55 protein-coding genes and 2 tRNA genes (2 of these 57 running past the window's edge) are annotated in these 57,671 nt (G+C 40.2%); 22 read left to right on the top strand and 35 right to left on the bottom strand.

All coding sequences use genetic code 11. The annotated features are described in order from the left end of the window. The 3 genes in view from G9371_RS07555 to G9371_RS07545 are tightly spaced (at most 36 nt apart) and all read right to left on the bottom strand, a layout consistent with a single transcriptional unit that may run on beyond the window. Positions 1–25: the 5' portion of a DUF4870 family protein gene (locus G9371_RS07555; RefSeq protein WP_001088854.1), read on the bottom strand. The gene continues 368 nt to the left of window position 1, outside the view; 25 of the gene's 393 nt are visible here — the first part of the coding sequence; the start codon lies at positions 23–25; its stop codon lies off the left edge, out of view. A gap of 36 nt (positions 26–61) precedes the next feature. After that, positions 62–691: a DUF1294 domain-containing protein gene (locus tag G9371_RS07550; protein ID WP_001205591.1), complete on the bottom strand. Its 630-nt coding sequence runs from the start codon at positions 689–691 to the stop codon at positions 62–64. 12 nt (positions 692–703) lie between these two features. Continuing rightward, positions 704–1,654, bottom strand: coding sequence for a homoserine kinase (locus G9371_RS07545; protein WP_029424106.1), 951 nt, complete (start codon positions 1,652–1,654; stop codon positions 704–706). 112 nt (positions 1,655–1,766) lie between these two features. Here G9371_RS07545 and hisF point away from each other — a divergent pair, with 112 nt between their 5' ends. Then, complete coding sequence (gene hisF, locus G9371_RS07540; protein WP_000880078.1) at positions 1,767–2,525, top strand: imidazole glycerol phosphate synthase subunit HisF; 759 nt, start codon at positions 1,767–1,769, stop codon at positions 2,523–2,525. Between the two features lie 41 nt (positions 2,526–2,566). Here the strand turns inward: hisF and G9371_RS07535 are convergent, their stop codons facing one another. Then, positions 2,567–3,205, bottom strand: a complete 639-nt coding sequence (locus G9371_RS07535; protein WP_029424105.1) for a hypothetical protein — start codon at positions 3,203–3,205, stop codon at positions 2,567–2,569. 109 nt (positions 3,206–3,314) lie between these two features. On the opposite strand from G9371_RS07535, the gene G9371_RS07530 reads away from it, so the two are divergent. The 3 genes from G9371_RS07530 to G9371_RS07520 all read left to right on the top strand — a co-directional run bounded on the left by G9371_RS07530 (position 3,315) and on the right by G9371_RS07520 (position 5,347). After that, positions 3,315–4,319 (top strand): AraC family transcriptional regulator, encoded by a 1,005-nt coding sequence (locus tag G9371_RS07530; RefSeq protein ID WP_023896115.1) that lies wholly within the window; start codon positions 3,315–3,317, stop codon positions 4,317–4,319. Positions 4,320–4,451: 132 nt separating this feature from the next. Then, positions 4,452–5,141: an aquaporin Z gene (aqpZ, locus tag G9371_RS07525; RefSeq protein WP_001045987.1), complete on the top strand. Its 690-nt coding sequence runs from the start codon at positions 4,452–4,454 to the stop codon at positions 5,139–5,141. A gap of 41 nt (positions 5,142–5,182) precedes the next feature. After that, positions 5,183–5,347: a hypothetical protein gene (locus G9371_RS07520; protein WP_017400529.1), complete on the top strand. Its 165-nt coding sequence runs from the start codon at positions 5,183–5,185 to the stop codon at positions 5,345–5,347. Between the two features lie 10 nt (positions 5,348–5,357). Here G9371_RS07520 and G9371_RS07515 read toward each other — a convergent pair whose 3' ends face one another. The 3 genes from G9371_RS07515 to G9371_RS07505 form a co-directional block, all read right to left on the bottom strand. Next, entirely contained in the window at positions 5,358–5,600 is a 243-nt protein-coding gene (locus G9371_RS07515) for a hypothetical protein (RefSeq protein WP_000476048.1), read from the bottom strand. 45 nt (positions 5,601–5,645) lie between these two features. Further along, positions 5,646–6,245: a LysE family translocator gene (locus tag G9371_RS07510; protein ID WP_029424104.1), complete on the bottom strand. Its 600-nt coding sequence runs from the start codon at positions 6,243–6,245 to the stop codon at positions 5,646–5,648. 98 nt (positions 6,246–6,343) lie between these two features. Next, positions 6,344–7,423: a DNA/RNA non-specific endonuclease gene (locus G9371_RS07505; RefSeq protein WP_029424103.1), complete on the bottom strand. Its 1,080-nt coding sequence runs from the start codon at positions 7,421–7,423 to the stop codon at positions 6,344–6,346. Between the two features lie 255 nt (positions 7,424–7,678). Here G9371_RS07505 and G9371_RS07500 point away from each other — a divergent pair, with 255 nt between their 5' ends. Next, positions 7,679–8,122: a hypothetical protein gene (locus G9371_RS07500; RefSeq protein ID WP_029424102.1), complete on the top strand. Its 444-nt coding sequence runs from the start codon at positions 7,679–7,681 to the stop codon at positions 8,120–8,122. 55 nt (positions 8,123–8,177) lie between these two features. Here the strand turns inward: G9371_RS07500 and G9371_RS07495 are convergent, their stop codons facing one another. Beyond that, entirely contained in the window at positions 8,178–10,055 is a 1,878-nt protein-coding gene (locus tag G9371_RS07495) for a potassium transporter Kup (RefSeq protein ID WP_001181667.1), read from the bottom strand. 118 nt (positions 10,056–10,173) lie between these two features. Between G9371_RS07495 and G9371_RS07490 the strand changes: the two genes are divergently transcribed. Further along, positions 10,174–10,263, top strand: a tRNA-Ser gene (locus G9371_RS07490). 174 nt (positions 10,264–10,437) lie between these two features. Here G9371_RS07490 and G9371_RS07485 read toward each other — a convergent pair. Then, entirely contained in the window at positions 10,438–10,980 is a 543-nt protein-coding gene (locus tag G9371_RS07485) for a GNAT family N-acetyltransferase (protein WP_000604216.1), read from the bottom strand. Positions 10,981–11,118: 138 nt separating this feature from the next. On the opposite strand from G9371_RS07485, the gene G9371_RS07480 reads away from it, so the two are divergent. Next, the gene (locus G9371_RS07480) at positions 11,119–11,952 is read left to right on the top strand and encodes a helix-turn-helix domain-containing protein (protein ID WP_029424101.1); all 834 of its coding nucleotides are present in this window, start codon (positions 11,119–11,121) and stop codon (positions 11,950–11,952) included. A 32-nt stretch (positions 11,953–11,984) separates the two neighbouring features. On the opposite strand, the gene G9371_RS07475 is transcribed toward G9371_RS07480, so the two are convergent. Then, positions 11,985–12,542: an NAD(P)H-dependent oxidoreductase gene (locus G9371_RS07475; RefSeq protein ID WP_029424100.1), complete on the bottom strand. Its 558-nt coding sequence runs from the start codon at positions 12,540–12,542 to the stop codon at positions 11,985–11,987. Between the two features lie 116 nt (positions 12,543–12,658). Here G9371_RS07475 and G9371_RS07470 point away from each other — a divergent pair, with 116 nt between their 5' ends. Beyond that, on the top strand, positions 12,659–12,994 hold the full coding sequence (locus G9371_RS07470) for a winged helix-turn-helix transcriptional regulator (RefSeq protein ID WP_000128772.1): 336 nt from the start codon (positions 12,659–12,661) through the stop codon (positions 12,992–12,994). 60 nt (positions 12,995–13,054) lie between these two features. Here G9371_RS07470 and G9371_RS07465 read toward each other — a convergent pair whose 3' ends face one another. Together G9371_RS07465 and G9371_RS07460 are read right to left on the bottom strand one after the other, a co-directional pair. Continuing rightward, positions 13,055–13,573, bottom strand: coding sequence for a hypothetical protein (locus G9371_RS07465; RefSeq protein ID WP_029424099.1), 519 nt, complete (start codon positions 13,571–13,573; stop codon positions 13,055–13,057). A 73-nt stretch (positions 13,574–13,646) separates the two neighbouring features. After that, on the bottom strand, positions 13,647–14,198 hold the full coding sequence (locus G9371_RS07460; protein ID WP_000792712.1) for a TetR/AcrR family transcriptional regulator: 552 nt from the start codon (positions 14,196–14,198) through the stop codon (positions 13,647–13,649). A 770-nt stretch (positions 14,199–14,968) separates the two neighbouring features. Between G9371_RS07460 and G9371_RS07455 the strand changes: the two genes are divergently transcribed. Then, on the top strand, positions 14,969–15,871 hold the full coding sequence (locus G9371_RS07455; protein ID WP_000447716.1) for a helix-turn-helix domain-containing protein: 903 nt from the start codon (positions 14,969–14,971) through the stop codon (positions 15,869–15,871). A gap of 111 nt (positions 15,872–15,982) precedes the next feature. Next, the gene (locus tag G9371_RS07450) at positions 15,983–16,984 is read left to right on the top strand and encodes an aldo/keto reductase (RefSeq protein WP_029424098.1); all 1,002 of its coding nucleotides are present in this window, start codon (positions 15,983–15,985) and stop codon (positions 16,982–16,984) included. 46 nt (positions 16,985–17,030) lie between these two features. Here the strand turns inward: G9371_RS07450 and G9371_RS07445 are convergent, their stop codons facing one another. Together G9371_RS07445 and G9371_RS07440 are read right to left on the bottom strand one after the other, a co-directional pair. Further along, positions 17,031–17,423 carry a hypothetical protein gene (locus G9371_RS07445; protein ID WP_000789146.1) on the bottom strand — a complete coding sequence of 131 codons (393 nt, stop codon included), beginning with the start codon at positions 17,421–17,423 and terminating at the stop codon, positions 17,031–17,033. 24 nt (positions 17,424–17,447) lie between these two features. Then, a complete protein-coding gene (locus tag G9371_RS07440; protein WP_029424097.1) occupies positions 17,448–18,191 on the bottom strand; it encodes a hypothetical protein in 744 nt (247 codons plus the stop codon). Between the two features lie 228 nt (positions 18,192–18,419). On the opposite strand from G9371_RS07440, the gene G9371_RS07435 reads away from it, so the two are divergent. Further along, a complete protein-coding gene (locus G9371_RS07435; RefSeq protein WP_029424096.1) occupies positions 18,420–19,307 on the top strand; it encodes a DMT family transporter in 888 nt (295 codons plus the stop codon). Here G9371_RS07435 and sxtR read toward each other — a convergent pair. Beyond that, positions 19,304–20,224, bottom strand: a complete 921-nt coding sequence (sxtR, locus tag G9371_RS07430) for a multidrug efflux pump transcriptional activator SxtR (RefSeq protein WP_029424095.1) — start codon at positions 20,222–20,224, stop codon at positions 19,304–19,306. The genes G9371_RS07435 and sxtR overlap by 4 nt on opposite strands. Before the next feature lie 138 nt (positions 20,225–20,362). On the opposite strand from sxtR, the gene sxtP reads away from it, so the two are divergent. Together sxtP and G9371_RS07420 are read left to right on the top strand one after the other, a co-directional pair. After that, positions 20,363–21,607: a multidrug efflux MFS transporter SxtP gene (gene sxtP / locus G9371_RS07425; protein ID WP_029424094.1), complete on the top strand. Its 1,245-nt coding sequence runs from the start codon at positions 20,363–20,365 to the stop codon at positions 21,605–21,607. A 124-nt stretch (positions 21,608–21,731) separates the two neighbouring features. Next, positions 21,732–21,807 (top strand) — tRNA-Thr (locus tag G9371_RS07420). 641 nt (positions 21,808–22,448) lie between these two features. Here G9371_RS07420 and G9371_RS07415 read toward each other — a convergent pair. From G9371_RS07415 to G9371_RS07400, 4 genes are all read right to left on the bottom strand, one after another. Next, on the bottom strand, positions 22,449–22,871 hold the full coding sequence (locus tag G9371_RS07415; RefSeq protein ID WP_029424093.1) for a GFA family protein: 423 nt from the start codon (positions 22,869–22,871) through the stop codon (positions 22,449–22,451). An 8-nt stretch (positions 22,872–22,879) separates the two neighbouring features. Continuing rightward, entirely contained in the window at positions 22,880–23,707 is an 828-nt protein-coding gene (locus G9371_RS07410; RefSeq protein ID WP_029424092.1) for an SAM-dependent methyltransferase, read from the bottom strand. A 4-nt stretch (positions 23,708–23,711) separates the two neighbouring features. Beyond that, a complete protein-coding gene (locus G9371_RS07405; protein ID WP_000350212.1) occupies positions 23,712–25,010 on the bottom strand; it encodes an NAD(P)/FAD-dependent oxidoreductase in 1,299 nt (432 codons plus the stop codon). A gap of 439 nt (positions 25,011–25,449) precedes the next feature. Beyond that, positions 25,450–26,322: a pirin family protein gene (locus tag G9371_RS07400; RefSeq protein ID WP_000713965.1), complete on the bottom strand. Its 873-nt coding sequence runs from the start codon at positions 26,320–26,322 to the stop codon at positions 25,450–25,452. A gap of 277 nt (positions 26,323–26,599) precedes the next feature. Here G9371_RS07400 and ycaC point away from each other — a divergent pair, with 277 nt between their 5' ends. Both ycaC and G9371_RS07390 read left to right on the top strand, forming a co-directional pair. Beyond that, a complete protein-coding gene (gene ycaC / locus G9371_RS07395; protein ID WP_000046156.1) occupies positions 26,600–27,226 on the top strand; it encodes an isochorismate family cysteine hydrolase YcaC in 627 nt (208 codons plus the stop codon). Between the two features lie 20 nt (positions 27,227–27,246). Continuing rightward, the gene (locus G9371_RS07390) at positions 27,247–28,221 is read left to right on the top strand and encodes a LysR substrate-binding domain-containing protein (protein WP_000912183.1); all 975 of its coding nucleotides are present in this window, start codon (positions 27,247–27,249) and stop codon (positions 28,219–28,221) included. Positions 28,222–28,325: 104 nt separating this feature from the next. On the opposite strand, the gene G9371_RS07385 is transcribed toward G9371_RS07390, so the two are convergent. Next, the gene (locus tag G9371_RS07385; RefSeq protein WP_000615675.1) at positions 28,326–29,774 is read right to left on the bottom strand and encodes an NAD-dependent succinate-semialdehyde dehydrogenase; all 1,449 of its coding nucleotides are present in this window, start codon (positions 29,772–29,774) and stop codon (positions 28,326–28,328) included. After that, positions 29,771–31,063: a 4-aminobutyrate--2-oxoglutarate transaminase gene (gene gabT / locus G9371_RS07380; protein WP_000380899.1), complete on the bottom strand. Its 1,293-nt coding sequence runs from the start codon at positions 31,061–31,063 to the stop codon at positions 29,771–29,773. The genes G9371_RS07385 and gabT overlap by 4 nt, the downstream gene beginning before the upstream one ends. Positions 31,064–31,218: 155 nt before the next feature. Between gabT and G9371_RS07375 the strand changes: the two genes are divergently transcribed. Next, a complete protein-coding gene (locus tag G9371_RS07375; protein ID WP_029424091.1) occupies positions 31,219–32,718 on the top strand; it encodes a PLP-dependent aminotransferase family protein in 1,500 nt (499 codons plus the stop codon). 60 nt (positions 32,719–32,778) lie between these two features. On the opposite strand, the gene G9371_RS07370 is transcribed toward G9371_RS07375, so the two are convergent. Both G9371_RS07370 and G9371_RS07365 read right to left on the bottom strand, forming a co-directional pair. Continuing rightward, complete coding sequence (locus G9371_RS07370; protein WP_000718865.1) at positions 32,779–34,221, bottom strand: amino acid permease; 1,443 nt, start codon at positions 34,219–34,221, stop codon at positions 32,779–32,781. Positions 34,222–34,526: 305 nt separating this feature from the next. Next, positions 34,527–35,075 carry a helix-turn-helix domain-containing protein gene (locus tag G9371_RS07365; protein ID WP_000081859.1) on the bottom strand — a complete coding sequence of 183 codons (549 nt, stop codon included), beginning with the start codon at positions 35,073–35,075 and terminating at the stop codon, positions 34,527–34,529. A gap of 68 nt (positions 35,076–35,143) precedes the next feature. Here G9371_RS07365 and G9371_RS07360 point away from each other — a divergent pair, with 68 nt between their 5' ends. After that, a complete protein-coding gene (locus G9371_RS07360; protein WP_029424090.1) occupies positions 35,144–35,839 on the top strand; it encodes an AzlC family ABC transporter permease in 696 nt (231 codons plus the stop codon). After that, positions 35,836–36,159 carry an AzlD domain-containing protein gene (locus tag G9371_RS07355; protein ID WP_029424089.1) on the top strand — a complete coding sequence of 108 codons (324 nt, stop codon included), beginning with the start codon at positions 35,836–35,838 and terminating at the stop codon, positions 36,157–36,159. Before G9371_RS07360 ends, G9371_RS07355 begins: the two co-directional genes overlap by 4 nt. 38 nt (positions 36,160–36,197) lie before the next feature. Here G9371_RS07355 and ssb read toward each other — a convergent pair whose 3' ends face one another. From ssb to G9371_RS07340, 3 genes are all read right to left on the bottom strand, one after another. Next, entirely contained in the window at positions 36,198–36,779 is a 582-nt protein-coding gene (ssb, locus tag G9371_RS07350; protein WP_001215080.1) for a single-stranded DNA-binding protein, read from the bottom strand. 51 nt (positions 36,780–36,830) lie between these two features. After that, a complete protein-coding gene (locus G9371_RS07345; protein ID WP_000980460.1) occupies positions 36,831–38,195 on the bottom strand; it encodes an MFS transporter in 1,365 nt (454 codons plus the stop codon). A 146-nt stretch (positions 38,196–38,341) separates the two neighbouring features. After that, positions 38,342–39,424 (bottom strand): DUF475 domain-containing protein, encoded by a 1,083-nt coding sequence (locus tag G9371_RS07340; protein WP_000680213.1) that lies wholly within the window; start codon positions 39,422–39,424, stop codon positions 38,342–38,344. Between the two features lie 262 nt (positions 39,425–39,686). On the opposite strand from G9371_RS07340, the gene tenA reads away from it, so the two are divergent. Continuing rightward, positions 39,687–40,361 (top strand): thiaminase II, encoded by a 675-nt coding sequence (gene tenA, locus G9371_RS07335; RefSeq protein WP_000899418.1) that lies wholly within the window; start codon positions 39,687–39,689, stop codon positions 40,359–40,361. Between the two features lie 49 nt (positions 40,362–40,410). Here the strand turns inward: tenA and G9371_RS07330 are convergent, their stop codons facing one another. From G9371_RS07330 to G9371_RS07315, 4 genes are all read right to left on the bottom strand, one after another. Next, positions 40,411–40,752 carry a GlpM family protein gene (locus G9371_RS07330; protein WP_029424088.1) on the bottom strand — a complete coding sequence of 114 codons (342 nt, stop codon included), beginning with the start codon at positions 40,750–40,752 and terminating at the stop codon, positions 40,411–40,413. Between the two features lie 52 nt (positions 40,753–40,804). Continuing rightward, positions 40,805–41,158 (bottom strand): DUF1304 domain-containing protein, encoded by a 354-nt coding sequence (locus G9371_RS07325; protein ID WP_029424087.1) that lies wholly within the window; start codon positions 41,156–41,158, stop codon positions 40,805–40,807. A gap of 65 nt (positions 41,159–41,223) precedes the next feature. Beyond that, positions 41,224–42,201, bottom strand: a complete 978-nt coding sequence (locus G9371_RS07320; RefSeq protein WP_001256576.1) for a zinc-binding dehydrogenase — start codon at positions 42,199–42,201, stop codon at positions 41,224–41,226. Positions 42,202–42,204: 3 nt separating this feature from the next. Continuing rightward, the gene (locus G9371_RS07315) at positions 42,205–42,807 is read right to left on the bottom strand and encodes a TetR/AcrR family transcriptional regulator (protein WP_000826323.1); all 603 of its coding nucleotides are present in this window, start codon (positions 42,805–42,807) and stop codon (positions 42,205–42,207) included. 296 nt (positions 42,808–43,103) lie between these two features. On the opposite strand from G9371_RS07315, the gene uvrA reads away from it, so the two are divergent. Then, positions 43,104–45,938, top strand: a complete 2,835-nt coding sequence (gene uvrA / locus G9371_RS07310) for an excinuclease ABC subunit UvrA (RefSeq protein ID WP_000083355.1) — start codon at positions 43,104–43,106, stop codon at positions 45,936–45,938. Between the two features lie 33 nt (positions 45,939–45,971). Here uvrA and G9371_RS07305 read toward each other — a convergent pair whose 3' ends face one another. Further along, on the bottom strand, positions 45,972–47,678 hold the full coding sequence (locus G9371_RS07305) for a GGDEF domain-containing protein (protein WP_029424086.1): 1,707 nt from the start codon (positions 47,676–47,678) through the stop codon (positions 45,972–45,974). Positions 47,679–48,670: 992 nt separating this feature from the next. Here G9371_RS07305 and omp33-36 point away from each other — a divergent pair. Next, entirely contained in the window at positions 48,671–49,570 is a 900-nt protein-coding gene (gene omp33-36 / locus G9371_RS07300; protein WP_000733005.1) for a porin Omp33-36, read from the top strand. A gap of 58 nt (positions 49,571–49,628) precedes the next feature. Here omp33-36 and G9371_RS07295 read toward each other — a convergent pair whose 3' ends face one another. The 4 genes from G9371_RS07295 to G9371_RS07280 form a co-directional block, all read right to left on the bottom strand. Then, positions 49,629–51,596, bottom strand: a complete 1,968-nt coding sequence (locus tag G9371_RS07295; protein WP_001139472.1) for a BCCT family transporter — start codon at positions 51,594–51,596, stop codon at positions 49,629–49,631. A gap of 165 nt (positions 51,597–51,761) precedes the next feature. Further along, positions 51,762–52,454, bottom strand: coding sequence for an ion channel (locus G9371_RS07290; RefSeq protein WP_001256565.1), 693 nt, complete (start codon positions 52,452–52,454; stop codon positions 51,762–51,764). Positions 52,455–52,621: 167 nt separating this feature from the next. Beyond that, entirely contained in the window at positions 52,622–54,337 is a 1,716-nt protein-coding gene (locus G9371_RS07285) for a cation acetate symporter (RefSeq protein WP_000871885.1), read from the bottom strand. Position 54,338: 1 nt separating this feature from the next. Then, entirely contained in the window at positions 54,339–54,671 is a 333-nt protein-coding gene (locus G9371_RS07280; protein WP_000372818.1) for a DUF485 domain-containing protein, read from the bottom strand. A gap of 183 nt (positions 54,672–54,854) precedes the next feature. On the opposite strand from G9371_RS07280, the gene G9371_RS07275 reads away from it, so the two are divergent. Further along, on the top strand, positions 54,855–57,671 hold the 5' portion of the coding sequence (locus tag G9371_RS07275) for a PAS domain-containing hybrid sensor histidine kinase/response regulator (RefSeq protein ID WP_001089744.1). Its footprint extends 681 nt past the window's final position; the window shows 2,817 of its 3,498 coding nt (coding positions 1–2,817); it begins with the start codon at positions 54,855–54,857; its stop codon lies beyond the right edge, outside the window.

Here is a 57,671-nt window from a genome sequence, read left to right as displayed (position 1 = left end):
GATCTTGGTCGATAGAACTATTCATTTTTATACCTCTCAAGTTTAATAAAACAATTTACTTTTATGATCCCCGCAAAACGTTTAAAGGAGAAATTAGCCACAAAATCAAAAGTAAATGAAAGAATATGGTACAAAAATAAATCTTACGAAATGGTTGTTTTTGTGTTTTATGTCTCAGTTTTTGTTGTGCCCACCACGCAGCTGGCCATCCCCCTAAGAAACTGACAATGTGCAAAGTCTGCTCAGGAACACGGCGATTGCCCAATTGCGCTGCTTCTTTATCTTGTGAATATAGCCAGTAACTCAACACATTCATCATTAAGACAAACAATAAGGTATAAGCCGGCAAAATATGAATAAAACTCATAATGCCCATTAAAACGAAATAAAACACAATCCCCATTTGCATAGCAGACCATGGGCTGGCCTGAAAAGAAGATTGTGTTTTTGCAGGTTTTAAAGCCTTACGGGTTTGAGATGCCTTTAAATAAGTGACCTGCTGAGCACGAAAACGGCCTCTTTCATCGAGGATTACCAGATATTCCAGTGCACAGCCAATAATTGGCCGAGGTCCAGGGCGTGCAAAATCTTTGATATGCAAAAAGACTCGCTCTTTTTCAGCATCATCCGGCTGAATAAAGCCATAACCCTTTTCGTCGAACCATTCGACTAAACGCCCCTGATCTCGCATCTTTATTCCCTTTTATGCTTTTACATGGCTTAAACGGTCTTGCATCATTGCTCGCATTTCTTGCGGGTCTTTTTGCAAGATGTCATCGCCGGTACGTCCTTCTTCTTTATTTTTTTGAGCAACTTGTAAACGCATTGACCAAAAACGGCAAGCCGCCATTGCCAAGAATACATCTAAACATTCAAGTTCATCTGAAGTCAGCGCACGAATTTTTTGGTATACCTCTAAATAAGCGTCTACTTTGTCTGAGTTTAAATGCGCTGCTGGATATTCGGTACAAAAATCATTAATGGTAATCGCAATATCAAACAGCAACTCATCTTGATTTAACTCGTAAAAGTCTAGAATACCTTGTAGTTGCTCGCCTTCAAACAAAGTATTGTCACGGAACAAATCTGAGTGAATAAAACCTGTCGGTCGATTTGAATACTGCGCTGTTTTCGCATTAAAGGCTTGATAAACCTGCTCAAGTAACGTTTGGTCATCTTGAGTCATATTTGGTTTAAGCTGCTCAGCAACACCTGTCCAATATTGATGATCACGGCGATATTCGCGTTCAAGCGGAAAATCTTGTAAAGCTACATGTAGCTTCGCCTGTGCATCTGCAATTGCAGCAACTTGGGCTACTGTCGTTTGCATGGGATGGTGTCCCATTAAACGTGGTGCAATTTGTGCAGGCTTACCCGCAATGAAGTGAACCGCTTGGCCGCTGTGCTTTAATGGCACAGCAACGGGTACATCATGAGTACCTAATTGCTCAAGCACAGGAATAAGCTCGCCTGCACCTTGTGCATCTAACTCTTCAAACACGGTGAGTACATATTGTTTGCGGTTTACATCAACCAGAAAATAATTGGTGTTTTGAATACCTCCCTGAATTGGGTTCAGCTCCAACACCTCTAATCCATAAGGTGCAGCAAAGGTGCGAACTTCATCTAAACTCAACGGGGTATAAACCGACATGGAAAACCTGCAAAAAACATCTGTGAAGTTTGATAGAATACCTCTTCCCTCCATGAAGGTGTAGCGCCTGTGTAGGAACTTTCACCAACGGCGATTATTTTTGGAAAAAGCTATGCTTGCTAAACGTATTATTCCTTGCCTAGACGTTGATAACGGACGCGTAGTTAAAGGCGTTCAATTCCTCGATATTCGTGATGCGGGCGACCCTGTTGAAGTGGCACGACGCTATAACGAACAAGGTGCAGACGAAATTACTTTCTTAGACATTACCGCTACACATCATGGACGCGATACCACTTACCGTACTGTTGAACGTATGGCCGAGACTGTATTTGTGCCATTAACTGTCGGTGGTGGTGTACGTAAGGTTGAAGATATTCGCGCATTATTAAATGCAGGTGCAGATAAAGTGAGTATTAACTCGGCTGCCGTATTTAACCCTGAATTTGTTCAAGAAGCCTCTCAGCACTTTGGCGCGCAATGTATTGTGGTTGCGATCGATGCCAAAAAAACTGGCGACAATAAATGGGAAATCTTTACTCACGGTGGCCGTAAACCAACGGGTATTGATGCCATTGAGTGGGCGGTGAAAATGGCTGACTACGGTGCCGGTGAGTTACTCATTACCAGTATGGATGCCGATGGTACTAAAGCAGGTTACGATATTGCGTTAATGCGTGCCATTAATGATCGCGTGACCATCCCAACGATTGCCTCAGGCGGTGTAGGTAACTTACAACACCTTGCAGACGGTATTTTACAAGGTGGTGCCGATGCCGTATTGGCAGCGAGTATTTTCCACTTTGGCCAATATACAATTCCGGAAGCTAAACAATATTTGGCTGAACAAGGCATCGAAATGCGCTTGTAAGCTTATTTATATTTAAAGGGGCAAGATGCCCCTTTAATTTTTTATGCAGCACTCTCTATCGCATTTACATCACTAACCAGTTGAGGCTGTTCTTTTTTCTCGACCCATTTTGCAGGGAAGATTTTTTCTACAGCTTGAAAGAGTGGCCTAGCAAGAGCAGTAGGTAACCGTATCCCCCAAGGGTTTTGTTCTTTTAAATCTGCTGAAGACACCACACGTGTTCCCATCACATAGTCAAACCAAGGTTTGGTCACACACCAATTAGCATCTTGGTTAGAGTTCATATGGTGGTCGTAATGCCACGGAATTTTACGCTTTGCCCAGTCAGGCTCTAAATGTGCACGGCGATGAATATAATAATAATTACCAGCACTGTACCAAGCTGCAAGTGCCATGCCTTTTGAAAAGGGGTAGAAAATTGCACTTGAAACGGTTGCCACCACGGCAAGTGAAATTAACTCATTTTTGGTTCGCCAGTTTCCAACGCCCTCAACATAACAATCATCATGAAACTGTTGTTTACGGACTTCACGATGGTGTGCCCAATGCGACTCCATACTTTTCGGCACTGGGCTATAGCGCGGTTGTCCGGCACGGTGTACACCATGCAAAATATATTTGTGTGCTACCCATTCAAATGCATTTGCTACTGCAATTCCGGCAATAAACCCTTTTAACATCACCTAACTCCTTTTTCTTTTTATTCAGCATATAAAATTCGTTATGCTAGGTATTGACCAGAATTTATGGTTTCATTGACAAATCACGACAAGAAAGAGGTGGTTAGGGATGCCACAACTAAAAAATTATACAGGCTCGGTATATGGAGGACTGGGGCATCTGTTAAAGGCTTATTGCGAAGCCAATGAGTTAACTATTCCTGAACAATTAGAACAAATCCAAAATCTGGAACGCTTTGACTATGTGGTTTGGCGTGACCTATTAGAAGTGATTTATAAACTGGACCCAAAGCCGGGATTAGGCCTAGAAATTGCCAAATATGTACAACCCAAACATTTAGGCATTATTGCCTACCTTGCTCTTTCTTGCGATAACTTAGGTGAAGCTTTAATTCGTTACCATGACTTTCACCGTCTGATTTATGACGGGAGCCCATTAGTGGTTGAGCTACAAGGGAGATATGGTTCTATTCGTTGGGAGGCACCAGAGTTACACCCTACCCAGCTTACCGATGAAATCGCGATTGCCTTGGTGATTCAGTTCTTACGTCTTTTTATGTCTCATGAAGATGTGCAGTTACATGAAGTGCGTTTCTTAAATGCTGCCCCTAAAAATATCAGAGTTTATGAGCAGTACTTTCAATGTCCCGTTCGTTTTAGCCAGCCCGGTACAGAGTTACTTATACCCATTACCGAAATTCACAAGCCGCTTAGTAGTGCCGACCACACCTTACAGCAACTATTGGTTCAGCAGGCCCAAGCACTTTTAGAACAGTTACCCAATTCGACCCAGCTTGATCAGCGTTTACAGCATTCAATTTTGACTAGTCTGCAAAAGAATCAGTATCAAATTGAATATATTGCAGCTCAATTAGGCCTATCAGTTCGACAGCTCCAAAGGCACTTACAACAACAAAGCACCACCTTTCAAGAGCGCGTTCAACAAGTACGCTTTATGCTGGCAACTGAATATTTAAAAAACCCACATTTAAGCCTACAAGAGATTGCGCTTTTACTTTGTTATTCAGAACAAAGTGCCTTTCAAAGAGCATTTAAACATTGGACCAAGCAAACACCACAGCAGTGGAGAGATCATTTTTTAAACAAAGAATAACCAACCAAAACTTACAAATCTTTTCTTGATTAAAACAACACTGAAAACAAAAATTTCATATAGTCACATGCTTAATTTTTTGTGACGTATTTCACATTAATTAAAAAATAGATCAATAGATGAGTAATCACAATGAATAAATATTTTGCTGAATTCTTAGGTACGTTTTGGCTAGTCTTTGGTGGTTGTGGTAGCGCAGTTTTAGCCGCAGCTTTCCCTGAACTTGGTATTGGCTTTGCAGGTGTAGCCCTTGCCTTTGGTTTAACCGTACTCACAGGTGCTTATGCTCTAGGGCATATCTCAGGTGGACATTTCAATCCCGCGGTAAGTGTTGGCCTTTGGGTCGGTGGCCGCTTCGATGTTAAAGATTTAATTCCGTATATTGTTGCGCAAGTGGTTGGTGCGACTGCTGCTGCATTTGTTCTTTATATTATTGCTCAAGGCCAAGCAGGTTTTAGTGGTGTTGGCGGGTTTGCAACCAATGGTTTTGGTGACTTATCACCAAATAAATTTGGTTTAGGTTCTGCTTTCATTATTGAAGTGGTTCTTACTGCTTTCTTCTTAATCATTATTTTAGGAGCAACTGACCGCCGTGCGCCTGCTGGCTTCGCTCCTATCGCGATTGGTTTAGGCTTAACACTCATTCACTTAATCAGTATTCCGGTTACGAACACATCGGTAAACCCAGCACGTAGTACAGGTGTTGCGTTCTTTGCTGAAACGGCTGCTTTAAGTCAGTTGTGGTTGTTCTGGGTAGCACCGATTTTAGGGGCTGTGATTGGGGCAATTATTTATAAGGTGGTAGCTGGCGATAAAGATTAACTCTTCTTAGATGTAATCTACTATCGCGGAAGGTGACATGGATGTCACCTGTTGAACAGGGGTACATGGATGTGCCCTCTGATCAACAAAGCCTTTTGTTTACTTTTGGGCTTTCAAAAGTAAAAAATGTCTATACACATTCAATAAAATCTAACGTGGTATTAAAGACTGTATGGCAGCATGACCATACTAAATATCACGCATAGCATGCATAAATTACAAAAACGGATTATTAATTTCTTGTTCAGCTGGACGTTCAATTTTCTCAGGTAATTCTTCTTTTTCCAAAGCCGCCACAACATCATTTAAAAAGCTCTGCAATGCCTTTGCCTGTTCTAACCCGACTTTGTCTTTGGTAATTTGCAAGTTGCCGTAAATGCTGATGCAATCGACATCATTTTCTAATGTTAAATCTTCAATTGAAGAAGACTCTGTACCCTTTTCAAATGGCTTAAACATAGGTCTTATCTCGTTGTTATATCTTCACAGTGTAATACGATCAATTTAAAAAAAATCGATCAAAATTAAAAGAGCCGATAAAATTAAAAAAACGCCCATCAAGATATTAAAATATTTCAAACGGTTGCCCTGATTGAGCACCACTGAAAATTTATCACCACAGAACCCCCAAAAGAACAAACACGCGTAGCAAATGAAAAAATAAATAACGATAAAGATCGGCAACGACTGCGGGTTTTCAATGCTAGTAAACATGGTAATGCCTGACACACAAGCCAACCACGCTTTGGGATTCAACCATTGTAATAAGAACCCATCTTTAAAATTAGGAATAATCATTTGCTCTACAGGAACACTGGAAATAGAAATATTTGCAGCAGAAAGAATAATTTTAATCCCGATATAACAAACAAATAGCGTTCCACAAACTGCAAGAATTTTTAATACAACAGGAAACTGAGTTAATAAACTCTGAAGACCAAATGCCATAAAAATTAAAAGCAAGGTAAAACCAATTGTGGCGCCTGAAATATAGGGAAGCGATCTTTTTAAACCGTGATTTAAACTGGTCGATAAAATGACAGTATTTACTGGTCCTGGGGTTATAGACATTGCAAATGAAAAAAGAAACATCGAGGCAAACATTGTTATTGTCCTTATTAAAATAAGATCCATAGACAGATCTGTCTATGGATTCTATTTTAATCAATTACGGTGTTGCAATAACAATCAAAAAAAGCTGCTTATTTCATTATTTGCAAGAAATAGTTCACTAAGGCTTCTACCAGTTGTTTCACAATCGCCTTTCTGGTTTCTTCATCAATTGTTGGAACTTTTGCTTCCATTGGCTCCGAAGAGCCAGTTTTTTGCTTTTTAAATTGGTCTTGTAGTGCTTGAATCTGGTCAGCGTTTAAGTCTTGCTCACACTGACTTTCACCATCCCAGTGTAAATAGTCTAGCTTTTGATTTGGCTTAACTTGGCTCGCTGTTAAAGGTAGACGATAGACATTACGCTTTTGTTGCTCGGTTAACTGCGGGAATAGGTTAACGCCTAAGCGCTCCTCAAGGTAGCAAACACTCACGACTTTTACTTGTAGAGAGTTATTGTTAGGTGCGTAATAAGCCCCGATTGCGCCAGTTTTTGGCATATAGACCGCTTTATAAACTGCGGTTGGTACAATCACACCCTGCCCAATCGTTTTAAGACGTTTGCCTTCAAAAACAGGGCCTGTCACCACATAAACATCTTGTTTTTGTTTAGTGGCAATAGCACGGGTCGCTTCTTCGAGCTTACGCCAGACTTCTTGGTTATTTTTAGGTGCTTGCGGCACCATATTGCTGAGCGAGAAACTGTCAGATTGGGATTCTTTATTTGACATATCACCATTAGGTGCCATATGCCCACGGTCATAGCCTGAACCACGATAGTCACTTAACAGTGCCCGATGCTTTTGAGGAACACGCGTTTCTTCATGGAAGTTATCTTCACGTTTAATTTTGACACTTAAACGTTCTGCATCTAAATGCTCGGCCGACCATAACGGCGTTTTAGAAATACCTGAATACAAAACGTTAAAGCCATTAAAGCACAGTGGATAACTGTCTTTTTTTAGGCTGTCTTTATTTAAAGCAGGTGGAACTTCACGATAGAACTGATTAAGACAAGTCGAGTTAGTTGTTAAAGGTGAAAACCACTGCGAAATCTTTTCACTACCAAAAGCAATCGCAAAACTTCCCGCAGCAATACAAGCAAGAATAATCTTGCCAAAATGCTGACTTATAGAGAATGAGTTTGTACCTTTACTACGTTTTTTACTTGCCATGTTTCTATCAATACTACTGTCCAGACGCAGCTTAACAATCCTGCTTTTTTAAGTATATCTCTTATCTTTCAAATGGTTAAAACATGGTCATCTTTTTTGTAACTCCATTACCCATTACGTAACAATCTGTTGGAATTATGAGAGCCTTTGGCTATTGAATTGCGCCAATTGCGTATCTTTCGTTGAAAAACACTGATTGCTTATGACATGGTTAGCTCCACAAATTTGGATAAAAATATAATCGGAGTCCACTTAATGATCCATTCAAAGATTATTGGTATTGGCGTAATCACGGGATTATGTAGTATGGCCGCTTTGGCTGAGCCAGCAGTGCAGCCAGGAGATACTTTAGAAAGTTTGTCTAAAGTAAAAGTAACCACAACCGTAAATGGCCAACCAGGCTCTATTAGCGATTTAGTCAATAGCGGACAAGTACAGCAAGTTTCTGCTGCACCAACAAATGCAGCGCCTACAGGTGCTCCTATTCCTGCGGACGTTCCACCAGCGCCTCCAGCAGGCGGTGAAATGGCGCCACCAGCAGCACCAACTGATGCAGTACCACCTGCACCGAACCAAGCGCCTCCAGCGCCACAAGATCCGAACACTCCACCGCCAGCTGCTAACCCGAACCAATCAGCAGACCCAATGGCAAAAGATGGGGCGTTACCAGCAGATGCACCTATGCCACAAGCTCAATAATCCGAGCCATAAAAAAACCAAGACATATGTCTTGGTTTTTTTATTACATCAAATTTTATATTTCGATTTGACTACCTAATTCAACAACACGGTTAGTTGGAATTTGATAGAAATCACTGACCGGACTGGTATTACGCTGCATTGAAATAAACAGCTTTTCTCTCCATGGCGACATGCCGTCTCCCACAGAGTGAACAATACGATCACGCGAAATAAAGAAGCTGATATGCATCAAGTCATATTCAAGGCCTAATTGTTCATAGGCTTGCATCAGTGCTTTCGGTACATTCATTTCATCTTTAAAGCCGTAGAAAATTTTAATACGGAAGAAATGTTCAGCTAAGGTTTCTGTCGTAATACGCTCTTCAGGTGCAACAAACGGTACATCTTCAATCACTACAGTGACCAAGATATTACGCTGATGCAGTACCTTATTGTGCTTAATATTATGCAGCATGGCATGTGGCACAACATTTGGCGTACCCGTCATAAATACAGCATCGCCTGGCACCCAGTGCACACTATTACCAATACTTTTTACAAACAAATCGAGTGACAAAGTATCGTGTTCAAGCTTAGCAAAAGTAAGCTCACGGCCACGTTTCCATGTCATTAAAATAGTCACCGCAATCGCACCAATCAGTAATGGCACCCAACCGCCCGACAAGATTTTAAGTGAAGTTGCACCAACCAATACCGACTCTAAAATAAAGAACGGAATAATCAGGAGAAGCACTTTTGGCAGGCTCCACTTCCAAGCCGAGTAGATAAATACAGCAACCAAAATCGTGTCACAGAGCATGGTCAAAGTTACGGCCAAACCGTATGCACTTGCCAAGTTCGAGCTGGTTTTGAAGATTAAAATTAAGATAATAATTGCGATTAAGAGTAACCAGTTTAAGAAAGGTACATAAATCTGACCTTCTTCGGACTCAGACGTATGTTTAATACTTAAACGTGGTAAATAACCCAATTGAATCGCTTGGCGCGCAAGAGAAAACACCCCAGAAATTACGGCTTGAGAAGCAATGACAGTTGCCATGGTTGCCATAATAATCATTGGGTACAAGGCCCACTGCGGCACCAGTAAATAGAACGGGTTTTCAATTGCCGCTGGGTCTCTGAGTAATAACGCGCCCTGTCCTGCGTAGTTTAAAACCAAGCATGGCAATACCACAAAGAACCACGCCAGACGAATCGGCACTGGTCCGAAATGTCCCATATCGGCATATAGCGCTTCACCACCAGTTACTGTTAACACCACAGCCCCCATCACAAAAAATGTCATGATCGGATGGTGATAGATAAACTGGATCGCCCAATGCGGACTAAACATGCCTAGTACCACAGGGGTTTGGATGACACTGTGAATACCCAAGATGCCTAAAGATAAGAACCACACAAGCGTAATTGGACCAAAAAACTTACCTACAAATGCCGTACCGTGCTTTTGCACCAAAAACAGCGTGACGATAATGGCAATTGCAATAGGCATAATGAACGGGTCAAATACATCGGTTGCAATAGACAACCCTTCGACCGCAGACAATACTGAAATGGCTGGGGTAATAATACCGTCACCAAAGAACAGTGATGCCCCAATAAAGCCTATCGCAATCATGTAGATTTTTTTGTTGTCGGCAATTTTCGCTTTACGCAAATTCAACGCGAGTAAGGCCATAATGCCACCTTCACCATTGTTGTCTGCACGCATCACGATTGCGACATACTTGATGCTAATAATCAGCATTAAGCACCAAAAAATAATGGATAAAATTCCTAATACGTTTTCAGGCTGAATTCCCAACCCATGCGCTGCATGGAAGGACTCTTTCAAGGCATAGAGCGGACTTGTTCCGATGTCTCCAAAGACCACTCCAAGAGCTGCCAAAGCCGTGGCAGGCAAGGTCGCTTTTTTGGCCGTATTTTGCATTGTGTAATTAAACCAATATGATTTTTAGCGCAATCTTATCACCTCTATTATTTTTTTTCTGTAAAGCTCGTCTTAAATCTTGGCAGGACTCGTTTTTTTAGTTACTATCGCACGCCTTGGTGAGGTGTCCGAGTGGCTGAAGGAGCACGCCTGGAAAGTGTGTATACGTTTACGCGTATCGAGGGTTCGAATCCCTCTCTCACCGCCAGAATTCAAAAAAGACCTAATCGTTTTGATTTAGGTCTTTTTTATTGATCAAGAAAATTAGATAGAATTATCCTTTCAATATCAATTGAATATTTAAGAGTTTTTCCACCTTCATATTATTGGAGTTAATCCAGCTATGTAGTTTTAAGAGAATAGAACTTTTATCCATATAATTCTAAATTTCTCGCTTCCAGTCTTCATATGATAAATAACTTATATGCTCTGTCCGATAGTCGCCTAAAAATTTATTGAACTTACTTTCTTCAGTATGGTGATGCTTAAATCCACACTTAGCCTGTGCTTTAAATGATTTTTCATTGTCAGCAAAATAGCCACACCATAAAGCTTTCAATTTTAAATCTTCATACGCATGTTTCATCACGGCTTTTACTGCTTCTGGTATTAGCCCTTGTCCCCAAAACGGTACTCCGATCCAATAAGCTACCTCTGCTTCATTATCAGCAATTTTAAAATTACTCTCCTTACCAATTAGTAAACCAACCATACCTATCGCACGGTTATCTTCCTTTTTTGCAACTGCATATACTTCTTCTTTAGCGAAAACGGTCTGAATATATTCTAAACTTTGTGCTTCGCTTTCATGTACAGGCCATCCAGCAGTTGGTCCAACACGATCATCACTTGCATACTCATACAAGCTTGAAGCATCACTGTCCTGCCAAGGTCTGAGAATTAATCGTTCAGTCGTTAGTATCATGTTTTTAATACCTCTATAGTGTTAAAAATCACTATAAGGGCATCGACAAAGTGTTCCCATCACCGTATTTTGATAATTTAGGTACTTTTTAAAACAAATCTATTAAAGTTAGAAATTTTGATAGGAGCGATTAGAGTAGTGCAAAATGACTTAGATTTACTTTATAGAAAATCCAAAAGTTATGTATGGGGGAATAGCAACCTTAGTGACGTGCTGAATCAACCCTTATCTTTAGCGTACTGCTCATTGATATTTATTAAGCAAGGTAGTGCTGATATTAATATTTTATTTAAAAACTACCACTTAAAATCAGGTGATTTTTTATTTTTGTCGGAAGATTCATTGGCAATACTACAAAAACGATCTGCCGATTTTTCTTGTGATTATTGTATTTTTAATCGTGACTTTGCCGCAGAAGTTGCATCTGTCTTACCAAATTCTTTATTTACTTATCTACATTTATTCCCTCATTTTTCACCAGAAATGAGCTACCAATCCTTAATTAAAACATGGATAAATCAGTCCACTTTTATCCTACAATCAACCTCTGAATATCAACGCATCTTACTATGTAATCATCTTCAGAATTTCTTTTTGGTTCTTTCTGAAACAGTCAATCGTGAAAAACTTTTGTCTAAAAATGAATATAGTAGAAAAGAAAAAATTTGCTGGCAATTTTGGGAAATGATCTCATTACATTGTAAAGAACATCGTGATGTAAATTTTTACGCCAAAGCTTTAAATATTACTCCCTATTATCTATCTAAATTATCGAAACAATTTTTTAACGATAACGCAAAAACTTTAATTGATCGGCAAGTAATTCTTAAATTAAAAGAATTATTACGCACTCCTTCAAATTCTATTCAAAGTATTGCTGATCAACTGAATTTTGAAGATACCTCCTATATGTGCCGTTATTTTAAAAAGCATACTGGTTTTACCTTACTTCAATATCGTAAAAGCGCCTAAACAATCACGCTTAGGCCTTTCTACCTTAAAAATTACTCAGACAATGCTAATAACTTCTGAACATACTGAACGGCACTTTTATCTATTTCTTGGTGAGTGGGAATAGCATCATCTGGTGAAGGGTTTGTGTCTAAACCATAAAATGCGTAAAGCGGTTGATAAACTGCCCCAACATATAAAGCGGTGAGTTCAAAAGAACTAAAAATCTGCTCTAACGAAAGCTTATATTCACCTTGCTCTGAATAAACTTTTTCTTGAGCACCCGCCGACACCGCCAGCATAAACTTTTTATTTTTAAGCTTGTCACCTGTTGAACCATAAGCCCAACCATACGCCAAAACTTCATCAAGCCATTGTTTCAAAAGTGGCGGGCAGTTAAACCAATACACTGGAAATTGAAATACTAAATTTTCGTGTTCTTCTACAAGCGCTTGTTCTTTGGCAACATCAATTACGCCATCTGGGTAGGCTTGATAAATCTGGTGAACGGTAAATTGGTCGGGATATTTTTCTAACTCCTCTACCCATCTTTTATTAATTACAGACTGGTCTATGTGAGGATGTGCAACGATCACTAATGTCTTTTTCATTATAAAAACACTCTTATCGAAAAGTAGATAAATCGATTATAGAAGTGTGCTTTCCTAAATATAAGTACGGTAATTTTTGTTATATACTATACTAAAAGATAGTGTAGATTTTAAAAATGACTGACTGCCTTCCATCAAATACGCCATTAGAAGAAACAGGTTTTGGCTACACTCTTTCTTTAATTAATGGCAAATATAAGATGATCATCATGTATTGGCTGTATGGAAAAACTGTTATGCGTTTTAATGAGTTGCAACGCTGTATTGGCAATATTTCATTTAGAACGCTGAGCAATACACTTAAAGAGTTAGAAAGAGACGAACTGATTATTCGTAAGGAATATCCTCAAATTCCACCAAAGGTTGAGTATCGTCTTTCTGAAAGAGGACAGTCTTTAATTCCTTTGCTAGATATGATGTGCCAATGGGGCGAGCGGAATATGAACTCTTAGTTTTAGACAGTAAAAATAAAATTATTCCAAAAAATTAGGTTTTGGAATAATTTCTTTGTCTTAATCTAAGTTTTTAACTTTTACGCTTGAATACCCCCAATGTATGAACAATGCTAATACTATGAAATATATAAAAAACATAAAGAAAATTAATGTTGATCTAAATTCAAAAGTTAAAATAGTTAAGATAATTGTATGAAAACAGAAAATAGCTATTAGATAAAAAATTTCGATAATAAAAAAACCTGTATAATTAAATACTTCAATCAAATTTCCATAAAAAGCACTTATCTTTTTTTTCTTAAAAATTCTATAATTAGCCCACATACTTATAAAGAAATATATAATAAAAGCTATAAAAAAAATCCATATCAAAAACTCATTTTGATTAATTAATGTATTAAAGACTCCATTTACTTCACTAAACTTGTTAGGTTTACCGGTAAAGACTGAATAAAAAAAATCCCAAATGGCGGCAATATAAAATAAAACAGATAATGCGGTTATATTTTTCCATGGTATGGTTCGTATTACCTCGATAAAATTAACTTTTGTAAATAGGTTAGATTCTTTTTTCATTTACATTAAACTCAAAATATAAAAAAATATAATATTTTTTATAAAAGCCCAACTCTCGTCGGGCCTTCCCCCCTCAAACCCGACTTAAAAAATAATCAATCAGATATTCCCTTTCATCAGTTTGATTTGAGCTTAAAAGCTGCACCATCGCGCCATCGACCACAAACAAAAACATATGCGCATCTTCAACTGTAGCGGCAGGTTTTACAGTTAAAAGCAGTTTGTGAATTTCCTGAATAAGCCAGTTTCGATAATCAATAACTACCTTATAAGCCGACGGATAATGCTTTTCTATTTCAAAAATTGCTTTAAAAGGCAACCGATAAAGCCCGTCTGAGTCAGCATGTAAAAAGAAAATTCTCTTGAGTTTATCGAACACCATCAGTTCACGATACGAATAGATCGTGGAAAATACCTCTTCTTTTAAAGCGTCTGTTTGAAAAGTTAAGCTCATCTGGATGAGTCTTTCTTTTGAGTGGAAGTAGTTGTAAAAGGTGGCTTTGGGAATTTGGGAGTCGGCAATAATTCGGTCTACCCCTACCTTATGAAACCCGTATTGGTTAAATAAATCTTTTGCCGTGTGGAGCACTCGCAATGCTCTAAATGAAGCTTCTAAATTTTTCATGTATATCGCTTAAAATAATTTTTTGTTGTAAATAAAAGAGATAGAAATGCCGTCGCTCTTAAATTGAGCGCTAAAAACAGGCGTGCAAAAGCCGCACAAAAATGGTGTGCTCGCCTATCTCGGGTTTTATTGTTGCTATGATTTTTAGTCGTAATGACCTATGGCTTAAAACCTAGAGTCGGTTAAACCGTTTTAAAGACCAGTTGGGTATAGAGTCAAAGATTTTGGCGAAGGTTGCCAACGAGAGAGATAAAATAGTACGCATATGACGGATTCCTGTACAAATAAGGATTCTGCCAATCTCTGCTAAAAGATGGTGGCAGAACGAAAGGGGGTTAGCAGACTGGGTACAGAACCAGCACACCCGAAGGTGTCCCCCCTCCGCCCTACCATAACGCAACGTCAGGGAGACGAGTGGAATACAAGCAGATTCCATCCTCAGAAGGATTAAATCTGATGCACTGTACCGCGGTCTGCTAAAACCGGCTGGCAATGTAGGCCAGCAGGCAAAGGATAATCCGCGCGTTTTTGAGTGTCAATGTGATATTGGCTATTCATTTATAAAGATTATTTTTATTTTTCATTAGCATAGTGATTTAGGAATAGATTTTCTTAAAGTTTAGTTTGTCTGATCATTTCATTGTTAATTTATCGTTCATTTTCAAACCTATTTAAATGAACAGATTGATCACGCTATAAATAAAAGCTACAGTAAATAAAGTTTGAATTTTATAACTTTAAATAAATTGATAACGCATACAGGCAAAAACATGGAAACCATACATGATTTTTATCGCCGCTTTTCTTTAACCAGAGATAGCGATTACTCGGTTCCATCGACGTCGTTTGGACATTTTAACGTGTTCCAACGCGATGCCTGCTCGTTCCTCACACCTTATAGCCGCCGCGATTATTATAAAATTTCACTGGTTTTAGGCACAGGTGAACTTCACTATGCTAACCGCTGGATACGAGTCGACCGCCCTGCTTTACTGTTTTCAAACCCAATGGTGCCCTATGCATGGGAAATTAATTCGCCCGAACAGGCAGGCTGGTTTTGTCTATTTACCGAAGAGTTTGTAAACCAAGAATCGCGACAAAGCTTTTTAAAAGACTCACCCCTATTTAAAGTCGACGGCGACCCGCTATATTTTTTAAACGACCAACAAGTTGAGGAAATTTCATTTATTTTCAAAAAGATGATGAATGAAATAAATTCAGACTATATTCATAAATACAACGTTTTAAGAAATTATTTGCATCTGATTGTGCATGAAGCCATGAAAATGCAACCGACCCAACAGTTTGAAAAACATAGTAATGCTTCGGTGCGCATTTGCCATTTGTTCTTTGAGTTATTAGAGCGCCAGTTCCCAATCGACTCGCCCCATTTTCAGCTTAAACTCAAAACTGCAAATGACTTTGCCTATGGCTTGTCTGTGCATGTGAACCATTTAAACCGCGCTGTAAAAGAAGCCACAGGTAAAACTACCTCTGAACATATTAGCTCGCGCATTACGCAAGAAGCCAAAGCGCTGCTACAACACACCAGTTGGAATATTTCCGAAATTGCCTATAGCTTAGGCTTTGAATATTCAGCGTATTTCACCAATTTCTTTAAGAAAAATACCGGTTTTTCGCCTAAAAAATTCCGCGAAGACTGTGTGGCCTAAAAACAGATTGTTTGAATTTTATAATTATTGGTTTGAATGTTATACGTCAGTTTGAGCCAAAGCATTTTATAGTTTTTCTACTCAAGTGATTTTGCAAAAAGAGTGTGAAAAATGAAATATAGAACTTTAGGACAAACAGGCGAAAAAGTATCAGCACTTGGTTTAGGTTGCATGGGAATGAGCTTTGCCTATGGTGCCTCAGACGACACACAAAGCATTGCAACCCTAGAAAAGGCCTTAGACCTCGGCATTAACTTTTGGGACACCGCCGACATGTACGGCAACGGTGCAAATGAAGTTTTACTTTCAAAAGTTTTAGAAAAACATCGTGACAAAGTGTTCTTAGCGACCAAATTTGGCTTTCGTTATAAAGAAGATAACCTTAACCCGAAAAACTCTTTAGAGTCTTATATCGACGGCTCACCTGAGTGGATTAAAGTCGCTGTCGAAAACAGTTTAAGACGCTTAAATACAGACGTGATTGATTTGTATTATGCACACCGTATAGACCCGAATGTTCCGGTTGAAGATACCATTGGCGCAATGGCTGACTTGGTCAAACAAGGTAAAGTTCGTTATTTAGGACTCAGTGAAGCTTCGACTGAAACCATTCGTAAAGCACATGCGATTCACCCGATTGCAGCGGTTCAACATGAATATTCGCTACTTACCCGTGAGTTTGAGCAAACCCATTTGCAAACTATTCGTGAGTTAGGCATTAGCCTTGTGCCGTATTCTCCGTTATCACGTGGTTTAATTACCAATACGCTTGATGTGAATAACCTAGACGAAAATGATTTCCGTCGCCAGTTACCACGTTATCAGGGCGATAACTGGAAAAATAACCAAAGCTTGGCACAAGCATTTAGCGAGTTTGCTCAAAGCAAAAATGCGACAGCGGCTCAACTGGCTTTGGCTTGGATTTTGGCGCAAAGTGACGACATTATTCCAATTCCGGGTACGCGTAAAATCGAGCGACTTGTGGAAAATGCTGGCGCTGTAGACCTTCATTTAACAGCAGCAGATTTGGCAGAAATCGAAGCGATTATTGCGAGATACCCAAACATGGGCGCACGCTATAACGCTCAGCAACTTGCTGCGGTCAACCACTAAAATATAGGCCATAAAAAAGTCCGACTCAGTGTCGGACTTTTTTTATTTAGTCTTTGCTATATGTGCCTTGCTGGCGTCCACCTTCCCAGATAGCATCTAAGGATTTATCCGAAATCGTTAGGCTTTCAGGGAAAATGCTTAAATCCTTTTTAAATTTAGCCTCTGGTTTTAAGCCAATACAGTCTCCATTTTTCCACCATGTGCCTTCGGCATATTGATCTAAAGCACCCACAGCAAGCATCCATTGAAACTTGCCATCTGGCTGAAGTAAAAGCTCTGAACCGACTTCCATCACACCATGTAAATAATAGTGCCCACTCCACGCCTGATCGGCCTTTTGGAATTTTACTTCCTTACAGGTGCTAGTCGGCTCTGCATAAATGTGAGCAGAAAAAATAACCGTAGAAACAAGCAGTAGAGGTGCAAATATATTTTTCATTATTGTGTTCCTATATGTTTAATCTTATTTTCCAGACTCAACTTTTAAATACGTTCCATCGGCATAAACATTATGTCCAAAGCCACAACCCGACTCACCTTCGCTTTGTTTAACCTGAATATAATTGCCTAACTTCGCATTAGATTTAAAATCGAGCTGAATACGGCAGTCTTCATTTTTATAAACCGTTTGCTTTTTATTAGACGGCATTTTGGTGTCAAACTCACCCATATTTGGGCCATAAATTAAGCTTCTAAGTCCCATGTAAACGCCCGAATAGCTAATAGCATATTGGCCCTGTTTACGACTTACCGTGATGTGATCCCACTCACCAAAACCCGAGTAACGGACGTATTCACCCGACAAATCATTTGATGCTTTAGGTTGAGGCAACTGCTTAAGGTTAAATTGACTAGACTTAGATTTTTCATCAAGCATAAACCATGCTCTTGCCCAAAGTGGCTGACCCAATTTGGCATAGGCTAAGCCAACGTTATTGTTGGCAACTTCAATATCACGGTCGGTAAATTTAACCGTGGTTTCGTCTGCATTGGCCTTACAAAACGCCGTCCAAGAAGCTTGGTTTTGGAAGTTTTCGAGCGCTTTTTTATATTGTTTCTGATCGTAGAATTTCTTACCTAAGCTCGCGTATTGCTTCACTTTATTACAGCCTTGTTGTAATTCTTGTTCATAAGAAAACTCTGCATGAGTTATCGTTAAAGCTGAAAGTGTAAGAACCGTGCAACCTGAAATAATCGATTTAATCATTTTTAAAATTCTTTAATAATCAACTAATTATATAATATGAGCTGGCGCTATAAATCACAATTATTTGAAACAAAAGTCTATTAGAAGAGTTTAGGTTTTTATAAAAATAGTTAAATCCATACAGAATAATTTTTTGAAAATATTCAACCTTAACTGATTATTTTAATTGAATATTCAACCAAAAAATAATGTAGACTGCATGCGTAAAAATTAGGAAGAATTATAAGAGTGAATAATTTAATTATTGGAACCCTATTTGCACTGTGTGCAGCGGCTTTAAATGCATCTATTGGTGTAATTAGTAAATTACTCATGCACAGTGGTTTAAACCCGCAAGACATTGCCTTTTTAAAAACCATTATCGCCTTTTTCTTTTTAAGTATGTTTTTATTTAAAGTGCCTGTTAGCCAAAAGATTGCATTTATTAGCAGCACACCAAGTAAACTCAGTGTTTTTTCTCAAATTGCCATATGTGCTTTTTTAGGAATTTTCTCGCTATTCTTTTTCGAAACCATTGCCTATAACCACGGTGCTGCGGCCAATGTGGTAGTAGTACTCATGGCTTCGGCTGCCATCTCCGCCCTATTTTTTGGGAGGTTCATTTTAAAAGAAAGTATCTATATTCATTCGCTTATTGGAACATTATTGGCAGTTGCTGGGATTAGCATTATTTCGTGGAAAGGTGAAAATAGCCTTTTAATGCTGATTAATGCTTCTATTGCCGGTACGGGTTATGGCTTATTTTCGGTTTTAGTGAAAAAGTTCAAATTAAACGGCGGCCTGTTTCTGACTAAATACTTACTGCTGTTTGGTAGTGTTTATCTTGCAGTTCCGTTTTTAGTAAATTTGCATAGCATTACTTTTAATAGTGACATCATTTTAGGTTTGATTGGTTTAGCTGTTCTACCAACCATACTCGGCTTTTTCTGTACCACTAAAGCGTTGTCTTATATGAGTGCCGCAAAGGTACAAGTGACCGAACTTTCCGAGCCTATTTTTGCAGCGCTTATGGCTTGGGTTTTCATTCATGAACAACCGACTTTGTCATTTTTATATGGTGCGATTTTTATTATTTCAGGCATCTTTTTAATGAACAGAGCGCCGAAATCAAACTAGCTGATTTCATCTATTTCGTTGGCGTGGTGACAAGCCACTTGCACCACACTGGCAAAGTTAATCGCCATCTGTGAAGGGGCATGTTTCTTATAAGCAAGCCCTAAACCCACCGTAGGTACAGGTGCTTTTAAAGACCGATAAGCCACACCTTGTATTTGCAATTGCTTGGTCGACTCGGGAACCAAAGACACCCCTAAGTTTGCAGACACCAACGATAAAATTGAAACAATTTGCGGGGCGTTTTGTCCAATTTTCGGTTCAAAGCCACGCTCATGGCAGGCCTGTTTAATCGCATCAAAAAGCCCTGCACTCACTGAAGGAGGCGAGACAATAAAATCAAGTTCTCGCAGTGCAGTTAAATCAATTTCTTGTGATGCATCGTCCAGATTAAAAGACTCGGAAGGTAAAGCAGCAATGAGCGGCTCAGCCAATAATTCTTGTAGAATGAGGCTATCTGGCATATTACGTGGCGAACGAATAATTGCGACATCTAAACGGTCTTCAAGCAATAAGTCGATGAGTAGTAAAGTATTGGCTTCTTCAAGCTTTAAATTTACTTTCGGGTATTGCTGCTGGAAATAGCGAACACATTTAGGAATTAAAGGGTTCAACATTGAAGTACCTGTAAAGCCTAATCGTAATTGACCTACTTCGCCATTTGCCACTTGTTTAACAAGGTTTGCTGCATCTTCTACACGCTGCTGTACTGGCTGAATTGCATTTAAAAAGGCAAGCCCAGCTTCGGTCAGCTCCACCCCATGAGGCGAACGAATAAATAAATCTGCACCTAGCTCTTCTTCTAAGTCTCGTATTTGCATACTTAAAGGCGGCTGACTCATGTTTAAGCGCTGCGCAGCTTTGGTAAAGTTTTTTTCTTCTGCTACTGCCAAAAAGTAGCGTATATGCCTGAGTTCCATTGTTATATATAAAACATATCGTGTCCCATTATTAAATATATTAGAAAAATACCTTTTAAATTGCTAATTTTAATTTATCGAATTTTCTCGATGCAGCATGCCTTTAGGCACTGCTCTTTTTTCTGTCATGGTCATGATATGAACTCTTCATCTACACCCAGTACTTTAAACACTGAGGCAACGTCTGTTCTTTCCCGTGAGTGGATTCACAAAGGGACTAAAGCTTATAAACATGCAGGATTTGCTTTATTCCTCGTAGGTTTTGCTAGCTTCTCTCTAATTTATTGTGTACAGCCACTCTTACCTGCATTTAGCCAAAGCTTTCAGATTAGTCCTGCGAGTAGCTCTTTGGCACTGTCATTAACGACTGCCTTTTTAGCCATTTCGATTGTGCTATCGAGTGCCTTTTCACAAGCGATTGGCCGTCGCGGTGTAATCTTTACATCTATGCTATGTGCCGCAATTTTAAATATTGTCTCGATGCTTACACCGAACTGGCACAGTTTACTCATAGCACGTGCGTTAGAAGGTTTACTGCTTGGTGGCGTACCCGCAGTGACTATGGCTTGGATTGCCGAAGAAATTGCACCTGAACACCTCGGTAAAACCATGGGTTTATATATTGCAGGGACAGCCTTTGGTGGCATGATGGGCCGTGTCGGTATGGGTATTTTGGTTGAATATTTTTCATGGCGCACCGCCTTAGGCCTACTTGGAGCAATCTGTTTTATTTGCTCAATCGCCTTCGTCAATCTACTGCCAGCCTCACGTAATTTTGTACAGAAAAAAGGGCTAAATTTAGGCTTTCACATGCAAATGTGGCGTGCTCATTTAAGCAATACTAAATTATTACGCCTGTTTGCCATTGGTTTCTTGCTTACCAGTGTTTTTGTCACCCTGTTTAACTATGCGACCTTCCGCTTAAGCGGTGCACCTTATTCACTCAGCCAGACACAAATTAGCCTTATTTTCTTGTCGTATAGCTTTGGTATGGTGTCTTCATCGTTGGCAGGTAGCTTAGCCGATCGCTTCGGTAAAAAAACCATGATGATGAGTGGCTTTGCCTTGATGATCGTGGGTAGTCTCATGACCCTGCTCAGCTCTCTTTTCGGCATTATCATTGGCATCGCATTTATTACCACAGGCTTCTTTATTACCCACTCACTTACGAGTAGTTCTGTGGGTGCCGAAAGCAAACAAGCTAAAGCTCATGCCAGTTCGCTTTACTTGCTGTTTTACTATATGGGTTCAAGTATTGTCGGCTCGGCGGGCGGTTGGTTCTGGTTACACGGTGGCTGGAGTGCGATTGTCGGTTTAACCGTGTTCTTGTCTTTAATTGGAATATTTTTAGCGATTTATACATCACATGCCAAAGCGCATTAATGTAGTAAAACCTTAACTTTTTTAGGCTAAACCCAATGAGCATTTAAAAATCATATGAAAAAATTTAAATGCTCATTTTTTGGCTTGTATTTTTTTTAAGAAACTGTAAAATTCACTCCACATCGCCGGCATAGCTCAGTTGGTAGAGCAACTGACTTGTAATCAGTAGGTCCACAGTTCGAATCCGTGTGCCGGCACCATCATTAAACCTCATGAATATTTGATTTATGGGGTTTTTTGTTGTCTGTAGGTTTTGGAATAGATCTTTTGACTGTACTGCCCTTAGGTAGTAAAGAAATTCGTTAATAAGAAATGAAAAAAGCCCAACATCCTGTTGGGCTTTTTTCGTATTTCGTTACTAGGCATACATCCTGTAATACCTCACGTCCTGATGCTTAAACTTATTATTGTTGTTTTACGTTTTGGAACTTCCTGTTCCTGATGAGTTCATCATAGGCAATTCATGAGGTCATAGAAAGACGACAATTTCCTGAATGGATGTAGGAAAAAGCGTACATGGTTCTTTTAAATTTAAAACTTGATTTATCTATTATGGAAATAAAAATATGAATTTATAAGAAGTTATGTTCTTCAATTAAATAAGAAAACGATATAATGAGTTTATTACTTTATTTCTAAAATAAATTTAAAAACAACAAGGAACGAGATGTCTAATCTACCTTTAAACCTTTTTCAATCTTTAGTGATCATACTTGCATGCCTTATTATCCTTGTAAGTAAAATGCCTCAGCTAAAATTTAGAAAAACCATATTATTTTTAGCTCTTGGCAGTCTTACTTTAATCTGTGCTTTGGCAATATTTGGCTTCTTTAATTAAGCCTTATTTCTTGCTCTTCTCTATCATTCTTTCAAAGTGTTTAAGGTTTGGGTTCAACATGTCCCACGCATAGGTCTGGCTCACAAAAACCTCCGCTTTAGGATGATAGAGACTTGGGTCATCCAAAGTGCCTGCACGTATTGAAATCATTTCAGGAACAAGTTCAGGTAAGCCAAAAAGTTGAGAACCACAAGTCGGGCAAAAGGCTCTTTTAATGGGACGACCAGAAGAACCTAATGTCTCAAAATATTTAAGTTCGCCACTTATTTTCAATTCAGATTGATGAAAAAAAGCGATTGGTGCATAGGCCGAACCTGTTGCCTTTTGGCAATCTCGACAATGGCAATTAAAACTATAACGTGGCTCTGCATCACTTTGATAGCTCACAGCTCCACATAAACATGATCCTTGATATTTAACTGACATGGCTCACCCTATTTTTTTATTGCTGTTATTTGAATATAACGTACATATCCATTTTGATAGAGTTGTTGGCATAACTTTGCAGTCATTTGGATTTTAAAATTTGCCAACCCTCGGTTATGGCTTTGTGCTTGTTGATTTTGAATATACTGTGAAAAACCTAATAATACCTGTTCTGATAAATCTTCGATTTGAATATCTGTAAAACCTTGTTGTTCCAAGGTAGTTCTCAGTATCTCTTCCGTGAGTAAGGTATCCCAAGTGACATCGGCTGCTTTAAGTAAATAACGATGCTTTTGTTCTTGTAGCATGGTCATGTTGTGACATGAGTCGGCACGCATCAAGTAATGAAAACCTAATCGTCCTTTTGAATTTAAAATGGGAGTAACCGAATCCAGCAATGAATTTAAATGACTGTGATAAGCCGCATCGATACAGAGCACCACATCGAAGCGTTGTTTAAATTCAAATTGTTTTAAATTTAAAAATGAACCGCAGAAAATCTGGCTTATTTCAGGAATAAGTTTTTGAATTTTATTAACACATGAAGCTTGTAGTTCAACCGCACTAAGGCTTTTAGGATGATAGTGCTGTAACCAGTGCAATAAACTTGCGCCCTGCCCACAGCCTAAATCTAAGAGATGATCTTTTGAATTTAAATTGACAGCTTGTGCCAAATGATCAGCCAATTGGCGACAAGCTTCACGGTAGGTTTGGGTATTTTTCCAAAAACCCAAGTTTGTCCAAGCAAGCTCTTCACTATCCCCCAAACTTGATGCATCAATTGCATATTTATGAGGGATAAATCGAGAAAGAGCTGCTCGAACTTTTGCTTTCACAATTTTAGTAACCGAGTTCAGGGGCAACTTCGACCTTAGGCTTTAATCCCACGAATGGTAAAGGTGCACCCAAAATTTCAGCAATATGCATCGCAGAAGTCACTGCTGACTCTAAAATTGGCAAACCATCACATGACCATGAACCACAGTAGAATACTTTACGGTTTGGTTCTAAGTGACGTTGTTGTAGCTCTTTGTTTAAAGCAATAGTTTGCGAGTCTACAACTGCACGCGTTAAGGTCACTTTTGAAATGACTTTTTTAGGGTCAATATCAACTACTGGACGCCAAGTTTGGAATACAGGATTTTTACCTACTAGTGATGGCTCAACGGCATTCATCCAAACTGTAAACTGCTGACGAGTAAACTTACGGTCCATCATATAGCTCAGCACTGACCAGTCTTTACGGCGTGGTGGCATTACTGTTGCATCTGTATGAATAACCAAGTCGCCTTGTTCAAAGCGGAACTGTTTAAGCAGATTCATATCTTCTGCAAACTGTTCAGGGTTTAAGAACTCTTCAAGTTTAGATGTTGGTGTCGCCACAATAACACGGTCAAATGTACCTTGGTCACCTTTTTCATTTTCGACCAGTACTTTTTCACCTTGTAGTTCAACTTTTTTAATTGCCGAACCGCTATGGATATCGATGCCTTTAATCAAGCTATCTACAAATGCAGGTGTACCGCCTTTCATACGCAACAACATGTCACCATCAGTTAAATGACGCAAAAACTCAAGAAGGTTTTTCGCAGGCCAATCACCAATTGTTTTTGGGTTACATGTACAAATCGTATAAAGCACCGGCATAACTACACCATGCCAGAATACTTCTTCAATATCGTTCTGATTAATAAATTCAGCGAGAGTAATATCTTGATTTTTAGATTTAAAGAACTGGTGAATCGCAGTTTTTAATTGCAGCATCCCTTTTACCAGACGCCAGCCATATTGCTGGATACCTTTACGGTTATTGATAATTGGGAAATTACCAATACGGCTACGAGATGTGGTTAACCATGTTTCAGTACGATCTTCAAATAACCAGCTACAAGACATATAGGTACGAACCGGAAAGGTTTTAATGCCTAAATGTGCAGCAAGGCTGAGTGTATTTTTCCATAGATGCGGGTTCATAACACGCAATGGTGCATCAATAATCCCACCATCGAACTCAATGCTATGACTATCCATTCCCCGGCCAGGAAGTGCTTCAAATATCGTGATTGTATGTCCTGCATCTTTCAGAATTCTTGCTGCTGCAAGTCCTGCCATTCCACTGCCAATAATTGCGATATCCAAAATGATGTCCCATTTTTCGAGAATTTTTTTGATTATCACTCATACCCTAAAAAAACACCGTATTAAAAACTACCAGATTTTTATTTTTTGCATCAATTTATATAGAAAAATTTTAAAAGGTAAGCCCAAAAGTTTTTCATAAAATTTTACAAAAGAGGATGACTGTATAAAAATCTATATTTTTTAAAAATTTAAAAAAATTCTTTTAAATAAAATAAGATAATTTAACTGTATTTATATCATTCGTTTTACAAGTATCATTTTTTGCGGTATCATGGTGGCATAATAATGAGAACTAAATCACACAAAACAATGCCGACACAATAATGATATCCATCATAAAAACAGAAACTTTACAGCGAAAAAGCCCGCTATTCACACTTGATAGCGGGCTTTTTATTACTTTGCTTTTAAAGATCATTAAGCACAGCTTAGCAATTTATCCTTCTTGCATGATTGAACCGAATTTTCCACGATTAAAATCGTTAATCGCTTCCATAATCTCGGCTTTGGTATTCATGACAAATGGACCATAACCTTCGATTGGCTCATTCAGTGGTTGGCCAGTCAACACCAAGAATTTAGTGTCTTCTTCAGCATTTAAGCTAAACTCAACGCCCTCTCGAGATAAAATCGCAACAGTTTTGCCTTCAAGACGGTTTGTATCATTGACCACAACCGCACCCTCTAGCACAACAACAAGGGTAGTATGCCCTTCAGGTACATACAGGGTATGTTTTTGGCCTTTTACCAATTTACCGTCCCATACATTTAATGGACTAAATGTAGTTGCTGCACCTTTTGCATCTGCATATTCACCTGCGATCACACGCAAATGACTACCGTGCTCGTCTAGTGCAATGTCCGGAATATCTTTAGCTTCAATGGCTTGATATTTTCCAGGGGTCATTTTTGAATGCGAAGGTAAATTTACCCACAATTGCACCATTTCAAAAAGACCGCCATGCTCTGCAAATTCAGGAGAATGGAACTCTTCATGTAACACCCCTGCACCCGCAGTCATCCATTGCACGTCACCGGTTTTAATGGTTCCGCCGCCACCACTTGAGTCTTTATGAGTCACTTCACCTTGATAGGCAATAGTAACTGTTTCGAAGCCACGGTGAGGATGTGAACCTACACCTTGTTGTTCGGTGGTTGGTGAGAAGTTATAAGGCGCTGCATAATCCAGTAACAAAAATGGGCTTAGGGTTTGGCCTAAACGGTCATAAGAGAACAGGTTATATACAGGGAAACCATCACCAACCCAATGCATGTGGTTATTTTGATATGCACCAAGAAATTTCTTCATCTGATCTCTCCTATATATGTAGGATTTTCTTGAACTGAGATTGATTTTACGCCTCAATAATTGCAGTTTATAGATCAGGATTAGCAACACATTATTGCATTTATGAGACAATCATAAATTTTGATGTTTTGTTCAAGAGATCGTCCTATTTTTAAAATTCTTAATCCTATTTTTTAGACTTAATTACGACAACAAACTCATCTAGCATGATTTTAGGCACTGATGACCTACTCAATAATTTTTGATTATTCAATTTGATAACATGAGGACATAAAAAATGGCTCAAGATTATGTACGCTTAGACAAGGATAATGCTGCGGTTCTTTTAGTTGACCATCAAGCAGGTTTACTTTCTTTAGTTCGAGATATCGATCCGGATAAATTTAAAAACAACGTACTTGCTGTTGCAAATGCAGCAAAATACTTCAATCTTCCAACAATTTTAACAACCAGTTTTGAAACTGGTCCAAACGGTCCTTTAGTTCCTGAGTTAAAAGAAATTCACCCAGATGCACCTTTTATTCCACGTCCAGGCCAAATCAATGCGTGGGACAATGAAGATTTCGTAAAAGCGGTTAAAGCAACCGGTAAAAAACAACTGATTATTGCAGGTGTTGTAACTGAAGTTTGTGTAGCATTCCCTGCACTATCTGCTTTGGCAGAAGGCTTTGAAGTATTCGTAATTACTGATGCTTCTGGTACTTTCAACGAATTAACACGTGATGCAGCTTGGGACCGTATGTCTAAAGCAGGTGCTCAGCTGATGACTTGGTTCGGTATGGCGTGTGAATTACACCGTGACTGGCGTAATGATATTGAAGGTTTGGGCACATTGTTCTCAAATCATATCCCTGACTACCGTAACCTGATTTCAAGTTACAATCACAACACTAGCCAAAAATAAGTTCTACTGCCAAGATTAGAATGCTTAAGCATTCTAATCTTGAATTTAAATGGGTTGAACGGACATTGATAAGCTCTTTTGATGATTTTTATTATTTCTATTTGGTCGTGAAACACGGCGGCTTTAGTGCGGCCAGTGAGGCCGAAAATATTAGTAAATCCAAGCTCAGCCGACGCATTATTGACCTTGAAAATAAATTTAATGTCAGCCTGATTCAAAGAACAACCCGCCATTTTAAAGTGACCGATTTAGGTCAAGAATTTTACGAGGAATGCTGCAAAGTCATTGCTCAAGTTGAATGTGCAGAGAACGTGTTATTAAAGCAAAAAAGTGAGCCTCAAGGTTTGGTAAAAGTAAGCTGCCCACCTTTAATGATGCATTTTCAAATTAGAAAAATTTTAAATCAGTTTTTAAAAACCTACCCTAAAGTTGAAATATCTCTTGAGCTAACCAGCCGTCGAGTAGATATCTTGCATGATGACATCGACCTTGCGATTCGAACCAATTTTGAACCGAATGAAGATTCAAATTTGATTGTTCGTGATGTGATTAAAACCGATCACTGTCTGGTGGCTTCGCCTGAATTACTGCAAGGTCGCACCATTAAGCATTATTCCGAATTACAGGACTTTCCAAGTATTAGCTTAGGCACACAAAAGCAAAATTATATTTGGCATTTATGCAATATACGTAATGGTGAATCGGTTGATGTGCCTTATCAACCACGTATTAAAAGTAATGACTTGGCTGGTGTTTACTATGCCGTAATGGATGGTTTAGGTATTGCAGATCTTCCTTTTTTAACCGTTGAATCGGAAATTCGTAAAGGAACACTGGTTCATATTCTTCCTGACTGGAAGTCGAATATTGGTATGCTACAACTGGTTTATGTGTCTAGAAAAGGACAACGTCTGGTGGTCGAAAAACTCATTGAAACCCTCATTGAAGAACTCAGACGTTTACCCGAAAGCCATGAAGGATATTTGCCGACTTAAATAAAAAACCGGTCATGAATGGGCATGACCGGTTTTTTTGTGAAACATCACATGCAGTATAACTGCATGTTTTCGTTCAGAACAAAGCGAACTCGCTTTATCCCTTACTCAGATAAGTCTACGCAGAGGTATTTCATTTCGACATATTCTTCGATGCCGAATTTTGAACCTTCACGACCTAGACCTGACTGTTTTACGCCGCCAAACGGAGCAACTTCGTTTGAAATCGCGCCCGTGTTAATGCCGACCATACCGTACTCAAGTGCCTCCCCTACTCGCCATTGACGAGCTGTGCTTTGAGTAAACAAATAAGCAGCTAAACCAAACTCGGTATCGTTCGCCATTGCCACTGCTTCATCTTCAGTTTTAAAGCGGAACAATGGGGCAAGTGGACCAAAAGTTTCTTCTTTAGATACTTTCATGTCTTGCGTTACGCCAGTTAACACAGTCGGTTCAAAGAATGTACCGCCAAGTGCTGAACGCTGGCCACCGATACGAACAGTTGCACCTTTCTCAGTAGCATCAGCAATATGAGACTGCACTTTAGCAATCGCATCTTCATCAATTAAAGGCCCTTGAGTTGAACCTTCTTGACGGCCATCGCCAACTTTAAGCTTAGACACAGCTTCAACCAAACGCTCTGCCAACGCATCGTAAATGCCATCTTGAACATAAATACGGTTAGCACACACACAGGTTTGACCGCTGTTACGATATTTACTTGCCATGATGCCCTGAACTGCTTGTTCAAGGTTGGCATCATCAAATACCAGTACCGGTGCGTTACCACCCAGTTCAAGCGAAAGCTTTTTAATGGTTGGCGCACATTGTTGCATCAAGATACGGCCAACTTGCGTTGAACCAGTAAAGCTTAACTTACGAACAATATCGCTTTCGCAAAGGGTTTTACCGACTTCAACTGCATCACCACTAATGTTAATTAAAACATCTGCTGGTAAGCCTGCCTGTAACGCCAAAACTTCAAGCGCATAGGCAGTTAACGGCGTTTGCTCTGCCGGTTTAACCAACATTGAACAACCTGCAGCAATGGCTGGACCTGCTTTACGCGTAATCATGGCAGCCGGGAAGTTCCACGGCGTAATTGCAGCTGTAACACCAATCGCTTGTTTAATCACGAGCAGACGTTGGTTTGGCAACGTAGGTGTTAAGACTTCACCATCGATACGACGCGCTTGCTCGGCAAACCAGCGAATGAATGATGCTGCATAACCAATTTCACCACGTGCTTCTGCCAATGGTTTACCTTGCTCAGCTGTTAAGATTTGAGCCAGATTTTCTTTGTGCTCAAGCATGAGGTTGTACCATGCCAATAGCACATCAGCACGCGCCAAGGCAGTTTGCTTTTTCCAAGCAGCCTGCGCTTTTGCTGAACGGTTAATTGCGGCTTCAACTCCTGCACGGTCATAGGTTTTTACCCATGCCAAAGTTTCACCCGTAGCAGCATCCTTCACCTCGATATAGTCATTTGATGCAGGTGCTTCTAATGAAATATCAGGATGTTTTAATAAATACTGCAAATTATTTTGAATCATGCAGATTGCTCCATTGCTTTTGCACTACCTGCTTTTAGTGTCGCAAAACCTTGTTTCAAGATATCAAGACCTTGACGGAATTGCTCAGCAGGAATGGTTAATGGATATAAGAAACGAATTACATTACCGTATTTACCACAAGTAAGAAGTAACAACCCGTTTTCCATTGCATAGTTTTGTACAACTTTTGCTTGTTCAGCAGTTTCAAGTTCTACTGCAACCATTGAACCTAAAGCACGAATATCGGTTACTACGTCACCTGTTGCTTGCTGAATATCTTTAAGCGTAGCAACTAACTCAGCGCCTAATTCATTTGCACGGTCGCATAAGTTTTCTTCTTCAATCGCGTCAATCACGGCATGCGCAGCGGCAACTGCAATCGGGCTACCTGCATAAGTACCGCCTAGACCACCCGGGTTTGGTGCATCCATGACTTCTGCACGGCCCACAACACCTGAAATAGGGAAACCACCGCCCAAGCTTTTCGCCATCGTGATGAGGTCTGCTTTAGTTTCATAATGGTTCATCGCAAATAACTTACCAGTACGAGCAAAACCAGATTGCACTTCATCAGCGACAAGTAAAATACCGTGCTTATCACAAATTGCGCGTAAACGTTTTAAGAACTCGGCTGGCACCACATTGAAACCGCCTTCACCTTGTACTGGCTCAAGTACAATTGCTGCAACGTCATGTGGCGCAATATCTTCACTGAAAATATCTTCAACGCTTTCAATTGCCGCATCTACTGAAATACCTTTTGCAGGTACTGGGTAACGTGCGTGGAACACACCCGCTGGCATTACACCGAAATCACGTTTGTAAGGCGCAGTTTTACCTGTCATTGCCATGGTCATAAATGAACGGCCGTGGAAACCGTTACCAAACGTGATAATGCCGTGACGACCTGTGTAACAACGAGCAATCTTCACTGCATTTTCAACAGCTTCTGCACCTGTTGTGAAAAAAGCTGCCTTCGCAGGACCAGCAATTGGCGCGCGTTCATTAATACGTTCAGCTAAAGCCACATAGCTTTCATATGGCGTAACTTGATAAGCAGTGTGAGTAAATTTAGTAAGTTGTTCAGTCACCGCTGCAATTACTTTAGGGTGGCGATGGCCTGTATTTAAAACCGCAATACCACCAGCGAAATCGATAAATTGGTTGCCTTCCTTGTCCCAAATCGTGGCATTTTCAGCTTTTTCCGCATACCACTGACACATCACGCCTACACCACGTGGAGTTGCTTGCTGTTTACGTGCGTTAAGTGCAGAATGTTGAGTATCCATTTGATTCCCTCATATTTTCATCGTCAGTTGCAGCTTTGGTTTTTGCATCCTGTGCTTAATTTTCAGGGTGCTTTACAACGACTGCCTATGCATGTAATTTCGCTCGTCTGATGGCAACTGACGAGAGCCACTTTTTAACTGTAGGAGAGAGCCAATTGCGTAGTTTACTTGGAGATCATTTGCTGCAACGACTCCAACAGGACACTGAAGGGAAACTACATCAACGCCTTTTCCGTTGCCTGCGTGGTGCCATTATTGATGGAGTGATCCAGCCGAAGACTCGTCTACCTGCATCACGCGATTTAGCCAGTGAAATTCATGTTTCGAGAAATACCGTTCTTAGTGCCTACGAACAACTACAGGCCGAAGGCTATTTAGAAGCACGGACAGGACATGGCACATGGGTTGCCGAAAAATTACCAGAGAGTTTTTTAAATACACAAAACAAGAAAAAAGTAGTTTCTAGCCCAAATATTCAAAGTTCTTACGCCCTCTCACAGCGTGGCTCAAACTTATTAGGCTATGCCGCAGCCTCGCCACATCAATGGGGAGCCTTTGTTCCGGGAGCACCGGATGTTACCGAGTTTCCACATCATATTTTTAGTCGTATTCAAGCACGCTTAAGCCGCGAACCGGACATTAACCGCTTGATTTATAGCAACGCAGGTGGATGCATAGAGCTTCGAAGTGCGTTGGCAGATTACCTACGTGTTGCGCGTTCAGTCCAGTGCGATGCGGACCAGATTATTATTACCGAAGGTATTCACCAAGCCATTGATTTAGTCTCACGTGCACTAAGTGATATGGGAGATAAAGTCTGGATTGAAGATCCCGCTTATTGGGGAATGCGTAATACATTACGGATTAATGGCCTCGATATTCAGCCGATGCCTGTCGATGCTGAAGGCATTATTCCCGAAGAAAATCCGGCTGTACCACCGAAACTCATTTTTGTCACACCATCACATCAATATCCACTTGGCTCACATTTAAGCCTTGATCGTCGCAGACAATTGATTCAAATCGCACGTCAGCACAATAGCTGGATTGTAGAAGATGACTATGACAGTGAGTTCCGTTTCTCGGGCCAGCCTTATCCATCTTTGCAAGGCTTAGAAAATAACGCACCTGTTTTATATATGGGCACGTTTAGTAAAACTATTTATCCATCTTTAAGAATTGGCTATTTGGTTGTCCCTAAGCCGTTATTTTCACCGCTACGTATTGTTGCGGCCGAGCTTTATCGTGGTGGGCACTTACTTGAGCAAAAAGCCCTCGCTGAATTTATTCGTGAAGGCCAATATGAAGCGCATATTCGCCGTATGCGCCTGCTCTATGGTAAACGCCGTGATTACTTGGTGAGCTTAATTCAACGCTATCTTGGCCCCGAATTTATTCATGAATATGACGAAGCGGCAGGATTACATCTGGTTTTAAAACTGCCAAACTCTTGCGATGATGTCGCGATTGCGGCGACTGCACTTGAACGTGGTGTTAAAGTTCGTCCACTTTCACAATATTACATGCAGTCGCATGCCCATGCAGAGCGCGGACTGCTGATGGGCTTTGCCTGTGTAAATGAAAAAGATATGGTGATGGCTTTTGGTGTCTTGCTCCAGTGCTTACGTGAAGCAGATGTACCCACACTGAATTGATCTTTTTATCTGAGCAAAATAAAAAAGAGCCTCATTGTGAGGCTCTTTTGGTTTAAAAATTTAAACTAACTTTTCTTCATGGCTATGAGTTAAATGAGTCGCTCTACGCTCTTTACCCCAACCCAATTTTTCAGACAACAATCCGAAGAACACAATAATGCCGAACAATGCTGTGGTGTAAATCACTTCTTTAAAATAAGTACCTTCAATCAACATGGTAAGAATTGCACCAATAATTGCAAAGATCACCACATAGGTCAGGTAAGGGAACATCCACATTTTAAAGTCAATCTTCACGCCTTCAGCTTCTAATTTTTTACGCATACGAAGCTGAGAATAAGCAATGGTCAGGTACACATATAGTGTTGCTGCACCTGTTGTTAACATGAAGAAGTCATAAACATTCATACTCTCTGTTGCAGTTAAAATTACCGCAATTACAGAGAAGAAGCATGACACAATCACACCCACCCAAGGACTGCTTTTACTGTTTACAGAACCAAAACTTTTTGGTGCATCACCACGTTTAGACAACGAGAATAGCATCCGTGAACACGTGTAAAGCGCTGAGTTAAAGCAACTACATACCGATGTTAGAACTACAAAATTTACGATATGGCGCGCGCCCGGAATACCAAGTGCAGACAGAGTTACACTATAAGTACCCCAAGTCGAATCTTTTAAAAGTTCATTGTTGTGAGGAATAAGACATACAGCAACGAACATTGAACCAACGTAGAATAAAATAATACGCCAAACCACCGAGTTTGATGCCTTACGAATTTCTTTAGATGGATTTGCAGACTCTGCTGCTGCTACGGTAACAATTTCAGCGCCAATATAGGCGAACATCACCCCAAGCAAGGCGGTAATCACTGACGAACCGCCATTTGGCATAAAGCCTTGAGAGGTTAAGTTACTTATACCAGATGCAGCCGGATTGCCCCAAGGCCACAAATGCATGATGGCTAAACTACCAATCACAAGGAAAACAACAATCGCGATGACTTTGATGAGCGCAAACCAGAACTCGAATTCACCATAGTTCTTGACGTTTTGTAAATTGACAACAACCAGTGCGACAATGACAACGGTCATATAAACCCAGATCGGTATAAACGGGAACCAGTTGTTTAAAATCTTTCCTGCTACATAAGCTTCCCAGCCCATGAGCATCGCCAGCGTGCACCAGTACAACCAACCAATTGAAAACCCTGCCCAACGACCAATCGCACGGTCTGCATAAGTTGAAAAAGAGCCACTGTCGGGATTTAAAACGGCCATCTCGCCTAACATACGCATGATGAACCAAACGAGTAGACCACCTAAAGCATAAGTTAGAAAAACTACAGGGCCGGTGTTGTAGATAATACTGCCTGAGCCAACAAAGAGAGAGCCACCAATAACCCCTGCAATCGAGATCATGGTTAAGTGGCGTGATTTAAGTCCATGTTTTAAACTTTGGGAGTGATTGGCTTCAGAACCATTTTGATGAGCTGCCATATCATTTTCCTTAATATATGGAGGATATCGGCTAGTCTCGGACATCCTCCGAAGCCAAAAAATATCCCCTAAAAATTTAGCCGTTCTGCCCAATTCCTAAAATAGAAAATTCACTGAGCTTATCCGGCGCTTCCGTATGCATACATCCAATGGCTTTAATTTGTCGTTTCGGCACTCAAGAAACGAGAGCCATTTTTGTAATAAAAGAGAGAGCCAATTGCAAAATTTATACGCAAAATTGGCTCTTTTTGTAGAAGATGCTGGTAAATGGCTTTTTGTTTTTATTTTAATCAGATTGAATTTCTTTAGTTTTGCTCAGAAATTAATAACGCCTTTGTGCCTGTTTCCAAGGCTCTAAATATATGTTTTTGATCGGCTGGATAACAAATATAGTCTCCAACACCCAGCTCAACCGCTTCATCAATTAAACCCACTAAAGCTCGCCCTTCAACCACAATAATATGTTCTACCGAACCAACTGGATGTGGTTCTGAAAGTCGATCTTCGCCCGGTTCAACAATCAATAAATACACATCTCGGCGCGCATGGGGTGGACAGGTCGCCAACAAAATTGCTTTGTAATTGGCAATCTCCGAACTCACCGTTGGCCCATCGCCACAGCGAATGACTTGCACTTGATTGCTCGGTTCTTCCATCAAACGTGCAAATGGAATATTGAGTGCAACACAAAGTGCCCACAAGGTTTCAATACTTGGATTACCTTGCCCTGCCTCTAATTGAGAAAGTGTAGATTTAGCAACACCTGCACGGCGCGCAACCTCTGCCAATGAAAGCCCTGCTCTTTGGCGTTCACGCGTTAAACCTTTGGCAATAATTTCGATTGGCTGAGACATTCATTCTATCCGTTCTATAAAAAAAACGATCGTTCGTTTTGACAAAACAATCAGACTTATTCATTATAATGGAAAATCGTTCGTTATATCATGCCATGACTACATACGCTCTTATTAGAAAACTTAGTAAAGATACTACTCGCTCGATTTTCTTTGTGTGCTTAGCAACGAGTGTCGTTGGTATGTCCTTAGGTTCACTCGCCGCAAGTTATGGCTTAGCACTTTGGATTCCACTTTGCCTGTCCATATTTGTGCTCGCGGGAACTGCTGAATTTATTTTTATTGGATTCTTGGCGGTAGGTGGTAGCCCGATTGCGGCTGCAATTGCAGGACTACTCGTCAATTTAAGACATCTGCCTTTTGGCATTGCGGTCAATGAACTGATTCGAGGCAAATTCTCTCAATATTTTGGGTCTCATATCATGAACGATGAAAGCGTTCTGTTTGGTATGGCACAGCCTGATTTCGAAACCAAAAAGGCTGCTTACTGGCTATGTGGTATAGGCATCATGCTCAGTTGGCCGCTCGGTGTCACTGCAGGTTATTTTATTGGGAGTGCTATTCCAGACCCTAAAATATTTGGCTTAGATGCGATTTTCCCAGCTATTTTAATTGCTCTTACTTTTTCTGCTTTAAAGAATAAGGTGACTCGAAAAGCTGCATTTGCCGGATCAACTTTAGCGTTGATAACCACACCTTTTTTAGCCGCAGGACTTCCAATCCTGATTTCACTTTTTGGCTTGATATGGGGTAGAAAAAAATGAGTCAACAGTTACTGATTATTGTAGGAATAACTCTACTCGCACTGGGTACGTACAGTATCCGTTTTGCTGGTTTCCACTTAGGTGCCAAGTTTTCATTTTCTGAAAAATACCAAGTTTTACTCTCAAACGGCGCAACCGTTTTGCTCTGTGCCATTGCTGTGACCACTACATTTTTTGAAGGTCACCATTTCGCAGGTTTCGCACGTATATTTGGGGTGGGTTTGGCACTTTTCTTAGTTTGGAAAAAAGCACCGCTTTTATTGGTGATTTGTCTGGCAGCGGCTGGCACAGCACTGGTACGTTTACTTGGAATTGAATAATAAAAAGGCGAGATAAACTCGCCTTTTTGAAATTTTGATTAGAACGGTAAATCGTCGTCTAAATCAGCTGGTGCAGACGCTGGTTGTTGTGGTGCTTTAGGTGCAAAACCACCACCTTGTGGGCTATTGCCACCATTACCGAAACCACCTTGGCCACCATAACCACCATTGTTTTGGCCGTAGCCACCACCTTGGTTGTTATTTTGATAGCCTCCACCTTGTTGAGGCGCGTTAAAACGTGGCTGGTTAAAATCATTACCGCCAGCAAAACCTTGTTCACCTTGTTGACGAGCATCTAACATTTGCATCTGGTCACCACGGATTTCTGTAGTGTAACGTTCTTGACCATTTTGGTCTGTCCACTGACGTGTACGTAATGAACCTTCGATATAAACTTTAGAACCTTTACGTAAAAACTGCTGAGCAATTTCCCCTAAACGGTTATGCAAAACAATACGGTGCCATTCTGTTTGTTCTTTACGTTCACCTGTATTTTTATCGGTCCAAACTTCACTTGTTGCGATAGAAAACTGGGTCAACGAGCCCCCATTTGGAAAAGTTTTTGTTTCAGGATCACGACCCAAAGTACCAACCAAAATAACCTTATTTACACCACGCATTAGCTGTCTTCATCCTATACATTTCTATGTTTTACTTTATAAGAGTTATGCTTAAATGGCTACCTCTTTACCGAACAACTGCGTTAAATCACGTCGCGAAGCGTCATCAAGAGACTGTTTATCGACTTTAATATAAGCAACTTGCTGGTCAGGCATCACCACAACTTCTTCGATACCACGAATTGCCAATAGTTGTGTGGTCCACTCATTCACCTGTTGCACTTGCGGCAATGGCAGCACAATAGATGACAAATACCGCGGCTGAGCTAAACCAAAACTAATTAGCAGCCATATTATAGCAATCCCTGCTAAGACACTCCATCCAATCGCAGTATTATGTAACATCAATAATTGACCACCTAGTGTGCCACCAAAAAAGGCACCTAAGAACTGGCTACTGGCATTTACCCCCATAGCGGTGGCTTTCGACTGGATTGGAGCTGATTTTGACAGCCAAGAAGGTAATAAAGCCTCCATGACATTAAAGGCAATAAAGAAAATACCTAAGCCTGCAAGCAAGACATATTTAGACTGATAACCAAATATCAGTAATAGTAAACCTGCAATAATACCTGTAATTGCTGTTAAGAAAATGCCGCGCATTTTGCGATATTTTTCAGCGATAATAATGCTAGGAAATGCAAAAAACAGACTAATAACCAAAAGTGGCAAATACACCAAACCGTGGCTCGCCAAAGGAATATGCGCAAACTCGATAAGCTGTGACGGCACATAAATAAACATGGCGGTCAGCAATAAATGCAATGCAAAAACCGAAACGTGTAAACGGTTTAAATCACCCATTTGAATGACTTGTTTAAGCTGTGCCATGTAGCCTTGCTGATAATTACGATGGTGACGAGTGACTTTAGGCACCAGCAATAACATCGCAATCGCGATCAAACCCATGATGGTTGTCACAAAGAACAAACCAGAAATACCTACAAGGCTTGTGAGCCAAGGCCCAAGACTAAAAGCGACTACAAAAGATAAGCCAATACTCATACCCATGGCAGCCATGGCTTTAGTACGCTGCTCTTCACGCGTCACATCGGCTAAAAGTGCCATAACTACTGCCGAAACTGCACCCGCCCCAGCGATAGCACGGCCAATAATTACGCCATAAATGGTGTCAGATAGTCCAGCAATTGCACCACCAATAGCAAAGAGCAATAGACCAAAGACCACAAGCGGTTTACGGCTAAAACGGTCAGCAAGTAAGCTAAATGGAATTTGTAAAATGGCCTGACTTAAACCATAAATACCTACAGCCAAACCAATGAGTGCTGGAGTCGCATATTGATATGACTGCCCAACTACAGAAAAGACAGGAATAATCATGAACAAGCCCAACATGCGTAGCGCAAAAATACTACTTAAGGCAAAAGTTGAGCGACGTTCCAAAGCATTCATCATATCAATACACGTTATCAAACTAAGTAAATTATAAGCCGATTCGTTTCTAAAAATACGGGACACCTTATTTAAAATAACGATTTGGGCTTAAAAAAATAAAGAGGCGTTTAGCCTCTTTAGTTTATCGAAGTTTGCTGAAAATTAGCTTAAGGCGACTGTTGCTCGCGCTTCGAATATTGAATTGAAGCGATAACCGCCCAAACAATGAACGCTACACCAATTAAACCTGTGACAACTTCAGGTACATGTACGCCAGTACCACTTGCAATCATAATGAATGCTAAAGCACCGATCGCATAATGCGCGCCATGTTCTAAGAACACGTAGGCATCTAGTGTGCCTTTTTCTACAAGGTAAACTGTCATTGAACGGACAAAAATAGCACCAATTGCAAGACCGAGCATAATCACGACAACATCGCTAGTAATGGCAAATGCACCAATTACACCATCAAAACTAAATGATGCATCTAACACTTCAAGATATAAGAAACCACCTAAACCGGCTTTTACAACACCAGAAGCGGCGCCTGATCCATCTTGTAATACAGCATTACCATTTTCATCAATTTCAGGTTCGCCGCCCAATAAATGACTGAGCACTTCAACGCCAATGTAAACCACAATGCCCCAAATACCGGCCATAGTTACAGCTAAACGTTGATGGTCATCGACATAACCTGCCATCACAATTAAGGCAATCAAAGCAAGAAATACAGACATTGCCGGTACGCTTGCCAAGCTTGCAAGTTTAGATTCAAGCCATCTAAACCAATGCGTTTCTTTTTCGTCATCAAAGAAAAAGTTTAAGAAAACCAGTAATAGGAATGTTCCACCAAAAGCCGAAATTTCAGCGTGATGTGCCATTAAACGTTCAGAGTAGGTTTTCGGATCATTAAGTGCCATTTTGGCTACTTCAACAACACCCATATCAGCAGTCACTGCAACAATCACGACTGGGAAAATCAGACGCATACCAAAAACGGCGATTAAAATACCTACCGTTAAAAAGATCATTTTCCAGAACGGGTCCCAATTACGGAGAACCGATGCATTCACGACCGCATTGTCAAAAGATAAAGAAACTTCCATCACAGCTAAAATCGCGGTAATGGTTAAAGCTTTAAGCATGGTTGACACGCCCGCTTCAGGTCCATGGGTAAAACCCCAGTAAGCGGATAGTGCTAAACACACCACCGTAAAAAATATCGAAAATCGGAAATGCTTCATGGATCAGACCTATACCAAGAACTAAATTTAATCTTTCTTAAAACCGCGGCTATTATATCGATAATTAACCACAAAACGATGTTGTTTTGTGCCGTTATTCACTTTACTTTATCTCACTGTTTAATAAAGAAATTTATAATATTTCATTAACTTATTAATCGTATTAAATATTTTCTTGCGATATATCTATCATTATTATTTTTGTATTTTAAAATTGATTTAAAATCGGGTTTAGCTGTCTTATTTTAAATGGAATGTTTTTATGCTTTTTTCTCAAGAACTCTGGCAACGTAATTTAAATTTATATCAAAAAATTCTCGACCTGCCTTTTAATCAGGAACTTGCTAACGGTACTTTAGATAAAGAAGCTTTTTGTCATTATGTTATTCAAGATGCTCAATATTTAGTGGCCTATGGCCGTGTGCTGGCTGTTGCAGCAGCTAAAGCTTTTGATGCTGACGATATTATGCAGTTTTCAGATGCAGCTAAAATTGCAATTGTGGTTGAACGTAGCTTGCATGATGACTTCATGAAAAACTTTGGTGTCACCAAAGAAGAATTTAAAAATACCCCATTGACCTTGGCAGGCCATCATTACACTTCATTTTTGACAGCAACTGCTTGGTCTGAAAGCTACCCTGTTGTACTTGCTGCACTTTTACCTTGCTTCTGGATTTATGCCGAAGTCGGTAAAGATATCGTGAGTAAGTCTGTCCCGAACAATCCTTATCAGGCATGGATTGATACCTACGCAGGTGAAGAATTCCATACCGCCGTTCGTAATGTGATTGCGACGGTAGATAAAGTTGCCGCACGTTGTGATGCAGATACTTTAGAGAAAATGCATGCAGCCTATACCATGGGTGCAAAACTTGAATGGCTATTTTGGGATAGTGCCTACCATCAAAGACAATGGTTAGGTTTAGATCAGATCTAAAATAAGATGAGTTCTGACCATTTAGTTCATTAAATGGTCAGTGTTTAATTTAACTTTGAAACAATTGCCAGCCGTAAATCAAACCTGCCGCAGCCACAACCCAGCATACCGTTGCGACTCCTAGACAAGACCACATCGACATACGCGTTGCCAGCACATAAACAGCAGCTAAATAAATAGCATAAGGAATCAGTGACCATAGACCAAATAAAGCCGTTTTCTGTAATGCTTCGGCTCCTTTTTGCTGAAAAACAATCACATGAGCAATTAAAGCGAAGGTAGGAAAAAGCGGGACTAAACCCGCAATATAAAATGCCTTACTTTTCGATAAAATCGAAATAATGAGGACAACTCCAGCCCCCAACATACACTTTAAAAATAACGCCCACATGCGCTGATCCTATCTTGTCATTTCCATTTCAAAACGCTGTATTTTGCGCTTTTTAAAGAAAATTAACAGCGACCAAAGCAATCAATGCCGGAACCACCTGAATATAAATAATCTTTTTACTGGCAGTTAGACCACCATAAATACCAGCAATCAGTACACAGCCTAAAAAGAAGTTGGCAATTGATGTTGCAAATGGTGCATCAGCCAATAAAGACCAAAATAAACCTACTGCTAAAAAGCCATTATAAAGACCCTGGTTCTGTGCCATGACTTTGGTGAGTTTTGCTTTTTCTGCATTATTTCCAAAGGCTTTCATGCCATAAGGTTTGTCCCACAAAAACATCTCTAACACTAAAATATAGACATGTAATATTGCGATAAGCGCAATCAATATTTGTCCGATCATACAATTTTCCTTTTTATTTTAAAGATATGAAAAAAGATCAGTCTCTCGACTGATCTTTTAGTGTTTTACGGCTTTAATAATACTTTGCCTTGACGAGCGCCTTGCGTTGCTCTTTGAGCCGCAGTTTTAATCTCATCAAAACTAAATACACCTTCTACAGGCAAGATTAATTTTTTCTGAGTCGCTAATGTTAATAGCTCAACAATCAGTTCCTTTTTACGAGCTGCTGGCATTTCTTTATTAACCACACTCGCCCAGAAACCTTTTACTGTCGCTTGTTTGAAAATTAGATCACCCGATGAAATCTGCATGGTTTCGCCAGTCATACTACCGAACGAAACGAGCAGGCTATTTTCACTGAGTAAATTCAGCATTTCACCACTTGCACTTCCACCAATCGAGTCCACACCGGCAATTAGAGGTTGGTCACCGTGAATCTGTTTAACTTGCTCTTTCCAGTTCGGCTGATCAGTTGCCACAACATGTTGAATACCTAATGCTTGCATCTCGGCAATTGCATCACTACGGCGAACCAGATTAATCACAGGTAAACCACGTGCCTGCGCAATCATGGCAACTGTTTTACCGACTGCACCATTCGCCGTGTTTTGAATGAGCCATTGACCCGGTTGAACGTTAACAAAGTCGAGTAGCATGAGTGCACTAATTGGCATACCAATCAGCTGCGCTGCTGTTTCATCATCAATTTCATTATTGAGTGGAATAATCCCTTGAGCAGGCGCAATAAAGTATTCAGCCCAACTGCCATGCACAGCCGCAACGGCAATACGTTGCCCTACCTGTACATGTTCAACACCTTCACCTAACGCATCTACAATACCAACTGCCTCACTGCCACCAATCGCAGGTAAGGTTGGTTTATAGCCATAACTACCGCGTACTGTCCATACATCATGATTATGGATCGGAGACATGATGGTTTTAATACGCACTTCGCCTGCTTTTGGTTCAGGCTTTGGCATATCCGCCTGCTCTAAAACGTCTACAGGTTCGCCAAAATTACGATGGATAATACTTCGCATGCTTTATTCCTCTATCGGTTTTAAGAGTTGTTGGGTGGTTTCTAAGGCTAGATGTAGATGTGCTTTGTCTTGCGACAATTTTGTGAGTAAAGCAGCGCCTAACCATAACTGATACATGACTTGCGCAGTTTTCAAAGGTTCAATATGTTTTGGAATTGATCCTTCTTGTTGCCCTTCTTTGAGTAGTAAAGCTAGACGCTGCGTTAATTTGTGCACACCGTCATTGAGAATTTGGCGCATATCTTCTGACAAGTCCGAAACTTCGGCTGCCAATTTCACAATCAAGCAGTTTTCAGCCCAACTACCGTTTACCGGATCATCAATCCACGCCTGCCATAAAGCCATTAAACGGGCATGGGCACTTTGCTCACTGTGCTGCCAAAGCTGTTCCATACGGACTTTATAATTGGCCATGTATTGCTCGAGCAACGCACAGCCAAACGCCTCTTTTGAAGCAAAGTAGTGATAGAACGAACCTTTAGGTACGTCACAAGCCTTTAAAATTTCTTGCAAACCAACACCGACAAAACCTTTATGTAGCACCAGTTCAAAACTGGTATCTAAAATGTGTTGTCGTGTGGTTTCGCTTTTATTTAATCGTTTCATGCATTCATCATAAACAACTATTAGACCAGTCGTCTAGTAAAATTATGTTGCTGGTTAAAATTTGCTTAGAGTAGAAATGTAGAATGAGGAATGTTAAAAATACAACCTGCTTAATTAAACAAATTTTGTCGTTTGTCGTTTAACCGTCACAATTTGTCGCTTTAAATCATTTTATACCACTTGAACAATTTTAAATCGTTATCATATATAGGGTCTGTTGTTTATAACCAGTCACACCTCCCTGCGGCTGATCACTCAACACCTAAATTTTCATCAATACACAATTGAGATGTTTTATGAGCCAAAGTCATATCCGTATTCGAGGCGCACGCACCCATAACTTAAAAAATGTGTCACTCGATATTCCACGCGACAAATTTGTGGTAATTACGGGGCTATCAGGTTCAGGAAAATCTTCTCTTGCCTTCGATACCCTGTACGCCGAAGGACAACGCCGTTACGTCGAATCACTTTCAGCGTATGCCCGTCAGTTTTTATCGCAAATGGAAAAACCTGAAGTTGACTCGATTGAAGGTTTATCACCAGCGATTGCCATTGAGCAAAAGTCTACTAGCCATAACCCACGTTCAACGGTTGGTACGATTACCGAAATTTACGACTATTTGCGTCTGCTTTATGCACGTGTCGGTACGCCTTATTGCCCTGAACACGACTTACCTATGGTTGCGCAAACTGTTTCTGAAATGGTCGATGCGGTAAAGAACCTTGAGGAAGGCACTGCACTCATGTTGCTTGCCCCTGTTGTTCGTGAGCGTAAAGGTGAATACAGCAACTTGTTCGAACAACTACAAGGTCAAGGTTTTGTTCGTGCGCGTGTTGATGGCGAAATCATTGATATTGATACACCACCAGAACTCGACAAAAAGAAAAAACATACCATTGAAGTCGTTGTTGACCGCTTTAAAGTACGTGATGACTTAGGCAACCGTATTGCTGAATCATTTGAAACTGCACTGCGTTTAGGTGGCGATATTGCAGTTTTATCATGGATGAATGGCGAACACCCAGATCGCGTTTTTTCTGCAAAACACTCATGCCCTGAATGTGATCGCGCAGTCGCAGAGCTTGAGCCACGTTTATTTTCATTTAACAACCCGTTTGGTGCGTGCCCTGTCTGTGATGGCTTAGGTACACGTAGCCATTTCAGTCCTGAAAAACTCATTCCTAACCCTGAGCTGGCAATTAGTGAAGGTGCTATTCGTGGTTGGGATCGTCAACGTCCTTATTACTATTCAATGCTGCAAAAAGTTGCCGACCATTTCGGTTTTCAACTGGATACACCTTGGAATCAGTTAGATAAAGACACGCAAAAGAAATTCTTACAAGGTACTGGCAAAGAAAAAATCGATTTAAGTTATATCGATGAACGCGGCCGTAAACATACACGCGTGCAACCTTTTGAAGGAATTTTGCCACACCTTGAACGTCGCTATCGTGAAACTGAAAGTAACTATGTACGTGATGATTTAGCACAATATTTGTCTAATGCAGCTTGTGATGCATGTGGTGGGTCACGTCTCAATGAAATTTCACGTCATGTTCGTGTAAAAGACAAAACGATTGCCGACATTACCCGCATGTCGATTGGAGATGCCGAAAGTTACTATCAAGGTATAAACCTTGAAGGTGCCAAAGGTGAAATTGCAGATAAAATCTTTAAAGAGATTCGTGAGCGTTTACATTTCTTGGTGAGTGTTGGCCTGAACTATTTAAGTCTGGCTCGTTCTGCCGAAACGCTATCGGGTGGTGAAGCCCAGCGTATCCGTCTAGCTTCGCAAATTGGTGCAGGTTTGATGGGTGTTATGTATGTACTCGATGAACCATCAATTGGTCTCCATCAACGTGATAATGACCGTTTATTACAAACGCTAATTCGCTTACGTGACTTAGGTAATACGGTATTAGTCGTTGAACATGATGAAGATGCAATCCGTGCAGCTGACCATATTATTGATATCGGCCCTGGTGCTGGCGTGCATGGTGGTGTTGTTATTGCTGAAGGTACGTATGATGAGCTGGCTAAACATGCCGACTCGCTCACAGGTCAATATCTTTCAGGCAAACTCAAAATTGAAGTGCCAAAACAGCGAACTCAACCACCTAAACCTGAAGAAAAAATTAAACTTTCAGGTGCAGCGGGTCATAACTTAAAAAATGTCGATTTAACCATCCCACTTGGCATTATGACTTGTGTCACGGGTGTTTCAGGTTCAGGTAAGTCAACACTGATTAACCGTACGTTACTCCCACTGGCTGCAACACAGCTCAACGGTGCAACAACCTTAACCGCTGAAAAATTTGATTCAATTGATGGTCTTCAACATTTAGATAAAGTCGTTGATATTGACCAAAGCCCAATCGGCCGTACACCGCGCTCTAATCCAGCGACTTATACGGGTCTATTTACGCCAATTCGTGAATTATTTGCTCAAACACCAGAAGCGAAAGCTCGTGGTTATAGTGCGGGTCGCTTCTCGTTTAACGTAAAAGGCGGACGCTGCGAAGCGTGTGAAGGCGACGGTATGATTAAAGTCGCAATGCATTTCTTACCAGACATGTATGTACCTTGCGATGCTTGTCATGGCAAACGCTATAACCGTGAAACACTTGAAGTCGGCTATAAAGGCAAAAACATTTCTGATGTTTTAGAAATGACGGTTGAAGATGCTGCTGAGTTCTTTAGTGCTATTCCAGTTATTCACCGTCGTTTAGAAACCTTAACTCAGGTAGGTCTAGGCTATATTCGTTTAGGTCAGGCGGCTACTACTTTATCTGGTGGTGAAGCACAGCGTGTCAAACTGGCTCGTGAGTTAGCGAAACGTGATACGGGTAAAACGCTTTATATCTTGGACGAACCAACAACAGGTTTGCATTTCCACGATATTGCCAAGTTACTCGATATTTTGCATGAGCTACGCAACAAGGGTAATACCATTGTGGTAATTGAACATAACCTTGATGTCATTAAAACAGCAGACTGGGTTGTCGACTTAGGCCCTGAAGGTGGTTCGGGCGGTGGTATGATCATTGCCGAAGGTACACCTGAACAAGTGGCTGAGGTTGAAATTTCCCATACGGGTCGTTTCTTGAAACCGATGTTGAAACAATAAAACAAAAAGCCGGAATTTATTTTCCGGCTTTTTTTATCCCTCTACTACATTTCGTCCCCGAGCTTTAGCTCTTAAGAGTGAACGATCAGCGTTCTCTAATAACTCCATCCAGCTTGTCGCTCCAATCGCAAACCCAATACTGACCGATACATGCAATTTTTCTTGTGTACCAGATAGATCAATTTCCTCTAAAGAAATCGCAATACGAATTTTTTCGGCCAAGAGACGTGCATCTAAAAACTGCACTTGTTCTAACAAAATTAAAAACTCATCACCACCATAACGAACAATTAAATCAGAAGCCCGTACATTTGCTTTTAATTGATCTGCGATACGCCGAATCACTTGGTCACCCACAATATGACCATATTGATCATTCACGTGTTTAAAGCGATCAATATCAATAATCATCAAACAAGTTTGAGAAAATTTTTGAGGGTAACTCTCAACAATTTTTAAATACTCAGATAAAGCCAAACGATTGGATACACCCGTTAATGGATCTGTATTAGCAATATTTTTAAGCTGGAATTCAAAAGCATCTCGCTGTTTGAGCATCCTTTGTAAACGATCAATAGCTTCGAACAACGAAATAAATTCGCCTTTTTTAGGTTTCAACTCATCTATTGGGTAATCTGTGCTATGAGATAAATCAAGAATTAAGGTACGGGCCTGAATAAGAGGCTCAAACACCCTTCTCTTTGCATAAATTAGTGTAAGTAACGCTGCTGCTAAGGATATGCTTGAAATGAGCAAAGTAAGGAAAAACTTCTTTTTTGCCAAATAGTTTTCTTGAGATGCAATCAAGACGCTTTTATTAAGTAAAAACTTTTGCAAATCAATAACCGTGGTAAATTTATCAACGATTTGGTCTGTCAGTTCTGTTCCATTTAAATGATAGGCTTGGTGCTTTTGGCTTTCATCTAAAAGCTGACCCACAATAGGTACGCCTTTATCTAAAAATTCAGTTTTAACCCTTGAGTAAAGGCTATGATATTCCGGAGTTTTAGCTTGCTCTGACTGTAGTGTGTCTACAAGTGCCCATAAGTAGCGTGCTTGCTGCTGAGTCTGCAAAGACCGCGCCCGATTATCATTAGGTATGGTTTCTTTAAAAGTCACAGGTGCAATAACATTAGATGCGGTACGACCAGCTTGATCCCGCATATCGGTCAACACCACAATCAAAGTAAAGTAATTGTTAATTTGGCTATCTTTACTTTTTAACTGTAGCATCAAATTTTGTAAAACTTCTCGGCAGCTATCCCAAGCTCCAAACATAGCCAAAATTGCATTATCGAATTGTATAGAGCTTCTCGCTTGTTCAGGAGTTGCAACATAATAGTCAACTACAGCGCGAGCTTGTTTTAAATCATCTCTAAATTTAGTATCTAAAGTATTTGCTAAATCGGTATAACCTTCTTCTTTTAAAATATGAATAGTTTCATTAAGTTGGCGATCAACAGAGAGGCGATATTCTTTTAAGTTTTTTTGATTTTTTAAAAAGTCGGCAGCGTTACTCGACATTAATTTATTTGCGGGCGCACGTTCTTTAGAGACTTTATTTGCAACTTCAGCAATTGATCTTAAGCTTTTAATTTCAACCAAAGCCTGTTTAGTTTTTAAGTACTCTTGATAACTGCTGACAATAAGCGGAACCGCCATAAACAGTAAGGACAAAATAATGACCAACATGAAGAAAAACAGTCGATTACTGATATGTTCTGAACGTAATCCTGACATTTCTAGCTGGTACTCCGTAAATGTCCTACCATGATCACTACTATAGAATGAAGTAATTAATCCGCATCCTAGCACTTTACTGCACAGAAGTTCAGCAACAAAGTTCGATTAACGCAATATACGCTTTCATCTTTTCTATTTCTTAAAAATTTGATCGAAAGAGCAAATGATGGCTATAGCAAAACTCCATTTTACAGATGATGTAAATTTCGCAATCCTATAATTAGCTTCTTTTTCCTCTTGGATGTTTCTCCCAGCATCCTAAACCCAGCCCTCAGCTGGGTTCTTTTTTATACACACTCAATAGAAGAAATTTCATGTATTTTTTTTAATAAATATTAATGTTTTCTTATAGATAAAAAAAAGCTCAACCTTGGGGAAAGCTGAGCTCGTAAAGTCTGATGTGATAACACATCGTATCTGGGAAAGCACTTCCAACTCTAAAAATGTTAGATAGTGAACTTTGCAATTGAATTGTGTGACTTATCTCTAATTTTGTAAAGTTGATTAAATTGATCAGAATTAATTTTTTAATCGTTTTTTTAGTTTAAAAACATATTTTCTTTGCTTTATTCAATTATATAATAATTCAAAATAGATAGATTATTTAGATGAACTTATCAAAATAGTGTTAACTATTACTCAAAATACAGCAAAATTGAAAAAAGAATAATGTTTGAGTGGCTATTTATTAAACAAGTCGACAAATAAATTAACGATAAAACCGATTAATAAAATCGCTTTTTTCAATTGTAAATGTAATTATTTTTAAACTATTTAGTGTCAATTCCCTATGAAACTTAAGGTTTAGACTCTTGTTAATGTTCATTTTTTTAGCAGGTTGACATAATACACTTCAATTGTTGTTTTTTTAACCATTTTTAACATAAGTGTCAAATTTCCTTAACATTACGTTTCATCTATTATTGACTTCATAAATTGTTACAATACAATGACCCCAGCTTTATCTCTTGTTAATGCTGGAAATGATTATGAAAAAACTTGGTTTAGCCACTGCTGTATTATTAGCCATGACCGGTGCTCATGCTTATCAATTTGAAGTTCAAGGTCAATCTGAATATGTTGACACAACTGCAAATGATAAAAACTTCACTGGTGACGTTGCTGGTACATTCTATTTGAAAAATGTTGATACAGCTAAGGGTCCTTTAGCTGAAGCAGCTTTCTTAAACCAAGCTTCTAGCGTGTCTTTAGGTTATAGCTATCAACAATATGACCAAAACAACGTAAACTACCACATTGGTACATACGGTGTTAAAGGTGAGGCATACGTTCCAACTCCTTACCTTCCTGTATATGCTAGCGCAACTTACAACCACACTGATGTTGATGGTAAAAACAACTTCTCTAAAGATGACAACGGTGACCGTTATGCATTAGAAGTTGGTGCTATGTTGTTACCTAACTTCTTAATGACTGTTGGTTATACAAGTGTTGCTAACCAATTCGCTTTAGATAACTTCGGTATCATCGGTAACGGTATCTACTCTGCTGTTAACCAAACTGCTGCTATCCAAAACGACCAAGATGCTGTTACAGCACGTGCTAAATATGTTGGTCCAATCGATGGAACTAACATGGCAATCGGTTTTGAAGCTGCTGGTGCATTCGGTCAAGAAAACCAATACGGTTTAAAAACTGACCTTTACTTGACTCCTAAGTTAAGTGTTGGCGCTACTTTCGTGGGTAACGATGGCGAAGCTGACATCAAAGGTAATGACCTTGGTGAATTCCGCCAAGCTTGGGGTGGTAACGTAAACTACTTCATCACTCCTGCTTTAGCAGTTGGTGCATCTTACATGAAAGCTGACGTTAAAAAGTCTAGCTACGATACACAAACTATCGGCTTAAATGCTAAATTCCGTTTCTAATTTAATTTAGAAATTGAATTAAAAAAAAGGACTCAATTGAGTCCTTTTTTTATGGCTATTAACTGCGTACGATATTTAAGAAATGTAAATGACGTTCGTACTGATCAATAATATCCTGAATCAAATCTTCCTGAGTCCAGTCCATTACATCATAGTTTTGTCCGCCTTCTCTCAAAAATACCTCAGCTTGAAAATATTGACCGTCTTCTGCTTCTGTACGACCAATTAAAAAACTTGGAGGTACTGTTTCACGTGAAACAACTTTATAAATAAAATTAATTTCATGATGATGATCGACTCGAAGCTGCATACCATCTTCCACTTCACTAATCGACACCTCAAGATGACGGCGTCTAAACTCATGCTGAATATTTTCAAAAGCACGTGAAACCTGCTTTTCAATATATTGCTTCACCTCTTCTTCACTATGAGGATAATGCATGATTAAACCAAGGCGCTGCTGCCAGCTTCTAGGGTTATGAATGGCGCGTGGTGTAATGCGAGCTTCTTGAATTGCTATCATTTTAGTGACATCAAGATGCAAGGCTTTTATTAAGCCCCAACTCATTAGCAGCATGACTACGGTAAAAGGCAACGCACTCATAATGATTGAAGACTGAAGCGCCGCAAGACCGCCCACCAAGAGTAAAATAATAGCCAACACCGCCATAAGCACTGTCCAGAACAGGCGCTGCCAAGTAGGTGAATTTTCTGTTTTTGCTGTTAAGTAGTCAGTAACCAATGCCCCTGAGTCAGCAGAAGTCACAAAGAATAAAACCACCAAAATAGTCGCCAGAATATTCATGACACCTGACCATGGCAAGTGTCCTAAAAACTCAAATAGAGCAACTGACGAGTCTTGCTGAACAGCCTGAATCAAAGTGGTTTGATGTTCATGGATAATGCTAAATAACGCAGCATTTCCTAAAAAGCCCATCCAGATAATGGTAAAGCCTGTTGGAATGAGGAGTACCCCGACAATAAATTCTCGAATGGTACGACCACGTGAAACCCTTGCGATAAACATACCTACAAATGGCGACCAAGAAATCCACCAAGCCCAATATAAAATCGTCCATCCCCCAATCCATCCATTCGGCTGATAAGCATATAAATTGAATGTCATGGTAAAAAGGTTAGAGATATACTGCCCAGTGTTTTGAATAGTGGTCTGAAGTAAATAAATACTAGGGCCAGCGATAAAAACGAATACTAATAATATTAAAGCTAATACTAAGTTTAGCTCTGATAAACGTTTGACCCCTTTATCTAGTCCTAAGAACACAGATAATGAAGCGAGAATACTCACAAAAATAATGAGTAAAACCTGAGTAGTGGTGCTTTGCTCAATACCAAATAGATAATGTAAACCAGAGTTAATTTGGGTAACACCAAACCCAAGAGAAGTCGCTACACCAAATACCGTACCAATGGTCGCAAATATATCGATGCTGTCGCCCCACGGTCCATAAATCTTTTTACCAATTAGTGGATACAGTGCTGAACGGGTTTTTAGCGGTAAATTATGCCGATAAGCAAAATAAGCTAATGCTAAACCAACCACGGCGTAAATTGCCCATGCATGTAAGCCCCAGTGGAAAAAGGTTACACGTAAAGCTTGTTGTGCTGCCTCAATTGTCTGTGGCTCACCACTTGGTGGGTTGACATAGTGCATGACAGGTTCAGCCACACCAAAGAACATTAAGCCAATACCCATACCCGCAGTAAACAACATGGCAAACCATGATCCGTTACTATATTCGGGCTGGCTATGGTCAGGACCTAATTTAATACGTCCAATCGCAGAACAGGCAATATAAATGAGTAGGATAAGAAAGAAGGCAACCGATAAGACATAGAACCAACTAAAAGAATCAGTGATCCACTGTTTTAACTGTTGCGTGAGAAGTTCAAAAGAACTCGGAGCGATCACAACAACTGCTAAGAACAAAGCAATAATAATGACCGTACCCAAAAAGACATTGGGATTAACATTTGCGAACCAACTCGCTTGTTTGGAAGGCATAAATCCTCCATGTTATTTTAATGAAAATGACAGGCTTAAAGCCAATAAAGACATTCAGGAATGAACAAAGTTATATCTTTCAATAGAGAAAGCCGATAATACTTTAAATAAACTTAAATAATATTGCAGTTACAAAGGTGTAAATAAATTAAAACACCTCCTTCTTTATTTATCAGAATTCTTTTTAGGCGTGTGCTTGATATATTGTAAAGCGATTAAACGCGTGACTATTAGGGCCAAATACATCACTCCACAAAACATCTGTAACATCGCTAAAACACGTGCTGGTGGACTAAGGGGCATTAAGTCAGACAGTCCCGTAGCGGACTGCAAACTAAAGCTTAAAAACAGTAAATCTAACCAAGTTTGTAAGTGATGGATGTGGTTTGGATTTTGAAAGCTATTAGGAATGAGTAACTGACAAATGTTATATAAAAATGCAAATCCCCAAGCCAGCAAGGTAAAAACTGCGGCAGCTGCAAACAACTCATCGCGGGTTAAATATCGGTCGGCAAACATATAGCGAAATAAACCATAAGCAGCCGAAAAGTAAGCTAAGGCTTCACAGCTATGGGCAAAAATCTGGATGGTTAAATTGCTATAGCCCAATAAAATAAAGACCGAAGCTATAATTGCCCCACTGACAAATGCGAGTCCCAGAAAAGTGAACATGGGTGTTTGGCGAATAACTTTAGCAATAATGAGTAATGCAAGTACCCCTAGCGCCCAAGTTAAGGTCCTGTAAGCCTCATTATCAAAAGTCAGCATAGCCAGAATAAGTAAAATGAATTGCACCAACAGCAGCCATGCAGAAGGCAACAATCGAAAGCTCGACCAGAATTCAATGATAGATCGCATTTAATTATTTTCCATTTTTTCATTATGTTTTGGATTATAGAAAATCATACTGTACAAAAAATAGGATAAACAAGTTGTTCTTTATTAAGGAGCTTCTTTCAATACACTTAATGAGATAAATAAAAAAAGCCCCGTAGGGCTTTTTTGAGATGTTCAATATATTTTGATTAGTGATCTGATGCGCCAGAAGCACCAATACCTGTCATTGAACGAACATATTGAGCGTCGAAAGAAGCGCGTTCTTTTTTCGCACGTGCTGAGCTGTCAGTTACCGAGAAGAACCAGCAGCAAAGGAACGACAAAGGCATTGCAAATAATGCAGGACCATTGAACGGGTTAATTGGTGTATCAGAGATTTTTAAAGTATCTACCCATACTGCTTTAGACAGAATAATGAGTACAACCGCTGTTACAAGACCAACTACGCCACCAATGACCGCACCACGAGTTGTTAAACCTTTCCAGAACATTGAAAGAACAAGAATTGGGAAGTTTGCACAACACGCTACAGAGAATGCTAAACCTACCATGAATGCTACGTTTTGCTTTTCAAACAAAATACCTAAAATCATGGCAAAGATTGCTAAACCAAGCGTCGCGATTTTTGACATGCGAAGCTCTGAAGCTGGCGTGGTTTGACCTTTTTTAAATACGTTAGCGTATAAATCGTGTGAGATCGCAGATGCACCTGAAAGTGTTAAACCAGCAACAACTGCAAGAATCGTTGCGAACGCTACTGCTGAAATGAAGCCCATGAATAAGTCACCGCCTAAAGCGTCACTTAAATGCACGGCTGCCATATTGTTACCACCAACAAGCTCAAGTTTGCCGGTCATTGCCATTTTCGCAACATCAAGGAATTGCGGGTTGTTTGATACGAAAAGGATCGCACCGAAACCAATAATGAAAGTTAAAAGATAGAAGTAACCAATAAAACCTGTTGCAACGACAACCGATTTACGCGCTTCTTTTGCGTCTTTTACCGTGAAGAAACGCATAAGAATGTGTGGAAGACCTGCTGTACCAAACATGAGTGCCAAGCCAAGAGATAAGGCATCAATCGGGTTTGCGGCAAGTTTACCTGGTCCCATAATTTTTGCAGCATCTTCAAAGCTTACATCATGAACTTTACTGAACACTTCAATTGATTGGGTGAACATGTTACTAAAGCTGAAACCAACCGCTTTCATCACCATAAAGGCCATGAACGTTGCACCACTTAATAACATCACTGCTTTAATGATTTGTACCCATGTGGTTGCTAGCATTCCGCCGAAAATAACGTATGCCATCATGAGTAAGCCGACAATCACAACTGCAATGTTATAGTTCAAACCAAATAATAGTTTGATGAGCTGACCTGCCCCTACCATTTGTGCAATCAAATAGAACGCGACTACAACAAGCGAGCTGAAAGCAGCTAAAGTACGAACTGGTTTTTCTTCAAGACGGAATGACACTACGTCTGAAAGGTTATATTTACCAAGGTTACGTAAGCGTTCTGCCACCAAGAATAAAACGATTGGCCAACCGACCATGAACCCGAGTGAATAGAGCAAGCCGTCAAAACCTGAGCTAAACACCATTGCAGAAATACCAAGGAATGACGCTGCTGACATATAGTCACCCGCAATCGCCAAACCGTTTTGGAAACCACTGATCCCACCACCAGCAGTATAGAAGTCTTGCGCCGATTGAGTTTGTTTAGCCGCCCATTTGGTAATAAACAAGGTAAAGCCAACAAAGATGATAAACATGATAATGGCATGCCAGTTGGTGGCTTGCTGTTCTGCTTCACCTAAGTCCGGGCTTGCCATAGCAACAGTTGAATATAGCGATGCTGCTGCCAATAAGGCTTTCGCTTTTAATGAATTCCATTTCATATTAGTGTAGTCCTTTCTCATGCGTGATGGCTTCAACTTCCTTCAACGCTTCTTCACTCAATTGGTCAAGGGTATTATTTGCGATATAGGAATACACACCACAAAGTAGGAAAGATAAAACAATAATTCCTAAACCTAGCGGGATCCCCCATGTCGTTACACCACCACTAAAGGAACTCATCAAAAATTCTTTGTTGTAGCCCACAAGTAGCATAAAGCCCACATAAAGCACTAACATGATGATTGTGAGCGTCCAGCTTAATGCACTTTTTTTCTTGACCATTTTTTGAAACTTTGGATTACGTAGAATCTGTTCTACTTGGCTTTGATCCATAACCAAACTCCTTACATAGTGCCCAACCTTGGTCACTTTTTTTTAATGTATTTTTTCATTATTAAAGTTAGCAAGATTCCAGCTCAGTCGTAACTTAGACTTTGGTCGTTAAAATTTAATCAATTTATAGCTTTGTTTCGGCTTGGGTTATGATAGGCATAAGGTTTCACTTATGTAGGTCATATGAACAGCTGGCTGATTATTGGGGTGCTCACTCTTTATATTGCGCTTTTATTTGTCTGTGCTTTTTTTGGTGAGAAGCATGCCAGTCGTCTTAGCACGCGTGGCCGTATGTTTTTATTTAGCTTAACTTTAGGTGTCTATTGTTCCTCTTGGACATTCTATGGCGCAACTGGGGCTGCCGTACGTGAAGGCGTTATCTTCTTACCTATTTATTTAGGTCCACTGTTATTTGTCTGGTTTGGTTATGATATCTGGCGGCGTCTAGGTCGAGTTCGTCAGCATCATGCGATTTCGTCAATCGCTGACTTTGTCGCGGCACGCTATGGTAAAAGTGGTGTACTCGCATCGTTGGTGACTATTCTTGCCGTTATTGCAATTATCCCCTACCTCGCGTTACAGCTGCGTGCGATTGCTTTAAGTACCTCGGTCATTATGGAGCAAAGCTCGCATATTCATACGACGACCAACAGCGTGTTATTGCTCACCAGTGTGCTTGCAATTTTAGCCATGATTTTTGGTACAAGGCAGATTGCAAACACGGAACAGCACGGCGGCCTCATGCTTGCGGTTGCATTTGAATCATTTGTGAAGTTATTTGCCTTACTTTGTGTCGCTTTATTTTTTATTTTTGAATCACCGGCCAACCTGAGCCAAATGACCTCTGATGTAAACCAGACTTTTCAGGAAGTTCAGCTCTTTGGTGTACCCGAAACTTTCTGGATTCAAACATTATTGGCAGGTTTAGCCATTATTTGCTTACCACGTCAGTTCCACGTGGCTGTGGTCGAACTCCGCGATGAGAAGCATATTCGCGGTGCCCGTAAATGGTTCGCGGTTTATCTCATTTTAACTATTCTTGCCATTATTCCGATTGCAAGCTGGGCTTTACATGCCGCACCGAAGTTTCTGACCGTGCCTGATGTGGCTGTGCTGTCATTGCCTTTAAGTTATAACCAAGAGTGGCTGGCATTACTGGCCTTTTTAGGCGGGTTCTCTGCATCAACAGGTATGTTACTGGTGTCATCAGTAGCATTGTCTATTATGCTCAGTAACGACTTGATTATGCCTGCTCTATGGCGATTTAAGTTGCTGTCACGTCACGATAAGCATTTACCTAAAGTTCTTAAATTTAGCCGCCGTATCAGTATTGTTGCAGTGATGCTACTTGGCTTTTTATTCTTCCATTTCTTTAATGACATTAACCAACTTTCAGTTTTCGGCTTATTGGCCTTTAGTGCTGTAGCACAGTTTGCACCTGCACTGATTGGTGGTTTGTATTGGCGTGGCGGAAGCCGTCAAGGCGTCTATGCAGGACTTATTATTGGATTTTTAATGTGGAGTTATACATTACTATTTCCAACTATTTTGCGTAGCTTGCCTGAAGCCTATCAGGAAACTGCTCAAAGTATTTTACTTTTCGGTCCTTTCGGCATTAATGCCCTACGCCCGGAATCTTTATTTGGTTTTGAGTCATTTGCACCTTTAACTCACGGTGTTATTTGGTCACTCGGTTTAAATATTGTTTTATATATCTGGATTTCAAAAATTTATCGGCCAAGCGTCGCTGAACAAATTCAGGCAGAAAGCTTCTTTTATTATGAAACAAAGCCTTTACCATCACCGCACACATCTACTGATTTAACCTATCTTCCGCATGATGCGGCCCGCTTAAAAGTGGGTGATTTATTTGCCCTAGCCAAAAGAATTACGGGTGAGCAACCCACTACGCAAGCGTTCGAAAATTTTTGTGAGCAAAATCACCTCACCCTCAACCCAAATAGTATTGCCAATGGCATGTGGTGGCGTTTTACCGAGCAATATCTGGCCGGTATTATCGGTGCCGCTTCTGCACGTACATTGCTCACAACAGCAATGATTAATAACGGTCTTGCTTTAGGGCAAGTGGCTAATATTTTAGACCAAGCATCGCAGTGGCAACGTTTTAATCAGAACCTTCTTATGACCATGATTGACCACATGACCCAAGGGGTAAGCGTGGTTGATAAAAATATGTGTTTGGTCGCATGGAACAACCAATATTTAAAACTGTTTGGTTACCCTAAAGACCTCGTTTATGTAGGCTGCCCAATTGCCGACCTCATTCGTTATAACGCCGAACGCGGTGAATGTGGCCCCGGTTCAGTTGAAGAACATGTGCGTAAACGTCTTCACTGGATGAAAGTGGGAAGTGCTCACGAATTTGAACGTATTCGTAAAGATGGCCGTGTAATTCAAATGCGAGGAAATCCAATCGCAGGTGGAGGCTTTGTAACGACATTTGCAGATATTACGGCCTTCCGTGCGAACGAAGCCGTGCTTGAAGCCCGCGTAAAAGATAGAACACAACAGCTTGCCGATGCCTTAACTGAACAACAGCTTGCACGTGAACAAGCTGATATGGCCAATATGTCAAAAAGTCGATTTATTGCCGCGGCAAGTCACGATCTATTACAGCCTATGCATGCTGCTCGTCTGTTTAGTACTGTTCTTGAGCAAAGTATTTCAACCGAAGAAGACCGCCAGACCCTACAACAGCTTGACCGAGCACTCTATGGTGCAGAAAGTATGCTCTCTGCCCTACTCGATATTGCACGTTTGGAAGGCGGTACCATACAGCCAAAGAGACAACCTTATCCGTTGCATGATTTGCTCAGTGATCTTGAGTTGCAGTTTAAATCGATCGCTGCTCAGCGAAATATCTCACTGAAAGTCCACGATGTGTCTTTCTGGATCGATACCGACCCGCAGTGGATTCGTCGTATTATTCAGAACTTTGTCAGTAATGCTTTGCGTTATACCGCCAAAGGTCGAGTGGTG

It is taken from the genome of Acinetobacter sp. EKM10A, from assembly GCF_011075215.1.
GTDB classification, from domain to species: domain Bacteria; phylum Pseudomonadota; class Gammaproteobacteria; order Pseudomonadales; family Moraxellaceae; genus Acinetobacter; species Acinetobacter baumannii.
Note: the sequence above shows the minus strand (reverse complement) of the source record. Positions and strands in the feature narration are given on the sequence as shown.

Coding starts and splice junctions, on each gene's coding strand:
- G9371_RS07550 (WP_001205591.1), bottom strand. CDS start 691: ATGCGAGATCAGGGGCGTTTAGTCGAATGGTTCGACGAAAAGGGTTAT.
- G9371_RS07545 (WP_029424106.1), bottom strand. CDS start 1,654: ATGTCGGTTTATACCCCGTTGAGTTTAGATGAAGTTCGCACCTTTGCT.
- hisF (WP_000880078.1), top strand. CDS start 1,767: ATGCTTGCTAAACGTATTATTCCTTGCCTAGACGTTGATAACGGACGC.
- G9371_RS07535 (WP_029424105.1), bottom strand. CDS start 3,205: ATGTTAAAAGGGTTTATTGCCGGAATTGCAGTAGCAAATGCATTTGAA.
- G9371_RS07530 (WP_023896115.1), top strand. CDS start 3,315: ATGCCACAACTAAAAAATTATACAGGCTCGGTATATGGAGGACTGGGG.
- aqpZ (WP_001045987.1), top strand. CDS start 4,452: ATGAATAAATATTTTGCTGAATTCTTAGGTACGTTTTGGCTAGTCTTT.
- G9371_RS07520 (WP_017400529.1), top strand. CDS start 5,183: ATGTCACCTGTTGAACAGGGGTACATGGATGTGCCCTCTGATCAACAA.
- G9371_RS07515 (WP_000476048.1), bottom strand. CDS start 5,600: ATGTTTAAGCCATTTGAAAAGGGTACAGAGTCTTCTTCAATTGAAGAT.
- G9371_RS07510 (WP_029424104.1), bottom strand. CDS start 6,245: ATGTTTGCCTCGATGTTTCTTTTTTCATTTGCAATGTCTATAACCCCA.
- G9371_RS07505 (WP_029424103.1), bottom strand. CDS start 7,423: ATGGCAAGTAAAAAACGTAGTAAAGGTACAAACTCATTCTCTATAAGT.
- G9371_RS07500 (WP_029424102.1), top strand. CDS start 7,679: ATGATCCATTCAAAGATTATTGGTATTGGCGTAATCACGGGATTATGT.
- G9371_RS07495 (WP_001181667.1), bottom strand. CDS start 10,055: ATGCAAAATACGGCCAAAAAAGCGACCTTGCCTGCCACGGCTTTGGCA.
- G9371_RS07485 (WP_000604216.1), bottom strand. CDS start 10,980: ATGATACTAACGACTGAACGATTAATTCTCAGACCTTGGCAGGACAGT.
- G9371_RS07475 (WP_029424100.1), bottom strand. CDS start 12,542: ATGAAAAAGACATTAGTGATCGTTGCACATCCTCACATAGACCAGTCT.
- G9371_RS07470 (WP_000128772.1), top strand. CDS start 12,659: ATGACTGACTGCCTTCCATCAAATACGCCATTAGAAGAAACAGGTTTT.
- G9371_RS07465 (WP_029424099.1), bottom strand. CDS start 13,573: ATGAAAAAAGAATCTAACCTATTTACAAAAGTTAATTTTATCGAGGTA.
- G9371_RS07460 (WP_000792712.1), bottom strand. CDS start 14,198: ATGAAAAATTTAGAAGCTTCATTTAGAGCATTGCGAGTGCTCCACACG.
- G9371_RS07455 (WP_000447716.1), top strand. CDS start 14,969: ATGGAAACCATACATGATTTTTATCGCCGCTTTTCTTTAACCAGAGAT.
- G9371_RS07450 (WP_029424098.1), top strand. CDS start 15,983: ATGAAATATAGAACTTTAGGACAAACAGGCGAAAAAGTATCAGCACTT.
- G9371_RS07445 (WP_000789146.1), bottom strand. CDS start 17,423: ATGAAAAATATATTTGCACCTCTACTGCTTGTTTCTACGGTTATTTTT.
- G9371_RS07440 (WP_029424097.1), bottom strand. CDS start 18,191: ATGATTAAATCGATTATTTCAGGTTGCACGGTTCTTACACTTTCAGCT.
- sxtR (WP_029424095.1), bottom strand. CDS start 20,224: ATGGAACTCAGGCATATACGCTACTTTTTGGCAGTAGCAGAAGAAAAA.
- sxtP (WP_029424094.1), top strand. CDS start 20,363: ATGAACTCTTCATCTACACCCAGTACTTTAAACACTGAGGCAACGTCT.
- G9371_RS07415 (WP_029424093.1), bottom strand. CDS start 22,871: ATGTCAGTTAAATATCAAGGATCATGTTTATGTGGAGCTGTGAGCTAT.
- G9371_RS07400 (WP_000713965.1), bottom strand. CDS start 26,322: ATGAAGAAATTTCTTGGTGCATATCAAAATAACCACATGCATTGGGTT.
- ycaC (WP_000046156.1), top strand. CDS start 26,600: ATGGCTCAAGATTATGTACGCTTAGACAAGGATAATGCTGCGGTTCTT.
- G9371_RS07390 (WP_000912183.1), top strand. CDS start 27,247: ATGCTTAAGCATTCTAATCTTGAATTTAAATGGGTTGAACGGACATTG.
- G9371_RS07385 (WP_000615675.1), bottom strand. CDS start 29,774: ATGATTCAAAATAATTTGCAGTATTTATTAAAACATCCTGATATTTCA.
- gabT (WP_000380899.1), bottom strand. CDS start 31,063: ATGGATACTCAACATTCTGCACTTAACGCACGTAAACAGCAAGCAACT.
- G9371_RS07370 (WP_000718865.1), bottom strand. CDS start 34,221: ATGGCAGCTCATCAAAATGGTTCTGAAGCCAATCACTCCCAAAGTTTA.
- G9371_RS07365 (WP_000081859.1), bottom strand. CDS start 35,075: ATGTCTCAGCCAATCGAAATTATTGCCAAAGGTTTAACGCGTGAACGC.
- G9371_RS07360 (WP_029424090.1), top strand. CDS start 35,144: ATGGAAAATCGTTCGTTATATCATGCCATGACTACATACGCTCTTATT.
- G9371_RS07355 (WP_029424089.1), top strand. CDS start 35,836: ATGAGTCAACAGTTACTGATTATTGTAGGAATAACTCTACTCGCACTG.
- ssb (WP_001215080.1), bottom strand. CDS start 36,779: ATGCGTGGTGTAAATAAGGTTATTTTGGTTGGTACTTTGGGTCGTGAT.
- G9371_RS07345 (WP_000980460.1), bottom strand. CDS start 38,195: ATGATGAATGCTTTGGAACGTCGCTCAACTTTTGCCTTAAGTAGTATT.
- G9371_RS07340 (WP_000680213.1), bottom strand. CDS start 39,424: ATGAAGCATTTCCGATTTTCGATATTTTTTACGGTGGTGTGTTTAGCA.
- tenA (WP_000899418.1), top strand. CDS start 39,687: ATGCTTTTTTCTCAAGAACTCTGGCAACGTAATTTAAATTTATATCAA.
- G9371_RS07330 (WP_029424088.1), bottom strand. CDS start 40,752: ATGTGGGCGTTATTTTTAAAGTGTATGTTGGGGGCTGGAGTTGTCCTC.
- G9371_RS07325 (WP_029424087.1), bottom strand. CDS start 41,158: ATGATCGGACAAATATTGATTGCGCTTATCGCAATATTACATGTCTAT.
- G9371_RS07320 (WP_001256576.1), bottom strand. CDS start 42,201: ATGCGAAGTATTATCCATCGTAATTTTGGCGAACCTGTAGACGTTTTA.
- G9371_RS07315 (WP_000826323.1), bottom strand. CDS start 42,807: ATGAAACGATTAAATAAAAGCGAAACCACACGACAACACATTTTAGAT.
- uvrA (WP_000083355.1), top strand. CDS start 43,104: ATGAGCCAAAGTCATATCCGTATTCGAGGCGCACGCACCCATAACTTA.
- G9371_RS07305 (WP_029424086.1), bottom strand. CDS start 47,678: ATGTCAGGATTACGTTCAGAACATATCAGTAATCGACTGTTTTTCTTC.
- omp33-36 (WP_000733005.1), top strand. CDS start 48,671: ATGAAAAAACTTGGTTTAGCCACTGCTGTATTATTAGCCATGACCGGT.
- G9371_RS07295 (WP_001139472.1), bottom strand. CDS start 51,596: ATGCCTTCCAAACAAGCGAGTTGGTTCGCAAATGTTAATCCCAATGTC.
- G9371_RS07290 (WP_001256565.1), bottom strand. CDS start 52,454: ATGCGATCTATCATTGAATTCTGGTCGAGCTTTCGATTGTTGCCTTCT.
- G9371_RS07285 (WP_000871885.1), bottom strand. CDS start 54,337: ATGAAATGGAATTCATTAAAAGCGAAAGCCTTATTGGCAGCAGCATCG.
- G9371_RS07280 (WP_000372818.1), bottom strand. CDS start 54,671: ATGGATCAAAGCCAAGTAGAACAGATTCTACGTAATCCAAAGTTTCAA.